The sequence below is a fragment of the Parabacteroides sp. AM17-47 genome (assembly GCF_003434625.1).
In the GTDB taxonomy this organism is placed as follows: domain Bacteria; phylum Bacteroidota; class Bacteroidia; order Bacteroidales; family Tannerellaceae; genus Parabacteroides; species Parabacteroides distasonis.
Genome location: NZ_QTLI01000031.1, coordinates 1 through 40,776, shown reverse-complemented (window position 1 = coordinate 40,776; position 40,776 = coordinate 1). Strand labels below are relative to the sequence as shown.

Annotated in this window: 35 protein-coding genes; 11 read left to right on the top strand and 24 right to left on the bottom strand. The window is 47.2% G+C overall.

From position 1 onward, the window contains the following. Positions 1-248: 248 nt before the first annotated feature. From DW205_RS19925 to DW205_RS19910, 4 genes are read left to right on the top strand one after another with little or no spacing between them, the layout of a single operon-like run. Positions 249-2,573: an outer membrane beta-barrel family protein gene (locus DW205_RS19925; protein WP_005868231.1), complete on the top strand. Its 2,325-nt coding sequence runs from the start codon at positions 249-251 to the stop codon at positions 2,571-2,573. 13 nt (positions 2,574-2,586) lie between these two features. Then, positions 2,587-3,300: an ABC transporter ATP-binding protein gene (locus tag DW205_RS19920; protein ID WP_005868233.1), complete on the top strand. Its 714-nt coding sequence runs from the start codon at positions 2,587-2,589 to the stop codon at positions 3,298-3,300. Then, entirely contained in the window at positions 3,297-4,886 is a 1,590-nt protein-coding gene (locus DW205_RS19915; RefSeq protein ID WP_005868234.1) for an ABC transporter permease subunit, read from the top strand. The genes DW205_RS19920 and DW205_RS19915 overlap by 4 nt, the downstream gene beginning before the upstream one ends. After that, on the top strand, positions 4,873-6,276 hold the full coding sequence (locus DW205_RS19910; RefSeq protein ID WP_005868235.1) for an ABC transporter permease subunit: 1,404 nt from the start codon (positions 4,873-4,875) through the stop codon (positions 6,274-6,276). Before DW205_RS19915 ends, DW205_RS19910 begins: the two co-directional genes overlap by 14 nt. Before the next feature lie 111 nt (positions 6,277-6,387). Here the strand turns inward: DW205_RS19910 and DW205_RS19905 are convergent, their stop codons facing one another. The 4 genes from DW205_RS19905 to DW205_RS19890 are packed head-to-tail and all read right to left on the bottom strand — an operon-like array spanning position 6,388 to position 11,836. Beyond that, entirely contained in the window at positions 6,388-7,305 is a 918-nt protein-coding gene (locus DW205_RS19905) for a DUF368 domain-containing protein (protein WP_005868236.1), read from the bottom strand. Between the two features lie 17 nt (positions 7,306-7,322). Next, positions 7,323-8,780 (bottom strand): tetratricopeptide repeat protein, encoded by a 1,458-nt coding sequence (locus DW205_RS19900; RefSeq protein ID WP_005868237.1) that lies wholly within the window; start codon positions 8,778-8,780, stop codon positions 7,323-7,325. Positions 8,781-8,790: 10 nt separating this feature from the next. Next, positions 8,791-10,530, bottom strand: coding sequence for a glutamine--tRNA ligase/YqeY domain fusion protein (locus DW205_RS19895; RefSeq protein WP_008778287.1), 1,740 nt, complete (start codon positions 10,528-10,530; stop codon positions 8,791-8,793). Between the two features lie 52 nt (positions 10,531-10,582). Further along, positions 10,583-11,836 (bottom strand): Nramp family divalent metal transporter, encoded by a 1,254-nt coding sequence (locus tag DW205_RS19890; RefSeq protein ID WP_005868238.1) that lies wholly within the window; start codon positions 11,834-11,836, stop codon positions 10,583-10,585. 6 nt (positions 11,837-11,842) lie between these two features. Between DW205_RS19890 and DW205_RS22175 the strand changes: the two genes are divergently transcribed. Then, positions 11,843-12,007 carry a hypothetical protein gene (locus tag DW205_RS22175; protein ID WP_005868239.1) on the top strand — a complete coding sequence of 55 codons (165 nt, stop codon included), beginning with the start codon at positions 11,843-11,845 and terminating at the stop codon, positions 12,005-12,007. A 154-nt stretch (positions 12,008-12,161) separates the two neighbouring features. Here the strand turns inward: DW205_RS22175 and DW205_RS19885 are convergent, their stop codons facing one another. The 3 genes from DW205_RS19885 to DW205_RS19875 are packed head-to-tail and all read right to left on the bottom strand — an operon-like array spanning position 12,162 to position 16,215. Continuing rightward, positions 12,162-13,481, bottom strand: a complete 1,320-nt coding sequence (locus DW205_RS19885; protein ID WP_005856335.1) for a PAS domain-containing sensor histidine kinase — start codon at positions 13,479-13,481, stop codon at positions 12,162-12,164. Then, positions 13,471-14,820 carry a sigma-54 dependent transcriptional regulator gene (locus tag DW205_RS19880; RefSeq protein WP_005868240.1) on the bottom strand — a complete coding sequence of 450 codons (1,350 nt, stop codon included), beginning with the start codon at positions 14,818-14,820 and terminating at the stop codon, positions 13,471-13,473. Before DW205_RS19880 ends, DW205_RS19885 begins: the two co-directional genes overlap by 11 nt. Before the next feature lie 48 nt (positions 14,821-14,868). Beyond that, positions 14,869-16,215 (bottom strand): MATE family efflux transporter, encoded by a 1,347-nt coding sequence (locus DW205_RS19875; RefSeq protein WP_005868242.1) that lies wholly within the window; start codon positions 16,213-16,215, stop codon positions 14,869-14,871. A gap of 319 nt (positions 16,216-16,534) precedes the next feature. On the opposite strand from DW205_RS19875, the gene DW205_RS19870 reads away from it, so the two are divergent. Both DW205_RS19870 and DW205_RS19865 read left to right on the top strand, forming a co-directional pair. Next, complete coding sequence (locus DW205_RS19870; protein WP_010182830.1) at positions 16,535-17,098, top strand: Crp/Fnr family transcriptional regulator; 564 nt, start codon at positions 16,535-16,537, stop codon at positions 17,096-17,098. Between the two features lie 85 nt (positions 17,099-17,183). Continuing rightward, entirely contained in the window at positions 17,184-18,563 is a 1,380-nt protein-coding gene (locus DW205_RS19865) for an MATE family efflux transporter (RefSeq protein ID WP_005868244.1), read from the top strand. Positions 18,564-18,585: 22 nt separating this feature from the next. Here DW205_RS19865 and DW205_RS19860 read toward each other — a convergent pair whose 3' ends face one another. The 6 genes from DW205_RS19860 to DW205_RS19835 all read right to left on the bottom strand — a co-directional run bounded on the left by DW205_RS19860 (position 18,586) and on the right by DW205_RS19835 (position 24,260). Continuing rightward, positions 18,586-19,359 carry a prephenate dehydrogenase/arogenate dehydrogenase family protein gene (locus tag DW205_RS19860; protein ID WP_005868245.1) on the bottom strand — a complete coding sequence of 258 codons (774 nt, stop codon included), beginning with the start codon at positions 19,357-19,359 and terminating at the stop codon, positions 18,586-18,588. A gap of 8 nt (positions 19,360-19,367) precedes the next feature. Continuing rightward, positions 19,368-20,438 carry a bifunctional 3-deoxy-7-phosphoheptulonate synthase/chorismate mutase type II gene (locus DW205_RS19855; RefSeq protein WP_005868246.1) on the bottom strand — a complete coding sequence of 357 codons (1,071 nt, stop codon included), beginning with the start codon at positions 20,436-20,438 and terminating at the stop codon, positions 19,368-19,370. 34 nt (positions 20,439-20,472) lie between these two features. After that, complete coding sequence (locus tag DW205_RS19850; protein WP_005868247.1) at positions 20,473-21,651, bottom strand: pyridoxal phosphate-dependent aminotransferase; 1,179 nt, start codon at positions 21,649-21,651, stop codon at positions 20,473-20,475. Further along, the gene (locus DW205_RS19845) at positions 21,626-22,471 is read right to left on the bottom strand and encodes a prephenate dehydratase (RefSeq protein ID WP_005868249.1); all 846 of its coding nucleotides are present in this window, start codon (positions 22,469-22,471) and stop codon (positions 21,626-21,628) included. The genes DW205_RS19850 and DW205_RS19845 overlap by 26 nt, the downstream gene beginning before the upstream one ends. Positions 22,472-22,746: 275 nt before the next feature. Next, positions 22,747-23,583: an AraC family transcriptional regulator gene (locus tag DW205_RS19840; RefSeq protein ID WP_005868251.1), complete on the bottom strand. Its 837-nt coding sequence runs from the start codon at positions 23,581-23,583 to the stop codon at positions 22,747-22,749. A 95-nt stretch (positions 23,584-23,678) separates the two neighbouring features. Further along, positions 23,679-24,260 carry an HdeD family acid-resistance protein gene (locus DW205_RS19835; RefSeq protein ID WP_005856375.1) on the bottom strand — a complete coding sequence of 194 codons (582 nt, stop codon included), beginning with the start codon at positions 24,258-24,260 and terminating at the stop codon, positions 23,679-23,681. 159 nt (positions 24,261-24,419) lie between these two features. Here DW205_RS19835 and DW205_RS19830 point away from each other — a divergent pair, with 159 nt between their 5' ends. After that, a complete protein-coding gene (locus DW205_RS19830) occupies positions 24,420-24,824 on the top strand; it encodes a lipocalin-like domain-containing protein (RefSeq protein ID WP_005868253.1) in 405 nt (134 codons plus the stop codon). Positions 24,825-24,948: 124 nt separating this feature from the next. Here the strand turns inward: DW205_RS19830 and ybaK are convergent, their stop codons facing one another. Beyond that, the gene (ybaK, locus tag DW205_RS19825; RefSeq protein WP_005856380.1) at positions 24,949-25,431 is read right to left on the bottom strand and encodes a Cys-tRNA(Pro) deacylase; all 483 of its coding nucleotides are present in this window, start codon (positions 25,429-25,431) and stop codon (positions 24,949-24,951) included. A gap of 3 nt (positions 25,432-25,434) precedes the next feature. Next, positions 25,435-27,561, bottom strand: coding sequence for a Tex family protein (locus DW205_RS19820; protein ID WP_005868256.1), 2,127 nt, complete (start codon positions 27,559-27,561; stop codon positions 25,435-25,437). 152 nt (positions 27,562-27,713) lie between these two features. Here DW205_RS19820 and DW205_RS19815 point away from each other — a divergent pair, with 152 nt between their 5' ends. Beyond that, the gene (locus tag DW205_RS19815) at positions 27,714-29,222 is read left to right on the top strand and encodes an ATP-binding protein (protein WP_005868257.1); all 1,509 of its coding nucleotides are present in this window, start codon (positions 27,714-27,716) and stop codon (positions 29,220-29,222) included. 22 nt (positions 29,223-29,244) lie between these two features. Here the strand turns inward: DW205_RS19815 and DW205_RS19810 are convergent, their stop codons facing one another. From DW205_RS19810 to DW205_RS19790, 6 genes are all read right to left on the bottom strand, one after another. Then, positions 29,245-30,603: an ATP-binding cassette domain-containing protein gene (locus DW205_RS19810; RefSeq protein WP_005868258.1), complete on the bottom strand. Its 1,359-nt coding sequence runs from the start codon at positions 30,601-30,603 to the stop codon at positions 29,245-29,247. Next, the gene (locus DW205_RS19805) at positions 30,600-31,508 is read right to left on the bottom strand and encodes a hypothetical protein (protein ID WP_008778290.1); all 909 of its coding nucleotides are present in this window, start codon (positions 31,506-31,508) and stop codon (positions 30,600-30,602) included. The genes DW205_RS19810 and DW205_RS19805 overlap by 4 nt, the downstream gene beginning before the upstream one ends. A 170-nt stretch (positions 31,509-31,678) precedes the next feature. Further along, positions 31,679-33,232 (bottom strand): sodium:solute symporter, encoded by a 1,554-nt coding sequence (locus tag DW205_RS19800; protein WP_005868260.1) that lies wholly within the window; start codon positions 33,230-33,232, stop codon positions 31,679-31,681. Then, a complete protein-coding gene (locus DW205_RS22905; RefSeq protein ID WP_005856393.1) occupies positions 33,229-33,372 on the bottom strand; it encodes a symporter small accessory protein in 144 nt (47 codons plus the stop codon). Before DW205_RS22905 ends, DW205_RS19800 begins: the two co-directional genes overlap by 4 nt. Positions 33,373-33,385: 13 nt before the next feature. Further along, positions 33,386-33,811 carry a hypothetical protein gene (locus DW205_RS19795; RefSeq protein ID WP_005856397.1) on the bottom strand — a complete coding sequence of 142 codons (426 nt, stop codon included), beginning with the start codon at positions 33,809-33,811 and terminating at the stop codon, positions 33,386-33,388. A 23-nt stretch (positions 33,812-33,834) separates the two neighbouring features. Further along, the gene (locus DW205_RS19790) at positions 33,835-35,136 is read right to left on the bottom strand and encodes a phenylacetate--CoA ligase family protein (protein WP_005868261.1); all 1,302 of its coding nucleotides are present in this window, start codon (positions 35,134-35,136) and stop codon (positions 33,835-33,837) included. 198 nt (positions 35,137-35,334) lie between these two features. Here DW205_RS19790 and DW205_RS19785 point away from each other — a divergent pair, with 198 nt between their 5' ends. Together DW205_RS19785 and DW205_RS19780 are read left to right on the top strand one after the other, a co-directional pair. Further along, the gene (locus DW205_RS19785; RefSeq protein WP_005856401.1) at positions 35,335-36,606 is read left to right on the top strand and encodes an ATP-binding protein; all 1,272 of its coding nucleotides are present in this window, start codon (positions 35,335-35,337) and stop codon (positions 36,604-36,606) included. Between the two features lie 11 nt (positions 36,607-36,617). After that, positions 36,618-37,190 (top strand): DJ-1 family glyoxalase III, encoded by a 573-nt coding sequence (locus DW205_RS19780; RefSeq protein WP_005868262.1) that lies wholly within the window; start codon positions 36,618-36,620, stop codon positions 37,188-37,190. An 88-nt stretch (positions 37,191-37,278) separates the two neighbouring features. Here DW205_RS19780 and DW205_RS19775 read toward each other — a convergent pair whose 3' ends face one another. The 3 genes from DW205_RS19775 to DW205_RS19765 all read right to left on the bottom strand — a co-directional run bounded on the left by DW205_RS19775 (position 37,279) and on the right by DW205_RS19765 (position 40,714). Then, positions 37,279-37,788 carry a ferritin-like domain-containing protein gene (locus DW205_RS19775; protein ID WP_005856408.1) on the bottom strand — a complete coding sequence of 170 codons (510 nt, stop codon included), beginning with the start codon at positions 37,786-37,788 and terminating at the stop codon, positions 37,279-37,281. Positions 37,789-37,896: 108 nt separating this feature from the next. Continuing rightward, positions 37,897-39,219, bottom strand: a complete 1,323-nt coding sequence (locus tag DW205_RS19770) for a Gfo/Idh/MocA family protein (protein ID WP_005868264.1) — start codon at positions 39,217-39,219, stop codon at positions 37,897-37,899. Between the two features lie 4 nt (positions 39,220-39,223). After that, complete coding sequence (locus tag DW205_RS19765) at positions 39,224-40,714, bottom strand: cobyric acid synthase (RefSeq protein ID WP_005868266.1); 1,491 nt, start codon at positions 40,712-40,714, stop codon at positions 39,224-39,226. Positions 40,715-40,776 lie beyond the last annotated feature (62 nt).

The following is a 40,776-nucleotide window of genomic DNA, read 5'->3' as shown; positions in this document are numbered from 1 at the left end:
AACAAAAAAAGTGTCTAGATAAATCAGGAAAAGACAGTTTCCATAGGAGGGACTATGTTTTTCCTTACTAGAAACTAAGTTTTTCCTTCAATGAAACTAAAGTTTTCCTATAGAGAAACAAAAGTTTTCACAGGAAGAAACAATAGTTTTCCTAGTAAGGAATTTTAAGAAACTGTAGTTCGTTGGTTATCAATGCTTAGTGGATAGTGATCGCAGACTTGATTAGATACGATAAAAAGAATAAGAATATGAGAAAGAGAGCTGTTATTTTACTCGCTATACTTATAGCGATCTTTGGGGGAAGCGTCAATGCACAGTCTTTCCTAGGTAAGTTAGTAGATGATAAAGAGGCGCCTGTTGGTTTCGCCAATGTGGTGTTATTGAATCCGGAAGATTCTGCGTTCGTAAAAGGGACGGTTAGCGAGGAGTCGGGTGAGTTCGTGTTGGAAGGCTTGAAAGAGCAGTGTTATATCTTGCGGGTATCTTATATCGGATATAAGGATATTTGTCTGGAGTGCCCGAAGGCGGGGGATGTGGGAACGATCCGTCTGGAACCGGATGCCATCGCCTTGGGCGAGGCGGTCGTGACCGGTAAACTGCCTACTTACCAACTAAAGGGAAGTAGCTTGTTGACGAACATTCAGGAGACTTTGCTGAGTACGGTCGGTACGGCGAATGACGTGCTCTCGCATATCCCCGGCTTGGAAAGCTCGGACGGGAAATATACCGTGTTTGGCAAGGGAGAGCCTTTGATCTACATTAATAACCGTTTGGTTCGTGATAATTCGGAATTGGAACGCCTAAGCTCGAAGGATATCTCCAAGGTGGAACTGATCCAGAACCCGGGTGCGGAATATGACGCTACGGTGAAGGCGGTATTGAAAATTCGTACGGTTCGGCATGCGGGCGAGGGATTGGGTGTCAATGTCCGGAGTAATGTTTCCCAAAGCCATAAGACGAGTAACACGGATCAATTGAACTTGAACTATCGTAAGAACGGATTGGATTTGTTTGGGATGGTTAACTATTCCTTGTGGCAAGCCCAAACGAGGCAACGGACAAGTAGCTATATTCAAGTGGACACGCTGTGGGAACAGAAAGCGGAAACGACAGTGGACCAGTCTTCCCGTTCGGTATATGGTCAGTTGGGTGCGAATTACGAGGTGAATGAGCATCATTCCTTCGGCGCTACGTATGAAGGAAATAAGGGCTTTAACTCGGGCGCTGATTTTATATCGGATAACACGATGTACGCAAATAAAACGGTATATGATGTATTGCATTACCAAACCCGCATGGAAACGGACGTAAATCAACACAAGGTGAACGCTTATTATGAAGGGAGGTTTAATGATAAACTAACCATTAGTTTTAATGCGGACTGGTTAACCGGATCTTCGGAGAACCGTATGTTTGCCAATGAGAATAGCGAGATGGATGACGATCGCTTGGTAACAACCAGTAACCGGACTCGCAATCGTTTGTATGCCGTTAAATTAGTGATGACTTACCCGATCGCCGTGGGAGAATTGAAATGGGGAGGGGAATACAGTTATGTACATCGTACGGACCGTTTCGACAATCCACAAAGCATCCTGCCCGCTACCGATAGCAAGATACGGGAGCAGAATGCCGCCGCTTTTATCAGTTATGCCTTGACTTGGCAGAAATTAAGCGCTGAGATCGGTTTGCGTTATGAGCATGTTGACTTTGATTATTATGATAAAGGTATTTTCCTTCCGGAACAAAGCCGTCTGTATGATAATGTCTTCCCGAATGTCGCTTTTTCCATGCCGATAGGAAAGACCCAGATGTCGTTAAGTTATACGGCAAAGACAAGTCGCCCCTCGTTTTATCAATTGCGGAGTGACTTGCAGTACGACGATCGTTTCACTTACGAGGGCGGTAATCCGCTATTGAAACCCTCTTTCAATCACGACTTGACTTATCAATTTGGCTATAAATTTATCCAAGCCTCATTGAATTACCAATATATAAAGGATGTTTCGTCGTTTATGATGAAGGCGTACGAGCCGGATCCGGTCATTACGGTCTTCTCCCAAGAAAACTATCCGAAGGCGCAATACCTTAATGCTTCCGTCTCTTTATCCCCTAAGTTTAATTTCTGGGAACCTTCCCTTTACCTAAGCGTGAGCAAACCTTTCTTTGAGGCTTTTACGATGGGGGAGATGCGATCCTTTAATAAACCGACTTATGGCTTTAGTTTAAACAACTCGTTTCGTTTGCCTAAAGGATGGATATTCTCGTTGGATGGTCGTGTTTCCACAGATGGCGATAATATGCAAGGCTTAAGTAAGCGAACGGGAGGGGTTTATGTGGGGTTACGTAAGTCGTTCTTGAAAGACGAGGCGTTGACATTGAACTTGCAAGGCTTCGATATTTTCGCTACGCAACGTTATTCTTTCGTGATGTATGCGGCGGACCGCAGTATGACGAAATGGAGTAATCCGGATAGCCGCCAAGTGCGCCTGACCGTTACGTATCGTTTCAACGCCACCCGTAGCAAGTACAAAGGTTCCGGTGCGGCTAATGAGGTTATCAACAGATTATGATTATCTTTGTTTCATGTTAGAAGCGATTGATTTAACGAAACGATATGAGGATGGGCATCTGGCTCTGGATGCCTTGAACCTCCGGATCGAACCGGGAGAGATCTTCTTTCTTTTGGGGGCGAACGGGGCGGGGAAGAGTACGACCTTAAACCTCTTCCTCGATTTCATCCGTCCCACTTCCGGGCGGGCCTTGGTGAACGGGGTAGAGGTCCGTTCCAAGCCGGCGGAGATACGCCGTCATATCGCCTATGTCTCCGAGAACGTCATGTTGTACGGAGACTTTACCGCCCGGGAGAACTTGGAATTCTTCACACGCCTTACCGGGAAACGCTTGGATCGGAGGGACTATTATCAAGCGATGCGTCGTGTCGGCCTGCCGGAAGAAAGCTTCGAGCGTAAGTTGAAGACCTTCTCCAAGGGAATGCTGCAAAAAGTAGAGATCGCCGCCCTCTTGTTGAAAGACGCCGACAATATCGTGATGGATGAGCCTACCTCCGGCCTGGATCCCCGGAGCACCGCCGAGTTGATGCAACTCTTGCACCATCTCCGCTTGGAAGGAAAATCGATACTGATCTGTACCCACGACCTGTTCCGTGCCCGTTCCTTGGCGGACCGGGTAGGGATCATGAAGGATGGGCGCTTGGTCATGATCCGTGCCCGTGACGAGTTCTTGCATGATGACCTGGAACGCATTTACCTTGATTATATGCAGGAGGCTATCCTATGAGGAATGTATGGATATTCGCTCGGAAGGAGTTCCTGCTAAACGTCCGCTCGTCCCGTTTTGTGGTAGGATTATTGCTCTGCTTGGTGATCGTGCTTTTCACGATGATTGTCAGCGTCAGCGATTATCAGATACAAAAAGAGGTATGTGAGGCAGAGGCGAGACAGGCGGGGGAGGAAATGCGCTCCTGCTTGGTATGGTCTAAAGTGAGTCCTAAGCTCGTCCGTGAGCCGGAGCCTTTGAGCCTGCTCAGCCGGGGGATCACGAATAACGTGGGCTATATCGTCTCCATCGACTTATGGGAAATCCCGTTTCTGCCACTTCAATTTAACTGGGCGCAAAACAGCCCGTTCATGAAAGTGTTTCCCCCGTTTGATTTCTCGGCGGTATTGAGCGTTATGATCTCGCTCCTTGCGCTGGTCTTTTCCTATGATGCGGTGACGAGGGAAAGGGAAGAGGGGACGCTTCGTTTCATCTTCTCCTCGTCCGTGAGCCGGCATAGCTTCTTGTTGGGGAAGTGGCTAGGCGTGGTATTGACCGTTTTGCCGATCTTGCTGGCTTGCTTTTTGCTGGCGCTCGGCTTGGTGGTGTTGGGAGGCGGCATCCGTTTTTCGGGCAGCGAATGGATGGGCGTAGGGTGGATGTTTTTGGCTTCGTTTGTCTATTTGGCTTTCTTTGCCTCGTTCGGTATCTTGGTGTCGTCGCTGACGGCCCGGTCGGTAACCTCAATCGTGCTCTGTATGCTCAGTTGGCTGATATTCCTGTTCGTGATTCCGGCTTTGTCCTCCTACGCTTCCCGGAGCATGGTGGCCTTGCCCTCCTATAAACAAGTGGAGAATGAGAAGGTGAAACTTTTCTGGTCGATGAGAGGAGAGTGTAATAAGCGATGGGTGGAGCTACGGGATTCCATGAGGCTCCAGTCTCTTCAATATTTATTTAACATGGAGGATGGGGAAGGCATGAAAGATATCCGGGGAGGTTCTCGCTTGGTGCTGGAACATACCCGCCGGATGGCCGTCGTAGAGGCTAATATACGGATGGATCATGCGGAGCGGCTCTGGAAACTGGATAAGGAATACTCGCGTATCTTGTCTGCACAGCGGAAGTGGCAGGATATCTTGAATCTTCTCTCCCCGTCGGCTACTTATATCCGTTTGATGGCCCGGCTGGGTAATACCGATGCCGATGCGCTTTTGTCTTATATGAGCGATGCCCGCGACTATCGCGAACGGTTCATCCAATACTTGACGGATCAGGACCTGTTCTATTCGGCCTCTTATGTGACCCCTTGCCGGGAGGATGAGTTCATGCCCCAAGCGGAATGGGAGGCGTTAGAGCGACAATGGGAGAGACTCCAGAAGGAAGATCCTGCCGCTTTTGAGAAGACCATGAAAGAGGCTGAGAAACAGTATGCCGACGCGAACTACTCGCCTGTGGATGTTCGGGATGTTCCTCGGTTTTGCCCACGGGAATTATCCGGCTGGCAACGGGCGAAGAAAGGGATGCGGGCATTTGTCCTCTTATCCCTCCTGCTTATCGGGTTCTTATCGGGTGGTATATATATTTTTAAAAGATATGATTTGCGATAGTCTTATAGTATATCGTCACGAGGTGAGCCGCCTGCTGCGTAGTTTGCGCTTCCGGGTATCGTTCGTGCTTATCGTGCTGTTATTTGCCGGCGGAAGTCGTTTGTTTGTCTCGCTCTACATGGAGCAGCAGGCTACTTATAAGCAATTGGTGGAAGATGAGGAGCAAAAGGAACGTGAGTTGAGCGATAACCTGACGAATTTCGCGAATCATCTACGAATATTCCGTTACTCTCCCCGTACGGACGGTTTCCTGTATGGCTGTAAAGAGGAGGAAATGGTAAACTCCATTCAATATAATGTATGGAACGCGGGAAGGCTGGAGGTGGAACAAGGAATGTTGAACCCTTTGCTGGACACGAAAAGCTCGGTGGACTGGACGTTTATCGTCTCGATTTTCATTAGCTTTATTGCCCTGTTATTCTCTTATGATTCGATATGTGGAGAGAAACGGGATAAGGTGTTAGGCTATTTGTTATCTTATCCCATTTCCCGGAGGAACTATTGGATCAGTAAGATATTCTCGCATATATCCGTTGTCATGCTCTTATTGCTAGGAGGCATATTCGTGGGATTATTAGCCTTAGGCGATATGTTACCATCCATCTATACGCCCTCTTTCATTTATAAGTTACTCGGATTTATCGGAATCAGCCTTTTACTGATCACGTTATGCGTCTGCTTTGGACTTTTCGCCTCCGTCATGACAAGGCATTCGAATGTAAGTCTGCTGATCTGCGTATCCTTCTGGCTGTTTGGGACTATTATCATCCCGAATAGCGCCACATTCTGGGGCTATACCCTTTATCCGACCCCTTTATTGCGAGACATAGCCCAAGAGGTAGAGGCGAAGGAGAGCCAATTGACCAAAGAGGCACCTCCCGGTAGCATGGCGCAACAGAGTGAGAATCCGTTTTATCCCTATCATGAACGCCGTGCGATCCTGTGGATGAAAAAGAAAGAAGTAAGGGAGAAATCCTATCGGGATTACTACGAATGCCTGATCCGCCAGTTCGAGGGAGTCCGTCGATTGACCCTCCTGTCCCCAACCGTCCAATACGAGCGGGCGATGGAAGCCCTATTAGGAGGAGGCCATTTACGATTCCAGCAAAATTGGCGTGATTTACAAGCCTTCCAACTTACGTTCCTCGCATGGTTCAAGCAAAAAGACGCCGAGGACCCGGAAAGCCCACATTGGTATAATCCTTATGAGGATGTCTCTACCAGCCGAAAGTCGTTTGATATAAAAGAAGCGCCTCGATATCAAGAAAGAAGCGTTCCCTTAGAAGAACGTCTTGCGCTTATCGGCCTGTATGCGCTGACCACGTTTTTCTTTATCGCCTTACTGGTATGGGGAGGGTTTCGCTTATTGGAAAAGTACGATGTGCGATGATAGAAATGATTAGTAGATAAGAATGGGCATTGTAGCCACCTTTGAATGGGCATTATAAGAAGGTTACAATGGGCATTCTAATCACCTTATAATGCCCATTGTAATATTGGGTTACGCCTTAGCGCTTTTTTGTGAGAGCTTTTCTAGGAAATATACGATCCCGAAACCTAAGATCATCAATCCGACGGCCTCCCAAACAAACTGATTCGGAGCGATATTCGCCTCAACCAACGGCTTGGTCATGCCATGGCTATCCACATAGGTCTCGATCGTTTCTTTCCAAGGCCATACCTTGTTAAGCGAACCCAACATGAATCCGGCCAATACGGCGATCGTTATATCATGGAATTTACGAAGGGCGAATGACAACACGCGGGAGAACGTCGTGATACCAATAGCCGCACCCGCTATAAACACCAACATAACGGGAACGTTAAACGTCTTGACCGCCTCCATGATATAGAAGTATTTTCCGAGCAACACTAAGATAAAGCTACCCGAGATACCCGGCAAGATCATGGCGCAAATAGCGATCGCCCCACAGAGGAAGATAAAGAGTAAATTACTCGGAGTCTCGGCGGGAGTCGCCACGGTGATATAAAAAGCGATCACCGCCCCGACAACAAAACTCAAGATCGTCTTCCAGTTCCATTGCCTGATATCCTTAGAGACGAACCAAGTAGAGGCCAGCACCAAACCAAAGAAAAAAGACCATACCAAGATCGGATGGTACACCAAGAGATACGTAATGATCTTCGCCAGCGAGAATATACTAATACCAATACCACCCACGATAGAAAGCAAGAAATTAGCGTTGATCCCTTTCCAGAAGGCCGCTATTTTCCCCGTGAATAATTGTTTCAATGTCGTCCCGTTAATACTTTTGATAGAGTCGATCAGTTCCTCGTAGATACCTACGATAAAGGCGATCGTTCCTCCCGACACGCCGGGAACGACATCCGCCGCTCCCATACCCATACCTTTTAATACTAAGAAACCGTAGTCCTTGAGATTTCGTTTGTTAGGCATATTACATTATTAATTGTCTAATTACTGTTATCTTTATTCTTTAAAAACTCTTTTACCAGATCCTCGGGTTGGATATGTTTCTTCTCTTTATCGGAATCGATGGTAAAGTCCGCGAATACTTCTGGTCCCACTTTACGAAGCAAATAAAGAAGATCATCTCCGGATATTTGGCCGATATGCTCCATGAAATTTTCCATATCACGGTTATCCAGATAAGCCATAGCCAAATGGATGTGAATCATTGGAGTCTTCGGGTTGATTTGAAGGACTTTCTTGTAATAAGAGATCGCCTTATCTACATCTCCCTTAGAAAGCAAATATTGTCCGGCATGAAGCAGGCTGTTGCATTCTTCTTGAGTTTCCGGATTAATACTTTTCTTATCGATGATCTTGAATATCTTATTCGTAATAGCGATAGCCTCCTCCTTTTTCCCGCTATCAAGCAAGCAAAGCGCTAAAAGAGAAAGGAGACGGACATTGTTCGGATACAATTGCGCCGCCTTGAATAACATGATGGAAGCCTCGTTGTCGCGCTCAGTCTCGGTACAACAACGGATATAATTGATATAATTGGTCGGCCCATCCTCCATATCCGGATCGTTTATGATCGTGGAAAGCAGTTGGTAAGCCTTCTCATATTGCTCCAGCTTCATATAACATTCCGCCATGAGTGGAGAGATACGGCGCATCACCTCCTCATCACCCTCGATTTCTTGATATTCCTCGATCGCCTTCTCATAGCTCTCGTTCATATACAGGCAGTACGCTTTCAATATTTTCAGTTCCGTATCGGAATCATCACACGTCAAGGCGAAGTCGAAAGCCTCGATCGCTTTCTCGTAATCGCCAACCATGGAATGTAGCCTTCCCAGCGTAAACCAATACTCGTATGAGAAAGGATTCTTATCGATTAGCTCATTACATAACTCGATCGCCCGGGGAACGTCTCCTTCCGTCTCGAGGATGTAGCAAAGCTCATTCTTAAGGATCAAGTTATCCGGAAATAAAGCCAAGCCACGGTCCACGAAATCGCGGGCCTCTTTGTTCATGTCTAAATCATTCAGGATGGGAGAGATGTACTCGAAGACTTCCTCCAAATAGTCACAATCCCTAGTGATCAACTCTTCCGTGATCTCCAGAACCTTGGGATATTGGTTGAGCGAGCAATAGCATTCCATTTTTAACATATCCAGATCTTGGTTATCAGTCTCCGCTATATTCTCGAGCAGAGTGAGAGCGCTCTCATAATCCTCGTTATACGCGAATTGCCTGCCTTTCTTGATTTGCAAGGCGGAATTACCGGGATGAAGCTTTAGCCCGAGGGCTAAGACTTCATCAAAGTAAGTATAATCGTTCGAATCTTCAAAGCTGTCCAACATTTCATCGATTTGATCAGCGTCGAAATAAGGCTCCTTACCCTCTTCCTTCGCTGAAAGATAATGTTGTAACAAGCGTGAGATATCGTCTTTTTTCATTTACTATTCTTTATTTATTAATCTTGCTCCACGTGTCCTTTAGCCCTACGGTACGGTTGAATACCAAGTTGTCGGGGGTGGATTCGCTATCTATGTTGAAATAGCCGATACGCTGGAATTGAAGGTAGGAAAGCTTGGGCAAGGTAGCCACGAACTTCTCTACGTAACAGTTTTTCCGGATCTCCAAGGAGTTCGGGTTGATGATTTCCTTCATCGCCTCTAGCGGGGAGCAATTCTTCTCCTCCCGGATAGCGGCCAATTCGTCTCTGGGGTTCTCCACCTTCCAAAGGCGGTCGTATAAGCGTACTTCCGCTTTTTGGCAATGGGCGCAGCTTACCCAGTGCAAGGTACCTTTTACTTTACGGTTAGCGTCCGGCATACCGCTGCGGGTATTCGGATCGTATTCGCAATATACCTCGGTAATCTCACCGTTCTCGTCTTTCTTGCAGCCCGTACATTTTACGATATAAGCGTTCTTCAGACGAACTTCCTGTCCCGGTGTCATCCGGAAATATTTCTTGGGAGCGTCTTCCATGAAATCCTCACGTTCCATCCACAGCTCACGGCTGAACTCGATCGTATGGCTGCCGGCTTCCGGATCTTCCGGGTTGTTGATCGCTTCCAGCTCCTCGACCTGTCCTTCCGGATAGTTGGTGATAATCAGTTTCACCGGATTGATCACGGCGGATACACGGATGGCGCGGGCATTCAGATCCTCGCGTACGGCGCTTTCCAGCAAGGCGAACTCGTTCAGGGCGTCGTAAGTCGTATAACCGATCTTGTCGATGAACTTACGGATAGACTCCGGAGAGTAACCCCGGCGGCGGAAACCGCAGATGGTCGGCATACGGGGATCATCCCAGCCGTTTACCAAGTTCTCTTTTACCAATGTAAGCAGGTTACGCTTGCTCATCAGCGTGTAGCTTAGGTTCAATTTGTTGAACTCAGTCTGTCGGGGGCGGTTGTCGTTCAAGTCCTCGCCTTCCTTCAGCCAGTCGATAAACAAATCATACAGAGGACGGTGTACGACAAACTCCAAGGTACACAAGGAATGCGTCACGCCCTCGAAGAAATCGCTCTGTCCGTGGGCGAAGTCGTACATCGGATACGCTTTCCACGTCGTGCCCGTACGATGGTGCGGATGGTTAACCACCCGATAGATGATCGGATCGCGGAAGTGCATGTTCGGGTTTGCCATGTCTATCTTCGCGCGAAGTACCATGGCACCTTCCGCTATCTCACCCGTGTTCATCTTCTTGAAGAGAGCTAAGCTTTCCTCGATCGGACGGTTGCGATACGGGCTCTCGATGCCCGGTTGTGTAGGCGTGCCCTTTTGCTGGGCTATTTGTTCGGATGTCTGCTCGTCAATATATGCTTTACCTTCCTCGATGAGGCGGATCGCGAAATCCCACAATTGCTGGAAGTAGTCGGACGCGTAATAAATATTTCCCCACTGATATCCCAGCCATTGGATATCCTCCTTGATCGCCTCCACGTATTCCTCATCCTCCTTCGTCGGGTTCGTGTCGTCGAAACGGAGGTTGCAGATACCGCCATGGCGTTCAGCGATGCCGAAATCTAGGCAAATGGCCTTCGCGTGGCCGATGTGAAGGTATCCGTTGGGCTCGGGCGGGAAACGGGTTTGTACACGTCCTCCGTTCTTGCCTTCCGCTAAATCTTTCTCTACGGCTGCCTCAATGAAATTCAGGTTCTTCTTGCCTTCTTCTTCGTTTGTATTGATATCGCTCATACTTAAAAATTGATAGTTTTTCTTCGAATGGGGCAAAGGTAGCGATTTCTTTTTAAAATAGGCTGATGAGCAGGGCTATATTTAGGACGGTTACCATCGTTCCCAGCAGCAAGAGGAGGATGGTCGTAGAGCGGCTGTTCGCGTAGGCACCCATGACCTTCTTACTGGAGGTCAGGTACACTTGCGTGAAGACCGTGATCGGCAATTGCACGCTCAACAACATCTGCGACAGGATCAATCCCTTGAACGGATCGCCGATCAGGAATATGATGGCCAAGGCGGGGACGAACGATAGCAGGACTCCCAGCTTTGAGTGGAGGTCGGTATGATTGTACGCCTCGCCATAGAATCCGGCGAAGATGGAAGCCCCGGCGATACCGGATGTGATGGTCGAGGAGATGCCCGCCAGTAATAGGGCGGCGGCGAAAATCACCCCGGCGTTGTTTCCTACGAGGGGTACCAATAACTGTTGCGCTTGGTCCAGCTCGTCTACGGCGATGTTTTGCTTGAAGAAGGTAGAGGCGGCCAAGATGATCATCGCCGAGTTGATCGCCCAGCCGATCACCATGGACAGGAGCGTGTCGTAGAACTCGTACTTCAGTTGTTTCTTGATGACCGACTCGTCCTCTAAGTTCCATTCCCGGCTCTGTATCACCTCCGAGTGCAGGAACAGGTTGTGAGGCATCACGACGGCTCCCAGTACGCTCATGATGATCAGCATGGAGTTCTCGGGGAAGGTGGGTTTCACCCAGCCTACCACGGCCTGCCCCCAGTCTACGTCGACCAACGCCAGCTCGTATAGGAACGAGAGCCCGATAATGGACACGAACGTGATGATCCAGCGTTCGGTCTTACTATATGTATTACTGAATAGCATGGCGAGGCATACGATGGTGACGATCACCGCTCCCGCCTTGATCGGCATACCGAACAACATCCGGAGGGCGATGGCTCCACCGAGTATCTCGGCGAGGGAGGTGGATATGCTGGCGAGCATGGCCGATCCTAGGATCGGGCGGCTTAGCACGCGGGGCATGTATTTGTTGGTCGCCTCCGAGAGGCAGAGGCCGGTCACGATGCCGAGGTGGGCCACGTTGTGCTGGATAATGATCAGCATGACGGACGAGAAGGTGACGACCCACAGGAGGGCGTAGCCGAACTCGGAGCCCGCGGCGAGATTCGTCGCCCAGTTCCCGGGATCGATAAAGCCTACGGTGACAAGTAATCCGGGGCCGATATATTTTAGCAAATCCAATGCCCCGGAGCGGGGGCGGTGGTTGATCTTCAGTTTGTCTAGTAAGTTCATGTTTGTATGGATACTTTTAAATTAAAAAACAGCGTAAAGATACGAATAGTTTCGTTGTTACCCAACGGTGGCCGGAAATACGTTCGTACGGCCGATGGCGGGTATCCGTACGGCTGTCCTCTTGTAGCTGCCCGGCTGTCCGTCCGTATCCGTACGGCTGCAAAGATGTAACTACTCGGATACAAAGATGTAGCTACTCGGATACAAAGATGTAGCTGTACGGATACGCGGGTGTACCCATACGGTCGCGCCCGTGTATCCGGGCTTGTGTGTCCGCGTATCCGCCCGGCCGCGTGTCCGCGTTTATGCGGATACGGTAAACGAGCTACGGGAATGTCAACACGAAGGTAGTCTGCCGTTGGGCCGGGTTGCTTCTCAACGCGATGCTGCCGCCGGACAGGCGCATGATCTGTCGTGAGATGGACAGCCCGATACCGCTTCCGCCTTCTTTCGTGGTGAAGAACGGCACGAATATATGCTCGGCTTCCTCGGGGGGGATGATGGGGCCGTTGTTCGTCACTTCTAGGATAACGGCCTCGTTGGGGTCGCAATACGCCTTGAACAAGATAAGGCCGTTTTCTTGCTCGTGCCCGATCGCTTGCATGGCGTTCTTCAAGAGGTTCAAGACTACTTGCGTGATCAGGTTCTCGTCGGCGTAGACGATCAAGTCCTCCGGTTCCACGTCGATACGGATGGTTATGTTCGGGTAGTTATTGTGATGGCGGGCCAACCGCGTGAGCCGTTCGGCGAACTTATTGACGTAGAATAAAGAGGGCTGAGGCGTCGGTATATGCGTAAACTTACGGTAGGATTCGACGAACGCGATCAGGCTTTTCCCGGTAGAGCTGATTACCTCCAAGCCGCCCCGTATCTCCTCGTCGACATTCTGGTGGAGGGAAAGCAAGGTGTCGCTCAAGGAGGTGATAGGGGTGACGGAGTTCATGATCTCATGGGTCAAGACCCGTGTCAGCCGTATCCATGACTCGATCTCCTTATCGTCCAGCTCGCTGTTAATATCATTGATCGCGATGATGCGGACGTGTTTCTCTTGGAGCGTCATCTCGGAGACACGGACCGAGAGATGTACCGTGCCCCGCTCGTTGATAAAGGAGATCTGATGTTTCTCGCCGGGACGAACGTCGCTGATGAGGCGCTCTAGATTCTCGTCGATACGTCCGAGCTGGCGGGCATGGGTAAAGACCGTCAATCCCAGCAGTCGCAAGGCCTCGTTGTTTGTCTGGAAAATATTGCCCTTATCATCTTCTACGATGATACCCGTATTCACTTGGTTCATGATCAACTCGTAATATTTCTCTTTCTGGATCGCCTCGGCTTTCGCTTGAAAAAGTATCTGGGTGATGCGGTTTAAGGAGTCGCTAACCAGCTTGTCGTTGGAGGAACGCCCCCGGGTAGCGTATTTGAAAGCGTAATCGCTATTGTCGATCGCGTCGAACATGAAGGCTACCTTTTGCGCGTTCCGCTTGAACAAAAGGCTGATGCCCCGCAAGGCAGCCAGCCATCCGATGCCTAAGAACAGGAACCATCCCCATTCTTTCTCCAAGGCCTGGTAGGTGAGTGCCGCCGTCAGCCCGATAGCGAGGGCGAGGCGGAAGGTGAGGCTGTAATAAATGCCTTTAAAGTTCATACCGCTTGATCTTATTATAAAGCGTTTGCCGTGAGATACCCAACTGGTTCGCCACGAGCGAGAGATTGCCGCCGAATTTATCCATGGCGGCCTTGATCATTGTATACTCCATTTCCTCGAGCGTAGTGATGTCATTCTTGACGGGCGCCTCCCGCTTACGAGGGAAATCGAAATTGCTGCCATCTAAAGTATCACCGTCGGCGATGATAATCGCTTTCTCCACGGTATGTTCCAGTTCGCGGATATTACCCAGCCAAGGTTGGGCTTTCAGCTTTTCCTTGGCGTCGTCGGTGAGGGCCATGGGCTTTTTACCGTAGATGTTGGTATATTTCGTGATGAATATCTCGGTAAGCGGTACGATATCCTCCGGCCGCTCCCTCAAGGGCGGGATCTCTACGTGTATCGTATTGATACGATACAGCAAGTCCTCGCGGAATTGCTCTTTCTGTACCATCTCCTGCAAGTCCCGGTTCGTGGCGCAGATCAGGCGGATATTGATGGGGATCGGGGTATTGCTGCCTACCCGTACGATGCTACGGCGTTGCAAGGCGGTCAGTAATTTGGCTTGCAGATGATAAGACAGGTTCCCGATCTCGTCGAGGAACAAGCTTCCGTTGTTCGCTACCTCGAACTTACCGGGGCGATCCGTCCGGGCGTCGGTGAAGGCCCCTTTTACGTGGCCGAATAACTCGCTCTCGAACAGCGTCTCCGTGATCGCGCCCATATCCACCGGTACCATGGCCTCATCCTTGCGGGGGGATAGCAGGTGTATTTCCCGGGCCAGCATTTCCTTACCGGTTCCGTTCTCTCCCGTGATTAATATATTGGCGTCTGTCTTGGCTACTTTCTCTATCAGCATCCGTAGTTGCTGCATGGCGTTGCTGTCTCCCCAGAACATACCGCTTTCCTTGGATACCAACTGCTTGTTGCCGACACCGCCTTTATGCTTGGCCGAGCGGATTTGGTAAGCGGCTTGCAAGGTTTCCAATAATTTAGCGTTGTCCCATGGCTTTACCACGAAATCGGTGGCTCCTTCCTTGATACCTCGTACCGCCAGATCGATGTCGGCGTAAGCGGTAAAGAGAACGACTTGTATCGAGGGATAAGCCTTCTTGATCTCGGAGAGCCAGAACAGCCCCTCGTTGCCGCTGTTTATACCGGCGCTGAAATTCATGTCGAGCAATATGACATCCACGTTCTCGTCGTGCAGCGTGTTTTTTATCTTGTTCGGGGTAGAGATGGTGATAACCTTCTCAAAGCAAGTCCCTAACAGCATTTGTACGGCGGTCAGGATACCTTTATTATCATCCACAACTAGTATAGTGCCTTGTTTTGCCATGTCATGTCCATTTATACGGGCAAAGATACTCGATCTGGTCGATACTTCCTAAACCAGATGCGATTTTACCTGCATTTTCGCCCGGTATCCCAGCAGGCATACGGAGCATAAGAAGCCTAATGGGTAAGCCATCCAAATCCCGGCGATACCCCAATGGAACGTGAATCCCAATAGATATCCGGCAGGTATGGCTATGATGAAATAAGCGAGAAACGAGATCCACATAATCGCTTTCACGTCGGCTAGCCCTCGTAAGGAGTTCGCTAAAATGATTTGTGCGCTGTCTCCTATTTGATAGAGCATCAATATGGGGAGTAGTGTCTTCACGATTGCGTTGACATGAAGATTATCCGTAAATATCAATCCAAGCCCGGATTGGGTCATGAATAAGGTGGTGCAGACAATACAAACGACAATAAGCCCCAGATGAAGCCCGGCAATGGTGATCTTATGCACCATATACCAGTCGTTCGCCCCTTTATAATAACTGGTACGAATCGCTACGGCGGCTCCAAGACCTAAATAGATGGTAAAACTGATCGTTGATATGGTAATGGCTATTTGATGGGCGGCAAGCTCAAGGCTACCCAGCCAACCCACCATGATGGCGGTGACGCAGAATGTTCCCGCTTCCAAGCCTTGTTGTAGACTGATCGGCCAGCCTATGGAATTCAGCCTTCTCCAACTCTGCTTATTGATACGAATATGGGTGAAACCTTTCCGGTAAGGCTTATAGTCGGTTCGCAGCATGAATACGGCGATGAAAAGCAATAGCATGATGATACGCGAGATAAAGGTGCTTATACCTGCCCCGAGCAGTCCGAGCTCCGGCATTCCGCATTTTCCGTAAATGAGGATATAGTTGCCGATAATATTCAATAGATTTCCTGTCAACAAGACCCACATGGATATGGATGGGTTGGCTATGCCTTCCACGAATTGACGGAATGAATTATAAAGCATTACGAATAGGATCGAGACTAATGAGACCGCGAAATAAGGTCTTATCAATGGCAAGAGTTCTTCGGGTTGGCCTAAAGAGTCTAGGTTTAGGTAAATCCCCAGTAAGACGGCTATCAATAATAAGGTAGTAGTCATATTGGCAACCAGACTGTTTTTGAGCCAGCCTCCGATCACGATCTTTTTATTCATCGCTAAATTCTGTCCGATCAGCGGGGTAAGATTATAGGAGAATCCGGTTCCCATTATGATAAATGCGTTTATTACATTATTGACGAACGATGCCGCCGCTAGTTCCTCCGTACTGTGTTGTCCCACCATGATGGTGTCTGCCAATCCGGTGATGATAGCCCCCAATTGTCCAATGATGATAGGTACCCCTAGCATTACTAAGGATTTATAATATTGTTTGTAACCCGCTATTCTATTGTACATATGTATTGTTCTGTTATTAATGATGGTGTAAAAATCCTTGATCGTATATGCTGGATATACGATAGAGTTGTTCTAAATGAAAATGTAAAGATAAATTAGAAGGAATAGGGTGCGGATACAGTAGAACCTCTCGTAGTCCAATGGACGAACAAGATGCTTTTAGTCGTAAAAAAATAATATTCGAATTTACAGCTCATACCTCTTCTTAGATTTAGCGGCGCAAAATTACATAAAATCACTGGAATCCGCAAACCTTCAAAATTACCTTTGTTTTTGGGATCGTACTTTTTTTATATCTTTACGGTTATAAGATAAATGAATGATTATGGATCAGTTCGTAGAACAATTAAGGCAGGTGTCTCCTTTATCAGATGAGATCGTGGGGCAGCTGTTGGAAGAAATGAAAGAGGTTTCTTTTGCTAAGGGAGAATTATCGATCCGGGAGGGAGAAAGAGATCCGTTTGTTTGGTTCGTGAAAACCGGATTGGTCCGGGCTTTCGTGGAGCGTGAGGGGAAAGATATCTCGTTATGGTTCGCCTCAGATAGCGAGGTGATCAATTTTGTTTATCGGGATATCTCCGCCTATAATGTTCAAATGGTGGAGAATACGACATTATTGAGAATACCGAAAACGAAATTGGATTACCTATGCCGGAGCTCCCTTGAGTTGGCCAATTGGGGGTTGAAAATACAAGATTACTATCTTCGGGAATATGAGAACTATTTTATAAACGATAGTTGGATGGAAGCTCGTGAACAATATGAGTCATTGCTGAAAACCCGTCCGGACTTGATCTTGAAACTACCCTTGAAACATATCGCCTCTTATTTACAGATAACCCCACAGTCATTGAGCCGTATCCGTGCTTCTGTAAAAAAATAGGGAAAAGTCATTATTTATCATAGGGTAATTTTTCTTGTTTTCAATAGCCATATCTTTGCGTCGTTAAAAACGTGAAGTGGATAATATGAAAATGAGTGGAGAAAAGGCGATCCATCGCCAAGAGTTGGAGCGTGGTTTACTAACCCAAAAGATTTCAAGACTATTTCTGAAATATACGATACCGGGAGTAGCCGGCCTATTATTCCTCGGGATTCAGTCGGTGATCGATGGTGTGATATTAGGGCGGTTTGTCGGGGCGAACGCTTTGGCCAGCGTGAATCTGATCTTACCTTGCTATAGTTTGATGACGGCTTTGTCTATCGTGATAGGAGTAGGGTGTCAGACCTTGATCGGTATAAACCTCGGACGTTCGGATCGGCAAGAGGCGAATAACGCTATAACTACTTCGTTCTTGTTTCTTGGAGGAATATCCGTTTTGATTAGCGGGTTGATTTATATATTCGCCGGAGATATCGCCCGTATGTTAGGTGCGAATGACGTATTGGTTACGGGAGCCGTGGACTATATTCGTTCCCTTGTCCCGTTTTTCCCTTTATTATCATTGATGTTCTTAGGAGATTATATGATTAAGGCGATGGGGCATCCGCTTTATGCCATGATCGTAATGGGAAGTACGGTGTTGATTAATATCGGTCTGGATCTTTTGTTTATCCCGGTAATGGGTTTAGGGATTAAGGGGGCGGGATTGGCTACAGGCTTGGCCTTTACCTTGGGAGGGCTGTTCAATATTCCCCGGATGTTCCAGCGAGGGCAAGTCGTAGCGGTACAAAGAGGACGTTTCCGTTGGCCTTTGGTTTGGAATGCGTTATACAATGGCTCTTCGGAAGGAATATCCGAGCTATCAGCCGGAATCACGATTTTTTTGTTCAATATAACGATGATGCGATATTTAGGAGAGGATGGAGTCGCCGCCTTTACGGCGATTAACTATATCCTGTTTATCGCCACCACGGTATTTTTAGGGATATCCGATGGAATTATACCGATTATCAGTTATAATTTCGGGGCGGGAAGATTGGACCGGATCGAGAAAGTGCTGAGATTAGCAGGGCGTGTTAATTTTATGATAGGTATAACGTTATTCGCCATCTTATTCTTTTTCGGGCAACAGATCACGTCCTTTTTCTTTAAGGGAGGAGAGGCTTTGGACGCTTTGGCGATCGCTAATTACGGCATAACGATTTATTGCTTCACCTTCTTGATGAGTGGGCTGAATATATTGGCCTCCAGTTATTTCACGGCTATCGGCAACGCTAAGCTGTCGGTTGTTATCTCTATGCTGCGTAGCTTGGTATTCGTAACCTTTGGTATTATCGTTTATCCTTCTTTATTCGGCATCCAAAGTATTTGGTATAATGTACCGGTGGCGGAGTTGTGTACGTTATTTATCTCCTTTATGTTGGTAAGGAGAGAACTTTTAAAAGAGGCCGTGCTGAAAAATTAATCAGCACAACCCTCTTAATTTCTTATTCGATATTCTTCCGTATCTTCGTCAGATACTCTTTCATCTTCTCGGAATCCTTATCCTTGATGATTTCTTGCAAGATATGCAATTCCTCTTGTATCCGTTCGATTTGGCGAGGGGTACGGGGGTTGAAAAGGATCTCGGTCAATAGATAATCGTCCTCGGACAGAAGGCCGCGGGCGATTTTCATATGGCGTTTGAACGTCGTACCCGGAGCATCCTGATGCTTCATCGTAGCGGCAAATACCATAGTGGAGGCGAAAGGGATACCTAGTGAGTAGGCTACCACTTTATCGTGCTCCTCGAACGTGTATTCGCAGATATGCAGGCGGAGGCTGGAATAAATATCCTTGAAGAATATCTTGCCCAGATGATCGCCCTCGGAGATAATAATCGTATTCTCTTTCTCCAGTTGTCCCAGATTAGCGAATGTCGGTCCGAACATCGGGTGAGTGGAGACATACGGGAAACCGCATGTCTCATAAAACTCCTTCAAATAAGTCTTCACGGAAGCGATATCGGAAATAATGCAATACGGTTGCAAGTAAGGCATTACGGCCTTGAAAGCCTCTATCGTGTAACTTAACGTCACGCAGTTGATGACCAACTCGGGATTAAAATCCTTAACCTCTTCCGGGTTTTGTAGGCGAAGGGCATTATAGATAAAACGCATACGTTTCGGATCTTTCTCCAATACGGCTACCTCATGATCAAAACTAAGCAGGTCGGTGAAGAAAGAACCCATCTTTCCTGCGCCTAAAATCAATATTTTCATCTTATAAATTATTGTTCGTTCATGATAATCATTTGCTGGCGCACGGATTCCTCATGGATCTCCTTCAAGATCTCCTTTACAAAGTCCGGGCTCAGGTCCATTTGTTCACCCATGCTGGAGCGTTTCTCTAAGATCTCGCTGTAGCGGGGAGACTGTAAGATCGGCATATTGTGCTCTTTCTTATAAACGCCGATCTCCTTGGAGATACGCATACGTTTAGCCAAAAGCTCCAATAATTGCTCGTCGATACCATCGATCTGGCGGCGAAGAGCGGTCAGGTTCTCGGTAGTCTGGTTTACGTCACGGATCACCAATAGGTTCAATACGTAATCCAATACATCCGGGGTGATTTGCTGGGAAGCGTCGCTCCAAGCGCAATCCGGGTTACAATGAGACTCTACGATTAAGCCGTCGAAACTCAAGTCCATCGCTTGCTGGCAAAGTGGGGCTACCAACTCACGCTTACCACCAATGTGACTAGGATCACAGAAAATAGGCAGGTCCGGCATACGGCGGCGAAGCTCGATAGGAATATGCCACAACGGAAGGTTACGGTAGATCTTCTTGTCGTATGAGCTGAAACCTCTATGGATAGCACCCAAACGATGAATGCCCGCTCCGTACAAACGCTCGAACGCTCCGATCCATAACTCCAAGTCCGGGTTAACCGGGTTCTTGATCAATACAGGTACATCAACCCCTTTTAACGCGTCGGCAATCTCTTGGACAGCGAATGGATTTACCGTCGTACGTGCTCCGATCCAAAGGATATCGATACCGGCTTTCAATGCCTCGAATACATGATCTTTAGTCGCTACCTCGGTAGATACCAGCATACCGGTCTCTTTTTTCACTTTCTTCAACCAAGCCAATCCCTCGGCTCCGATGCCCTCGAATCCACCCGGTTTCGTACGAGGCTTCCAAATACCCGCACGGAATATCTTAACGCCTCTGGAGGCTAATCCTTGGGCTGTTTCTAACACTTGCTCTTCTGTCTCGGCGCTACAAGGGCCTGCGATTACGATAGGACGTTGTGTGTCAACTCCCGGTAATGCTAACGGTTCAATCTTCATTTCCATCTTTGTGATCTATATTTTAATTTTCAATTATCAATTATAAATTCTCGATTCTTCTCAAGGCTTCTTCTAAAGTCTCGTTCTTGCAGCAAAGGGATATACGGATATAACGCTCGCCACGACTACCGAAGATAAATCCCGGCGTAAGGAATACGTTTGCCTCGTATAGCACCTTGTTGGCGATTGCCTCGCCGCTCTCGGCGGAGTCGGGGATACGTCCCCAAAGGAACATACCTACTTGGTTCTCGTCGTACTCGCATCCCAAGGTACGCATGATTTGTCCGGCAAGGTTCCGGCGGCTACGATAGACACGGTTCATATTGTCGTACCACTCTTTCTTTGCGCTTAGGGCCTCTACCGCCGCATATTGCATCGGCTTGAACTGCCCGGAGTCGATATTGCTTTTTACCTTCAGTATCCATTGGACGAATTGGGCGTTGGAAGCCAGCATCGCCATACGCCAACCCGGCATATTATGAGCCTTACTCATGGAGTTCATCTCGATACAGATCTCTTTGGCTCCCGGTATGCTTAAGATACTTAGCGGATGCTCATTCAAGATGAAGCTATAGGGGTTATCATTACATATAATAATACCGTGCTTCCGGCCGAAGGCCACTAGTTTCTCGTATAGCTCTACGCTAGCGTTCGCCCCTGTGGGCATATTCGGGTAATTGGTCCACATCAGCTTTACGTTGGAGAGATCCATTTTCTCCAGTTCCTCGAAATCCGGTTGCCATCCCAGTTCCTCTTTCAGCTCGTAAGGGATCAAACGGGCCTCTACCAGTTTGCTGACGGAACTATATGTCGGATATCCCGGGTTCGGAACCAGTACGCCATCCCCCGGATTCAAGAATGCCAGCGAGATATGCAAGATACCTTCTTTGGAGCCGATGAGCGGTTGGATCTCTGTTTTCGGGTCCAAGTCTACGTCGTACCACGTCTTGTACCAGTCGGCGAATCCCTTACGCAGTTCCGGTATGCCTACGTACGGCTGATAACCGTGCTCGTTCGCTCTGCGGGCATGTTCACACAACGTCTCGATGGTCTGTTCCGAAGGTGGAAGGTCGGGGCTGCCTACGCCAAGGTTAATGACGTTCTTGCCTGCGGCGTTCATCTCGGCTACTTCCTTCAGTTTCTTGGAGAAGTAGTATTCCTGTACGCTACCTACACGGTTAGCGGGTGTAATGTTACACACTTTGTCTTCCTTCTGCATATTCGCCTAATATTTTTAAGTCTTTTGTTAACGGTCTGATAGCGTCCAACGCTTGTTTGTAACGGGTGAAATCCGTGAAAGTAAGGTCGATGTAGAACAAGTATTCCCATTCACGCCCGATAATAGGCAAGGACTGTATTTTAGAAAGATTCATGTCGTAAAAAGAGAGAACGGAGAGGACTTTGGAAAGGCTGCCGGAGGTGTGGGGAAGAGCGAATACGAGAGAGGATTTGTTTTTATCGGTTCCTCGAAGCATCTCATCCGCCGTCCAGCGGTCCGCTATAGCGAGGAAGCGGGTGAAATTCCGTTTGTTAGTTTCGATCCCCTCGGCAAGGACTTCCATCTTGTAGATCTGGGCAGCCAGTTTCCCGCATATCGCCGCATGTCCTTTCAGTTGGTTTTCCGAGATCCACCGGGCACTCATGGCGGTATCTTCTTTCTCTACCACCTTGGCGTTGGGCAGAGTATCGAGGAAATCGGTACATTGCATCAACGCTATCGGATGGGAGTTGACCTCTGTTACCTCGTGTATCGAGGTTCCCGGAAGCGCTACCAAGGAATGGGAGATACGTAGCTTGTACTCACCTGTCACGCTCAGTCCACTTTCACGGATCAACTCATGATTTTGCAAAAGACTTCCCGCTATCGTGTTTTCGATAGCCATCATACCGAGGATCGCCGGATCTTTCTTGATTGTCGTGATTACATCTCGAAAAGTATTACAAGGAATAATCTCTATTTCCTCACCTTCATGATAATTACGGGCGGCGATGTCGTGATACGAACCGGCTATTCCCTGTATTGCTACTTTCTTTTTCATCTTGTTTCTCTATTTTTACTCTAAACTGTTACAAACAAAAAAAGTCCCACCGAAACCGGCAGGACTTTATATTTTATTGATATTTATATTCAATCATCAACGCTTTACATACAAACTCCTGCCCTTACTCTGCTAAAGTAAAAGTAATAAAAGTAATATGTAAAGCTAAATCGATTCATTGTCTGTTTGTTTTTAAATACGCAGCAAAAGTAACGCTTTTTTGGAAACTACAAGCAAAAAGTGATATTTTTTTTCTGTTACATTTAAATTTTATCTTAACTGTTTCTGAACTTCTGTGGAGATACGCCTACGTACCGTTTAAAGTACTTACCGAAAAAGGATACATTCGGGAAGTTCAAGGAGTAAGATATCTCTTGGATAGTCAAGTCCGTAGCCATCAATTGCGATTTTGCGTCCATGATTATCATATCGGCTATGATATCGGATACGGAACGTCCTGTCTTTTGCTTGATGATCATGCAGAGGTGCTGGGGAGAAATACTTAGTTGGCTGGCATAAAAAGCCGTTTGCCGCTTTGAGGTATAATTCTTCATCACCAGTTGGATGAATTTCTTGTGGATCTCGTCGCTACGGGTCGTTATCTTGTTAGGCCATGATTTCCCTTGATACAAATCGCTGATCCCATGGATCATGGTAAGCAGGATATGTTTCACCATCTCCCTGTTTATGGATTTCTCTTTCGCTTGTACCCGCTCTAGCAAATGGAAATAATCGTTAATGAAGTCCGCCCGGTCCTCACTCAGTGATATGATCGGATTCTCGTAGATAGTAGGTAAGGCGCTCATCGTAGACTTTATCATGTTCACGCAGTCCATGAACTCGGATGAGAATCCTATAAAGGAAAGGCGGAAACTCTCTTTCTGCTCACAGAACTGAATAATGCTTCCCGGCATCAAGGTGATGAAATCATTCGGTTTCAAAGTGTACTCTGTCAAGTTGATGGATGCCCTTAAATTTCCTTCAACGCATAAAGCGAAAATACCTGCTTTTAACCGGCAAGTCTGCTTGTAAAAGTTTAAGATTGCCTCGGTAATGTCGTTTCCTACGACATAATCCCGGGGCAAATCTAATTGTGGTAAGTTTGCGTTCATCCGTTATTTTATTAATGATCGAACACAAAAGTAGTAAAAGTGCTGTTGATTCACTTCTTAATTTAAAAATAGACCAATTAATCCTTGAATCAGACTTATTCCGCTTGTGCTTCCTTATTCCGTTTATGCAAGCTTTTCAGTTCGAAGGATAGCATGACACGGAATATACCTATTATTAATAAGGCATAAGCGATCATGTAAACCAACGTGAAGGCCCCTAGGGCGGGTTGCCAGATAACACCGATGGAGCAAAGGATAGCCAAGATACCGAAGACCATGTACCAACCCCAGTTCCGTGTACCGTATCGTTTCAGGTCCATCGAGTAACCGGTAGCCGAGAAGCCTCTGAACATAAGCCAGAATGCCAAGACAAACGGAAGCACCTCCATGCTAAGTCCCGGGCTTGCCATCAAGAATATACCTAAGATCAAGTCGATAATACCTCCGGCCAAATACCATCCCCAACTGCTGATACCCTTTTTGTTCGCCAAGGCGAAAGCGATCTCGAACAAGCCGCTTACGAACATAGAGACGCTGAATAAGATACTAAGCGCTACGTAGCTCGCCAATGGCGCGAACATTAAATAAATAGCGACGATGATGTAAAGCAGTCCGACCAATAGTGATAACCACCAATTCTTGACCGCATAATCCATTTTATCAATAAATGTTTTCATATTGGATAATATTTGTATTGTAATTACCCAATTAACAAAGGGAAGGAAGAAAAAGTTCTGGGTATTTGTGGCTAGGATATCCTTAAAAACTTTGTCCTTTGGAAATTAATTCTTTTCTTTGACGTTTCAAATCAATATAGGTATATAAGTACGAGGATTATGATGAAAAATTTGATAGCGATAACTTGTTTTGTCGTGGCGTTGGTGTCTTGTAATAAGGTGGAACATAAGCTGGAAGGGAAATGGCAATTGAAAACCGTAGAGGCGAATGGGGTGGTCCAGACGGTGGATACGGTTTGGTATAACTTCCAGACCTCTTTGTTCGAGTACCAATTATATGACCCGGCAAAGGACGTATATCGTACGAATTTCGGTTATAAGACGTTGGAGGGAGATACGAAACTGGATCTGGAGTTGGTCAACTATGGAGGTACGCCTTTGGAACAATTCATGCGTTATACGGATTGGACCTCACCTAAACAAACTTTCACGATCGAGCAGTCATCTGTGACGAATCTGGTAATGAGCTGCGAAGGAAGAACGTATACGTTTAAGAAATTCTAAGATATCATGTGCTGTTTGATCTCAGTCCCTCATAAGGAGTACTCCAGTACTCCCTAGGAAGTACTGCGATACTCTTTGCGGAGTACTGGAGTACTTCTTACGAAGTACTCTCAGCGATGTTAGATCATGCGATCAAATCCGCTTCTATAGCTTGTGCCACCTTGATTAAATCGGCGGGGGCTATCTGTATCTGCAAGCCTCGTTGTCCGGCGCTTACATAGATCTTATCGAAGCCGGATGCCGTAGGATGGATATATGTAGGGAAATGCTTTTTCATGCCGATAGGCGAGCATCCTCCCCGGATATAACCGGTGAGCGGCAACAACTCTTTCACGGGGATCATCTCACATTTCTTGTTCCCGGATACCTTGGCCGCCTTTTTCAAGTCCACCTCGTCCGCTCCGGGGATCACGCATACGAAATAACCGCTCTTATCGCCATGTAAGATCAAGGTCTTGAATACTTGGGCGATATCTTCCCCTAGCTGCTCCGCTACATGCGTAGCGCTCAGATCATTCTCGTCTACTTCATAAGGCACGAGCTGGTAGGCGATCTTAGCCTTGTCCAGCAGGCGCGCCACGTTTGTCTTATTAATCTTCTCTTTCATCGTTTAGATCCCTTTCATGGATAATTGAACACGTTTTCTGGATAGGTCTACGCTTAGAACCTTCACCTTGACATGCTGATGGATGGAGACCACTTGGGTAGGATCGCTTACGAAACGATCCGCCAGCTCGGAGATATGGACAAGCCCGTTTTCCTTGATCCCTACATCGACGAAACAACCGAAGTTGGTGATGTTGGTTACGATACCGGGCAATACTTGCCCTTCTTTTAAATCCTCGATCGTTTTCACCGTAGGATCGAACGCAAATACTTGGATCGTTTGGCGGGGATCACGGCCCGGTTTATCCAGTTCTTCCATGATATCAAGCAGGGTAGGCATCCCGACCTTATCCGTAAGGTAGTCCGTTAGTTTTAGTTTCTTTTTAAGCGCTTTGTCGGTGATCAGGTCGGCTACCGAGCATTTTAGGTCCTTGGCCATCCGTTCGACGATCGGGTAGCTCTCGGGGTGTACGGCCGAGTTATCCAACGGGTTCTTTCCGTCGGGTATCCGTAGAAATCCGGCGCTTTGTTCGAAAGCCTTCTCTCCCATACGGGGGACTTTCATCAGTTCTTTCCGGGAAGTGAAGGGTCCGTGCTCCGCCCGGTAATTCACGATGTTTTGCGCTAGCGTGGGGCCTAATCCCGAGATGTAAGTCAGCAAATGCTTGCTCGCCGTATTCACGTTTACACCCACCAGATTCACGCAACTCTCCACGGTTTGATCCAGACTCTTTTTCAAGGCGTTTTGCTCTACGTCATGCTGGTATTGGCCGACACCGATACTCTTCGGGTCGATCTTGACCAACTCGGCCAAAGGGTCCATCAGCCGGCGACCGATGCTGACAGCTCCGCGTACCGTGACGTCGTATTCGGGAAACTCCTCCCTAGCGATCTTGGACGCGGAGTAGATAGAGGCTCCGTTTTCGCTGACTACGAACACTTGTACCTTGCGGTCGTATCGTATATTCGTGATGAACTGCTCAGTCTCACGACTGGCGGTACCATTACCGATGGCAATGGCATCTATGGCGTAAGTGGCTACTAACTGGGCGACCTTAGCGGCGGCTTTGCCCTTCTCGTTCTGGGGCGGATGCGGGAAGATCGCTTCGTTATGCAGTAAATTCCCCTGCGCATCCAGACAGACCAACTTACATCCGGTACGGTAGCCGGGGTCTACGCCTAATACCCGTTTTTGTCCCAAGGGAGGAGCGAGCAGCAATTGCCGGAGGTTCTCGGCAAATACCCGGATCGCCTCCTCATCGGCTTTCGCCTTGCTCTGGTTGGAGAACTCCGTCTCGATAGAGGGTTTCAGCAGGCGTTTGAAAGAATCGTCGACAGCTGTAGCCACTTGCTCGGAAACCTCTCCACGACCTTTTACGAAACGCCGGTTCAAGCGATCCAGACAAGATTCCGCGTCGGGAGAGATACTTACACGAAGGATACCTTCCGCCTCTCCCCGTCGGAGAGCCAATAAGCGATGGGAACTGGCCCGGTTTAAAGACTCGCTGAAATCAAAGTAATCCCGGTATTTAGCGCCTTCCTCTTCTTTCCCCTTGATCACTTTGGATGTGATCATGGCGGTATGAGCGAAAGAGTTACGTACGGTATTACGTGCCGATTCGTTCTCGTTAATCCATTCGGCGATAATGTCCCGTGCCCCTTGCAAGGCTTCTTCGGCGTTTTTCACTTCCCCCTTGATAAAACTCTTGATGCGTGCGGATAGGTTATTCTCGTTTTGCATCATAACGATCTTAGCCAAGGGCTCCAGTCCTTTTCGGCGTGCGATCTCCGCCTTGGTGACCCGTTTCGGTTTGTAAGGGAGATATAAATCCTCGATCTCGGTGCTATCCCAAGATTCCTCGATGCGTTTCCGGAGCTCGGGAGTAAGTTTCTCTTGCTCTTCTATCGTGGCGAGGATCGTTTCCTTTCGTTTGCTCAGTTCCGTCAGTTTATCCAGTTGATCTTTGATGGCACCGATTTGCACCTCGTCTAATCCTCCGGTCACCTCTTTCCGGTAACGACTTATAAAAGGTATGGTAGCGCCTTCGTTCAAGAGCCCGATTGTCCGTTCCACTTGTCCTTCCGGAATTTGTAGAAAACGGGCTATAAGCGTGTGAAATACGTTTGTCATATCTAGTTTTCTTAGAATTGGAGTACAAATATACGGTTTTGCTTATATTTTCGGTCGGGATACTCACTTCTTGGGCTTATTATTTGTATCTTTCATTAATTTTCAAGAATTTTACGGCCGGAATATTCAAGCCTTTGATTAAAAAAATCAACATGGAAGTTAATACTACGGAGAACAAAACTTTGGAACAGGATTATAGGGATTTAGCAGGATTGTTATCTAATATCGTGGACTCGTTGCCCATCTACTTTTTCGTGAAGGATACGGGTGATAATTTCAGGTACGTGTACTCCAGCCCTTTGATGAACCAACTTTACGGACGATATCATAATGATGTGGTCGGGAAAACAGATTTTGACCTATTTCTAGATCCGGTCGTCGCCCAATCTTTCAGGGATATGGACGAGGAGGTGGTGAAAACGGGTAAGATGCAGCGTTTCGTGGAGCAAATGATCGATCCGAAAGGTATCTTGCGTACTATGGATACGATGAAACTGCTAGCGCCCCGTGAGGATAAGCCTCCTTATTTAGTAGGGATTTCATGGGATATTACAAAGCAAAGGCAGGTCGAGGAGGAGTTGCATAGCTATAATAAGCGCTTGGCGCTCGCATGTCAAGCGGGTAAGATCTACCCGTGGCTTTGGGATCTGGTAAACGGTACGGCGGAGCTTTCCTTGGAAGAAAACGGCCAGATCAAGCATGTGCAGATCACCCACGCTAGTTTTACGGAGAAGATCCATCCGGATTACCGGAAGGTCTATGAGAATATTACAACCGCTTTCATGCGGGGCGAGATCGATTCCATGCGATTCAGTTTCCCTTGTCGTTATTTCTCGGATGAGTATGTATGGCTGGAGAAGATCGGTGAGGTCTATGAGGCCGATCCGGACGGCAAACCGATCCGCTCGATCGGAATCCTTCGGGATATGACCGTCGATAAACGGCACGAGGCGGATGTGCAGGCCAAGCGTTTGGCGGAAGAGAGCGACCGGATGAAGTCCGCTTTTATCGCTAACATGAGCCATGAGATACGTACCCCTTTAAATGCCATCGTCGGCTTTTCTACCTTATTGGCGGAGAGTGACGATGAGGAGGAAAAAAAGGAATATCTGAGGATCATAGAGAGTAGCAATGAGTTTTTGTTGCAGTTGATCGGTGATATCTTGGATATCTCGAAGATCAAGTCCGGAAAGATGGAGTTTATTTATACGACCCTGCGTTTGAGTGAGATATTCGCTCCCCAGCAGCAAGCTTTCGCCTTGAGAGTGGCCCCGGGTGTAAAGGTTATCTTTGAGTCGGACGGTAATGACTATTGTATTGTGTCGGAGAAGACCCGTTTGACTCAGGTTTTGACCAATTTCCTTTCCAACGCCGTGAAGTTCACCAGCTCGGGTTCTATACGGTTTGGTTATCGTTTGACCGATGATGGTATCTATGTCTACGTAACGGATACGGGTATGGGAATCAGTAAGGAGTCTCAAGCGAGCATATTCAATCGTTTCGTGAAATTGAACAGCTTTAAGCAAGGAACAGGATTAGGGCTTTCTATCTGCAAGACGATTATTGAGAAGTTGAAAGGTAAAATCGGGGTTGAGTCGGAGGAGGGAAAGGGCTCTACATTCTGGTTTACGATACCTTGCCAACCGATGAAAGTGAAATAAGACATTCAAGTTTGGTTGGAATTTATAGGTAAATCACCTCATCCGCCAACAACCGAATCTCATCCGGATTATGTGACGTGAAAAGAATGATCCGTTCTTCTTTCATTTGCTTTTCTCGTATTCGTTCTATAATACGATGGCTTAAGGCTTCATCCAAGCCTTTGAACGGCTCGTCCATCAAAAGGAGAGGAGAAGGGTATGCCAATGCCCTAGCTATAGCGATACGTTGTTGCTGTCCGTAACTAAGCTCTTTAGGATATCGGTTCCCGAAGGGCTCCATTTCCATTTCCTGTAAGTGTTTTTGGGCAATTCGCCGGGCTTTTTCCTCCGTGAGAAAAGAGGAGAGGGGGAGGATGATATTTTCTTCTGCGGTTAGATGGGGCAGGAGTTGCGGTTGTTGGAATATGGTGGCGATTCCAAAGTGTCTTGTGGGATGTATCTCTCCTTCCGTAGGCAATAAGATACCTCCGATTAGGTTTAATAACGTTGTTTTTCCTTTGCCTGAAGGTGCGCTAATTCCATAAATAATCCCTTTTTGAAAGGAATGGGAAAAGTGCTGTATGCCATATTGGTAACTTATATCTTTCGTGTCTAAAACTGATAATGTAGGGGTGGGGATGGTCTGATCCTCATTCGCGAAAGATATTTTAGGGGTGATATCAGCGACTTTGCTAATTCCTTTATCAAAAAAGAAACTGATGAATACCGCCACGATCGTCCAAGCGAGCAGCTCAGGGACAGCGATAAAGTTTTGCGCCCTTTTCATCTCGCTTCCGATTCCGAATGCGCATTGCGACAAGACTTCTCCCATAATGATCGCACGCCAGCCGAATCCGGCGGCGGAGGCAAGTCCGCTATATAAGAATGGCTTTAGCTGCGGATAGATGATCTGGAATAAGACATTGGAACGTTTGATATGGAACTGACGTGCCATAATGGATAAACCCGGACGTAGATCGAGGATTCCCCGTGTCAGATTCTCTGTTAGTAGCGGGAACATGGTGAGGAAGGCGATCATCAAAGGGATACTTTCCGGATTTAGGAATATAAGCGCCAAAAGTATGAAGGATATGACCGGGATCGAGCGCATGATGGCAAGCAGAGGTCTGAATAATTCATACACCCACTCAAAACGGGCGAATAACCCGGCCATCCCTATCGCACAAACGAATGAGATCGACATGCCTAAGATTCCCCGGAGTATAGTCGCTCCGACCGACTGATAGAAACTACCGGAGACGAGCCATTCGCAAAGTGTCCGTACGAGTCGGGGAAGTGAAGGTATCAGCTCCGGTTGGTTGGCTATAACGGCGAATAGTTGCCATCCCGCCAAGAGGATAGCGGTAGCGACTATTGTAGTGATTGTTTTTCGCAATCTCATTGTTTTTCGGGGATAAATCCGGCATCGGGAAGCCTCCCGCCGACGGCCTTGGGTTCATACTGTTCGATGAGACGCAGGAAATCCATGACGGCGTTTTTCGCCTCGATAGCCGATAAATAATGGATTTTACACCGCTCGATACTCTCAGGAGTTAAGGCCCCTTGGGCGAAGATTCCATGTTCTTCCAAAGAATGGATGGTCTCTTTCGGATATCGTACGGCTTTTTGGCAGGAGGCTCGTAAGGCATCCTCAAAAGCGATACGATATTTCTCCATCGTCGGGGTGTATACGACCGCTGTTTGGGCGAATCCGAGGGTATCGCTGTCTGTTAAGTGATTCAAGTCCGCAGTTATTCGTAAGCTGCTGTCTTTCCGTAAAGCGATGCTTAGAAACGGTTCCCCGAGCACGGCACGATTTACTTTTCCGGCTAAGATGCCTTGGGTGATTTCCCCGGCGGTATTGAAGGCGTAATTCAACGGATAGTCTGATCGCTGGCGGCCGAGATAGTACCGGGTAAGGATATCGGGAGTCGTACCGTTGCCGAATACATACAATGCCGGTTCTTTTAAGGGTGTTTTCTCGACGAGGTAAAGGGTTCCCCAGATCGGGCATCCCGCTAGTTTAATCTTGATCCCTTTATTGTACAAGTTCGCCGCATTGATCATGGGGAGTACGGCTATGTCGGTCTCCTGCTTGATCAGTAAGGCTTGCGCCAGATCAGGCGAGTCTACCACTTTTACTTGTACTTTTTTGTTGTCTATAATTGGAGGATTCTCAAGCCAATCGGCGAATGCGATAACGGATGGACCACGAAGTACCGAAACCTTGATTACGGTATCTTCCGTTTGTGCGTGCCGGCAACCGGAGCAACAAAGTATGAATAGTAGAAAAATGTATTTAATCATATCTAGACCTCTATAAAACAATTAAGGATTGCCTCCCGGCAACCCCTAACCAACTTTGTTAACCTTAAATCTAATACTATTATGAAAAAACCACAATGCAAATATACTGCATTCTATATATCTGTCAATAGAATAAATGCTAATTAGTGTTTTGGGATTCATAAGAAAAGCTAAAAGGTCTTCTTTTGAGTCGCTAGGCTAACCAAAACAATCGTTATCGCCGATAATGGCAAAGCAAATAAGATCGGATCTATCGCATGCCACGGATATACATCGATCAAGACGTCTTGTCCGAATAAAGCTTTGCAAAGTCCTACCGGAGCCGCTTCCGCCTTATGAAGGAACAACATGGCGAATAAACTGGCCAAGCCTCCTACCCATAAGCTGGCCAAGGCCCCTTGCCGGGTAGCTCCTTTCCAATATAGCGAGCAGAAATAGGTAGGTAGGAATGTAGCCGCGCAAATACCCATGAACAAGGCGGTGCCTCGTGCGATAATACTCGCACTTAGCGTATAGCAGATAACGTAGCTGACCAAGATAGAGCATAGCACGCCGATACGTACACCTAATGTAGAGTTCGGGTTTTTGCTACGTCCTAGTTTGGGGAATGCGTCTGCCCCGAAAGCCGCTCCCATGGTATGAAATTGCGCGCTAAGGGTAGACATACTGGCAGAGAGAATACAAAGCATGAAAACCGCCCCGAACCACTCCGGCATCGCTTTATTGATAAATAGGGGGATGATCTTGTCCATATCTTTTACCGCCTCGGAGGCGACTACACCTTCCGTCTTGAGGAAAAACAAATTAGACAAGGCTCCCACGTGATAAATCGCCCCTACCGTGACAATCAAGAACACGCAGCCGATCAATACGCCCCTGTTGAGTTGCTTGGTGCTTTCCACCATCATGAAGCGTACGACTAGTTGTGGCTGCGCTAAGCAACCGATTCCTACGCCAAGGATCAATGAGGTAACCAATGTATACCATTGTGGAGAGCCTGAGATGGGCATAGCTGTCCATCCTTGATGTCCCAAGGCCTTGAAGCGCTCGGGCACCATGGGGGCGATATCCGTCAACTTCTGGTTTGCCTCGATAAAGCCCATGTCCATGATATGGTAAAACCAAAATAGCAGGAATAGCATACAAGCGAACATGATAACCGCTTGCAACGCATCCGTATAAAGTACTCCCTTGATTCCGCCCGTAATCACGTAGGCCGCTACGATCAAGGTGAAGATCAACAAGGCCAGATGAAGGTCGATATGAAACATCTGCTCAATGAAGACGGCTCCTCCCTTCATCACCACGGCGGCGTAGAGGGGCATGCCGATGAAAATGATCGAGGCGATGAAGATCTGTATAGACCGGGACTTATAGTGTAATCCCAATAATTGCGGGAAAGTCCGTGCGTTATGTGCCTCGCCTAACTTCCGGGTCCTTCGTCCGAAAAAGATAAAGGCTACCACTACGCCCATGAACATGTTCAATAAGCAAAGCCATTGAATACCCATGCCGAACGTAGCGGCTACGCCACCGAAACCAACGATCGCCGATGCCGAGATAAAGGTCGCCCCGTAAGACAGGGCCATGATAATGGGGTTTACTTTTCGTCCGCCTAATAAATAATCACTGGCATTTTTCGTCTGCCTGTATCCGAGATACCCTAACCAAGCGATTACAAACATGTAAATGATGACAATAATGCCTAATGTTAGCGTACTCATTTTCGTGATTCTTTAGTAGGGTTTGTTTTTTCGTCGTCTTCTTTATTCCAAGTGGTTATCCCGAACCAAATAGAAAATAGGAGGCAGGCGAACGCTAGAAGGTAAGCCAGCCAAATACCGGGGTCGCTGATTCCGAACATATATCCGTGCCTATTAAAGTTTTATTAGATCACTTTCACAGATATACTCGAGATTCTGACGGCGGATTACCTCACGGGCGCTTTCCCGGTTGTTCGTACGCAAGATCAAGATCGCTTTTTCCCGGATGGAGAAACAATACATATATTCTATGCTGATGCCCGCTTTCGTGAAATAAGATAATGTATTGGCAAAACTTCCGGCGCATGAGCTGGTTACGATCGCTAATACGTCGGTCAGGTTTGCGCTGACGTTGTTTTCTTTTAATATCTTGTATGCCTTCTGGGGATCGCTTACGATGATACGAAGGATTCCATACTCGGAGGTGTCGGCTACGGTAGCCGCGATGATGCGGATGCGCTCTTCCGCCAATAACGCTAATATCTCGCTTAATTTCCCGTACTTGTTTTCTAGGAAAATAGAAATTTGATTGACTGTCATAAGGTGTTATTTTAATTGTTTATTTAACAAAGCTTGCGATGATCTTTCACTCGTACCGCCTTGCCATCTGTGGTTGGCAAAGATCCCTTGGCTACCAGCTTGATACGCGGCGTAAGTAATAATTCGTCTTTCAATTGACGGGTGATACCTTTCGTCAAGCGCTGTAAGGCGGAATAATCATCGGTGAATAGGTCACTCAACTCAACCTCGATCAACATCTCGTCGCTGTTACCGATCGTTTCGAGGGTGATCAAGTAATTACTGCCTAACTCCTTGAATTGCATCAATATCTTTTCGATTTGGATGGGGAATAGGTTCACGCCCTTCAAGATTATCATATCGTCGCTACGTCCTTTGAAACGGGCAAGGCGTTTATGGGTACGTCCGCAAGGGCAATCGCCCGGTAAGATACAAGTAAGGTCACGGGTACGATAACGGAGTAAAGGCATCGCCTCCCGGTTGATGGTGGTTAATACCAATTCTCCGACCTCTCCCTCGGGCACCGGTTGCAAGGTAACCGGGTCTACGATCTCTACGATCACGTTGTCTTCCCAGATATGCAAGCCGTTCTGCTCCGTACATTCGAACGCTACACCCGGCCCGTTCATCTCCGACATACCGAAACAGTTGTAAGCCTTGACACCCAGAAGCTGCTCGATGCGTTTACGTTGTTCTTCCGAGTGTGGCTCGGCACCGATACATACGGTGTGTAGCTTGGTATCCTTTCTGGGGTCTATTCCCTCCTCATACATAACCTCAGCCAAACGAGTGGCATAGCTCGGTATGATATGTAAACAGGTGGTGCCGAAATCGGTGATGAACTTAATCTGTCGTTTGGTATTACCGGCCGCCGCAGGCACTGTCAACGCACCTAGTTTTTCTGCTCCATACTGGAAACCGAGACCACCGGTAAACATACCGTAACCGGATGTATTTTGGAATACGTCCGTATCCCTTAGCCCCACCATATACATGCAACGAGCTACTTGGTTAGCCCATTGGTCCAAATCCTTGGCGGAATGTAAGACAACGGTGGGATTACCTGTCGTTCCGCTGGAAGAGTGGATACGTACGCATTTCTGTAACGGGATGGCTGCCAATCCGAATGGATAGTTATTTCTAAGATCATCTTTCGTTGTAAACGGAAGTTTTTGTAAATCCTCCAAGGACTGAAAACTGTCCGGGGTAATTCCTTTCTCTTTGAATATCTTATGGTAAAAAGGGGAGTTGCCCGCTAGTTCTATGGTTTGTTTCAGTCGTTCCAGTTGGAATTTTACCTGATCTTTACGATCCATGGTTTCTATTTCTTTCTGCCAATACATCATCGTTTTTTCAATTAGAGTGTGTTTAATTCATGAAATTAGATTGCAAATGTATCTTTTATTTTGGATAATGCCATGCTTTTGTGTCAAAATATTAGTAATGACCTTTTGAAAATAAGAATTATTAGGCGGTAAGCCGTTGTAAATAAAAAAATAATAGTTATTTTTGTCCATTACGCAATTTAACTTTATGTATGGGCCATGGGAAAATATGACCACCTTTCCAAAGAAGAGTTGATTCAAAGGATTGAGAGACTGGAAGCCGATCTGGAAAAAGCCACTTTGACACCATCCGCGAGCGATAACGAACTTGAGATGCGCCAAAGCCAGCATACGATCAACTTCTTAAATATCTTGATGGATACGATCTTGTCGAACGTATTTGTGGAGATCACGGTGAAAGATATTTTCAACGGTTTCCGGTATATCTATTTTAATAAGGCGGCGGAGGAATTTACGGGGGTCAAGGCGGAAGATATCTTAGGGAAGACGGATTTCGAGCTTTTCCCTGATTCCCGGCGGGCGCATGAGATCCGAACGGAAGATTACCATACGATCAAGACGGGACGTATGGTAAAGGAAATGGTCGAGTATGAGAAACCGAATGGAGAGGTGAGAATCGTAAATATCGTACGTTTACTGATCACGAATCCGGACCCGGGAGCCTCGCCTCTGTTATTGGTCATGCTGAATGATATCACGGAGCAACGTCAAGACCAGTTGGCGCTGATGAAAGTACAAGAGGCGGATAAGATGAAAAACGCTTTTATCGCTAATATGAGCCATGAGATCCGGACCCCGCTGAATGCTATCGTTGGCTTTGCCCATCTCGTGACGGAAACGACTAATGCCAGTGAGCAAAGGGAATACTTCTCGATTATAAATAAGAATTGCGATTTATTGTTGAAACTGATTAACGATATCCTGGATTTGTCGAAGATCGAGTCCGGTCGGTTAAACTATAACGTGTCGGAAGTTGAGTTGAGGGATATTTGCCAAGAGGCCTATGTGGTACAATCCTTGAAGATGACTTCCGATGTGGCATTATTATATAACTCGGTCGCCATGCCTTCTGTTCGTCTGTGGATCGATCCGCACCGGGTAGAACAGGTCTTGTTAAATCTCTTGTCTAATGCCATTAAGTTTACTTCCAAAGGTTTTATCTCGCTTTTTTATGAGGTGGAAGATATGTTCGTACGTGTCTCTGTCATGGATACCGGAATCGGGATATCAGAGGAAAAGCTGGAGTCTGTTTTCGAGCGTTTCGTGAAATTGGATGATTTTTATCAAGGGGCTGGTTTGGGACTACCTATCTGCAAGATGATTGTAGAGCAGTTGGGTGGTGAGATCGGTGTGCGATCTGAGCTTGGCAAAGGTTCCACTTTCTGGTTCACCTTACCATTGGTTGTTACGGATAAGGCTGTTGTGGAGAAGGATGATCCTTCTGTTTTAAGTGAATGTCAACTATATTAAATAAAAAAGAAATGAAAAATGCGGTTGTCTTTTTAGCGACAGGCTTTGAGGAAATAGAGGCCTTGGGTACGATTGATGTCTTGAGGCGTGGTGGTGTACGGGTTATGATGGTATCTATTACGGGTGACCGATTGGTGATAGGAGCTCATGATATTCCGGTAATGGCTGATTACCTGTTCGAGGAGGCGGATTTCAGTTGTGTCGATGCCTTGATTTTGCCGGGTGGAATACCCGGAAGCAACCATTTAAATGCGCATGCCCATTTGAAAGAATTAGTCAAGGAGAAAACGGAGGAAGGCGTATTAATCGGTGCTATCTGTGCCGGACCGATGGTTTTAGGTGGTCTTGGATTGCTAAAAGGGAAAAGGGCTACCTGTTTTCCTTTCTTCGAACCAACAATGGTAGGCGCTACCCCTACGGATAATGGAGTAGAGCAGGATGGAAATATCATCACAAGCAAGGGGCCGGGTTTTATGTTTGAGTTCGGCTTGACGATCTTGAGGAATCTGAAAGATGAGGAAATCGCTTTGGAAGTGGCGGATGCCTTATTATATGACGCTTTGTTGCATGGGACAAAGCATTAATGTGCTTGAAATTAAAATCCCTTGAGAGAATGTCTTAGAGACATTCTCTCAAGGGATTTTTGTTGTAAAGAGTTTTCCCTTTCCTAAATTATTTCTGGAAAGATTTTTTCATACGTGCGATATCTGTCAAATAGTCTTGCAGATCTTGCTCGTGTTCTTCTTCCTCAGCTAAGATATGCTTAGCGATATCACAAGTCGTGAAGTCGATGCCGTCCGTGAATTTAGCGATTTCTTGATAACGCAAGATGGCGCAACGCTCGGAGGCGACATTCTGGTTCAGAAGGCTTACTACGTCAAAGTCTGTCGGTGAATCATATTTGCATCGGGCTAATTCAAACCATTGTTTCGGATCAAGTACCGGAACTCCTTCCAATTCGATGATCCGGTCTGCCAATAATTGGGCGTGATGCCTTTCTTCCTCGGCATGTTCCTCGAATTCACCTTGTACGTCGGAACGCATGGCTCCTTCAACGACCAAGGCTCCTACCCAATATTGATAGTATGCTAGCCATTCTTCCGCTAACGCGGCGTTTAGTTGAGATAATAAATTGTCGACATCCAATTTCCCTCTTAAAATTTTGACGCTTTCTTTTGCCATAGCTGTATTAATTTAGAATTAAACGTATTGTTCGTTTTTTATAGTTCTAACAAGCTTACTAGGGCATTGTTTATTGTTTGTCAAAATTTTAACGTTATGCTGCGATTGTTACAATTTAGGTAATTCCCAAGGTGCCCGGTAATAGGCTTTCGACAAGGCGGTAGCTTCGTTATCGCCGACAAACAAATTGTTTTTATCATCCCAATGAACTTCCCGTTGAACCCGGCAGGAGATATTCGCCAGATGAGCCATCTTCGCTACACGGGCACCGATAGCGACATCGGCGTTCGGAAGCTCACGGCTTTTAATGCAGCTCAACATGTTTCCCACATGATTATAAAGTCCTTTGCCTTCTCCTTTCTTGAAAGGAACGGCTTCCATGCGAGCTACGTTATTGGATACGACCGGTATGACTTCCCAACCGGCCCTGTCGAGTACCATCGTACCATTCTCCCCATAGAATGCTAATCCTTCCTTACGGTTATAGAGTCCGTGATTAATTCCGCAGGCGTGATCCCAGATGATATTAAAATCATCGTAGGCATAAGTTGCCATTAAAGTATCGGGCGTCTCCATAGCGTCGTCCGGATAGGCGAACTTGCCGCCGCCTGAGAATACACGGGTGGGAAGACCTGCGTTCATACCTTCTAGGGCATAATCCAGCAAATGTACGCCCCAGTCCGACATCAAGCCTCCGGCATAGTCCCAGAAAAAACGGAAATTATAATGAAAGCGATAAGGATTGAACGGACGTTTAGGAGCCGGGCCTAGCCACATATCGTAATCCACACCGGCGGGAGCGTCACAATCCGGTTTAACCGGAAGTGTCGGCTTGCCGTCTTGGTAAGCCCAGACCTTGACCGTACGGATCCGTCCGATATTTCCGACTTTCAAGAAATTAGCCGCCTCGTCCCAATGCGGGTCGCTACGTTGCCATTGGCCTACCTGTACGATCCGGTTATATTTACGGGCGGCTTTTTCCATCAGGTTGCATTCCTCGATCGTATTGGAGAGCGGCTTCTCTACATATACGTCTTTTCCCGCTTGGCAAGCCCAGACCGTCGGAAGGCAATGCCAATGGTCCGGCGTACCGATAATGACTACATCTACGTCTTTATTATCGATTACTCGTCGCCAGTCTTTATATAAGTGAGGTACTTTTTTCCCTGTTTTCTTCTCAACGTCGGCAGCCCGTTTGTTTAACCATTCGTCATCGACATCGCAAAGAGCCACGCATTCCGTCTCCGGATAATCAAGAAAAGTATTCAAATCCCCGTATCCCATGCTACGGCATCCGATGAGGGCTACTTTTACTTTGTTGCTAGGGGCGGTTTGTCCGTATATGGAGGAATACGATTTACCGATAAGCGGCGATAAAGTAAGTCCGGACATGATAAGTCCGGTTTTTTGCATAAAAGTACGTCTGTTCATGATATTAGTTTTTAATACTGTTATAAATATATTCCATATCCACGTGCTCCCTTACGAGGGCGGCGAGTTTGTCATACTGCTCTTCCTTAAAAGCGGCATAATCGAAAGTACCTGTAGTCGTTTCCGTGTCAAAGCCTTCAGCTAAGTTGTCCAATACGGCCGGATTATCAAGGATACCATGCATATAACTTCCCCAGCATCGGTTGTTGAGGTAATATCCGTCCGTTCGTCCGTCTTCCAGTCGGGCTACGGGCTGTTCGGGGGCGTCACCCAATAGGGTGGTTCGTCCCATATGTATTTCGTATCCTTTACAATCCTTATTCTCCGAGGAGGGGAGGAAAGCAAAGTCGCTTTGTCTCGTGATCTTCTCCTGCTCGATGACCGTGCATTGAGGCAGAAGACCGAGACCGGGAATCGCCGGGATATTTCCCTCGATACTTTCCGGATCTTCCAAGCGGATTCCCATCATTTGATAGCCACCGCAAATACCGATCACCTTTTTACCCGCTTTATGCGCCCGGATAATCGCCATCGCTATCCCATTGGCCCGCAGGCTTTGTAAGTCCGATAACGTATTCTTTGAGCCGGGGAGCAGGATGATGTCGGCTTTCTCTATCTCATCGATATTGTTGGTATAATAAGGATTGAAACGGGGGTCCATCTCCAATACATCAAAATCCGTGAAATTAGACATTCGTTTCAGCAGGATGATAGCTACATTGATTTTCCCGTCTTTATAAGTGTTATTTTTCATATCCAACGCTACGGAATCCTCTTCCTCTATCTTGATATCCCGAAACCATGGGATTACGCCTACCACGGGAATCCCGGTCAATTCCTTTAACAGGCTCCGTCCTTCCTCGAATAAAGAAGCGTCTCCACGGAATTTATTGATGATAACCCCTTTCATTAACGCTCGTTCCTCCGGTCGTAATAAAGCGATCGTTCCATATACAGAGCCGAATACGCCCCCCCGGTCTATATCTGCGATCAGATAGGTGGAGGCGCCGGCTTTCATCGCCATACGCATATTGGTGATATCCCGGTCTCGCAGGTTTAGTTCGGAGATGCTTCCGGCTCCTTCCAATACGATCGGGTTATAGCGAGCTTCCAGACGGTTGAAGGCTTCGATAGCTTCCTTAAATAGCTCCTCCTTCTGGTTTTGTATCCCGAAATAATCCTTGGCGGACATATTGCCGACTGGCTTTCCGTTTAATACGACTTGTGAGCTTTTATCATTTGTCGGCTTTAGTAATATCGGGTTCATATCCGTATGCGGGGAAATACCGCAGGCCTCCGCTTGTACGACTTGCGCCCGGCCCATCTCGCCGCCTTCCGGGGTAGAGTAGGAATTGAGGGACATATTTTGTGCCTTGAACGGTGCCGGTTGATAACCATCTTGCTTGAAAATACGGCAAAACGCCGCATTGATAACGCTTTTACCCGCATCAGAGCAGGTTCCGACAAACATAATCGGTCGTAGGTGTTGCTTCATCTGTATAGATTTTATTTACACAGTGTACAAAGGTAGTATTTTTGGCCTTTTTATTAAGGAGA

Excerpts from the sequence above, each read along its gene's own strand:
- DW205_RS19900 (WP_005868237.1), bottom strand. The coding sequence starts at position 8,780 with ATGAAAAAAGACGATATCTCACGCTTGTTACAACATTATCTTTCAGCG.
- DW205_RS19915 (WP_005868234.1), top strand. The coding sequence starts at position 3,297 with ATGAGGAATGTATGGATATTCGCTCGGAAGGAGTTCCTGCTAAACGTC.
- DW205_RS22905 (WP_005856393.1), bottom strand. The coding sequence starts at position 33,372 with ATGTTCGGAATCAGCGACCCCGGTATTTGGCTGGCTTACCTTCTAGCG.
- DW205_RS19875 (WP_005868242.1), bottom strand. The coding sequence starts at position 16,215 with ATGTACAATAGAATAGCGGGTTACAAACAATATTATAAATCCTTAGTA.
- DW205_RS19820 (WP_005868256.1), bottom strand. The coding sequence starts at position 27,561 with ATGACAAACGTATTTCACACGCTTATAGCCCGTTTTCTACAAATTCCG.
- DW205_RS19880 (WP_005868240.1), bottom strand. The coding sequence starts at position 14,820 with ATGGCAAAACAAGGCACTATACTAGTTGTGGATGATAATAAAGGTATC.
- DW205_RS19805 (WP_008778290.1), bottom strand. The coding sequence starts at position 31,508 with ATGATTAAATACATTTTTCTACTATTCATACTTTGTTGCTCCGGTTGC.
- DW205_RS19895 (WP_008778287.1), bottom strand. The coding sequence starts at position 10,530 with ATGAGCGATATCAATACAAACGAAGAAGAAGGCAAGAAGAACCTGAAT.
- DW205_RS19885 (WP_005856335.1), bottom strand. The coding sequence starts at position 13,481 with ATGAACTTTAAAGGCATTTATTACAGCCTCACCTTCCGCCTCGCCCTC.
- DW205_RS19790 (WP_005868261.1), bottom strand. The coding sequence starts at position 35,136 with ATGATGTATTGGCAGAAAGAAATAGAAACCATGGATCGTAAAGATCAG.
- DW205_RS19870 (WP_010182830.1), top strand. The coding sequence starts at position 16,535 with ATGATTATGGATCAGTTCGTAGAACAATTAAGGCAGGTGTCTCCTTTA.
- DW205_RS19775 (WP_005856408.1), bottom strand. The coding sequence starts at position 37,788 with ATGGCAAAAGAAAGCGTCAAAATTTTAAGAGGGAAATTGGATGTCGAC.
- DW205_RS19780 (WP_005868262.1), top strand. The coding sequence starts at position 36,618 with ATGAAAAATGCGGTTGTCTTTTTAGCGACAGGCTTTGAGGAAATAGAG.
- DW205_RS19855 (WP_005868246.1), bottom strand. The coding sequence starts at position 20,438 with ATGGAAATGAAGATTGAACCGTTAGCATTACCGGGAGTTGACACACAA.
- DW205_RS19765 (WP_005868266.1), bottom strand. The coding sequence starts at position 40,714 with ATGAAGCAACACCTACGACCGATTATGTTTGTCGGAACCTGCTCTGAT.
- DW205_RS19845 (WP_005868249.1), bottom strand. The coding sequence starts at position 22,471 with ATGAAAAAGAAAGTAGCAATACAGGGAATAGCCGGTTCGTATCACGAC.
- DW205_RS19800 (WP_005868260.1), bottom strand. The coding sequence starts at position 33,232 with ATGAGTACGCTAACATTAGGCATTATTGTCATCATTTACATGTTTGTA.
- DW205_RS22175 (WP_005868239.1), top strand. The coding sequence starts at position 11,843 with ATGGATACTTTTAAATTAAAAAACAGCGTAAAGATACGAATAGTTTCG.
- DW205_RS19815 (WP_005868257.1), top strand. The coding sequence starts at position 27,714 with ATGGAAGTTAATACTACGGAGAACAAAACTTTGGAACAGGATTATAGG.
- DW205_RS19850 (WP_005868247.1), bottom strand. The coding sequence starts at position 21,651 with ATGCAGAAGGAAGACAAAGTGTGTAACATTACACCCGCTAACCGTGTA.
- DW205_RS19830 (WP_005868253.1), top strand. The coding sequence starts at position 24,420 with ATGATGAAAAATTTGATAGCGATAACTTGTTTTGTCGTGGCGTTGGTG.
- ybaK (WP_005856380.1), bottom strand. The coding sequence starts at position 25,431 with ATGAAAGAGAAGATTAATAAGACAAACGTGGCGCGCCTGCTGGACAAG.
- DW205_RS19810 (WP_005868258.1), bottom strand. The coding sequence starts at position 30,603 with ATGAGATTGCGAAAAACAATCACTACAATAGTCGCTACCGCTATCCTC.
- DW205_RS19920 (WP_005868233.1), top strand. The coding sequence starts at position 2,587 with ATGTTAGAAGCGATTGATTTAACGAAACGATATGAGGATGGGCATCTG.
- DW205_RS19925 (WP_005868231.1), top strand. The coding sequence starts at position 249 with ATGAGAAAGAGAGCTGTTATTTTACTCGCTATACTTATAGCGATCTTT.
- DW205_RS19865 (WP_005868244.1), top strand. The coding sequence starts at position 17,184 with ATGAAAATGAGTGGAGAAAAGGCGATCCATCGCCAAGAGTTGGAGCGT.
- DW205_RS19860 (WP_005868245.1), bottom strand. The coding sequence starts at position 19,359 with ATGAAAATATTGATTTTAGGCGCAGGAAAGATGGGTTCTTTCTTCACC.
- DW205_RS19770 (WP_005868264.1), bottom strand. The coding sequence starts at position 39,219 with ATGAACAGACGTACTTTTATGCAAAAAACCGGACTTATCATGTCCGGA.
- DW205_RS19795 (WP_005856397.1), bottom strand. The coding sequence starts at position 33,811 with ATGACAGTCAATCAAATTTCTATTTTCCTAGAAAACAAGTACGGGAAA.
- DW205_RS19910 (WP_005868235.1), top strand. The coding sequence starts at position 4,873 with ATGATTTGCGATAGTCTTATAGTATATCGTCACGAGGTGAGCCGCCTG.
- DW205_RS19785 (WP_005856401.1), top strand. The coding sequence starts at position 35,335 with ATGGGAAAATATGACCACCTTTCCAAAGAAGAGTTGATTCAAAGGATT.
- DW205_RS19905 (WP_005868236.1), bottom strand. The coding sequence starts at position 7,305 with ATGCCTAACAAACGAAATCTCAAGGACTACGGTTTCTTAGTATTAAAA.
- DW205_RS19840 (WP_005868251.1), bottom strand. The coding sequence starts at position 23,583 with ATGAACGCAAACTTACCACAATTAGATTTGCCCCGGGATTATGTCGTA.
- DW205_RS19835 (WP_005856375.1), bottom strand. The coding sequence starts at position 24,260 with ATGAAAACATTTATTGATAAAATGGATTATGCGGTCAAGAATTGGTGG.
- DW205_RS19890 (WP_005868238.1), bottom strand. The coding sequence starts at position 11,836 with ATGAACTTACTAGACAAACTGAAGATCAACCACCGCCCCCGCTCCGGG.